56 protein-coding genes and 1 pseudogene (2 of these 57 running past the window's edge) are annotated in these 55,585 nt (G+C 69.7%); 18 read left to right on the top strand and 39 right to left on the bottom strand.

Annotated features, from left to right (window positions below):
- Both ACTMTI_RS10625 and ACTMTI_RS10620 read left to right on the top strand, forming a co-directional pair.
- On the top strand, positions 1 to 637 hold the 3' portion of the coding sequence (locus ACTMTI_RS10625) for a DUF4230 domain-containing protein (protein WP_441119987.1). The gene continues 35 nt to the left of window position 1, outside the view; the window shows 637 of its 672 coding nt (coding positions 36-672); the start codon falls outside the window, past its left edge; its stop codon occupies positions 635 to 637.
- A gap of 162 nt (positions 638 to 799) precedes the next feature.
- Positions 800 to 952 (top strand): hypothetical protein, encoded by a 153-nt coding sequence (locus tag ACTMTI_RS10620; protein WP_441119986.1) that lies wholly within the window; start codon positions 800 to 802, stop codon positions 950 to 952.
- Here ACTMTI_RS10620 and ACTMTI_RS10615 read toward each other — a convergent pair.
- The 4 genes from ACTMTI_RS10615 to ACTMTI_RS10600 form a co-directional block, all read right to left on the bottom strand.
- On the bottom strand, positions 947 to 1,249 hold the full coding sequence (locus tag ACTMTI_RS10615) for a hypothetical protein (protein WP_441119984.1): 303 nt from the start codon (positions 1,247 to 1,249) through the stop codon (positions 947 to 949). The two genes, ACTMTI_RS10620 and ACTMTI_RS10615, sit on opposite strands and share 6 nt — an antisense overlap.
- Positions 1,250 to 1,274: 25 nt before the next feature.
- Entirely contained in the window at positions 1,275 to 1,508 is a 234-nt protein-coding gene (locus ACTMTI_RS10610) for a helix-turn-helix transcriptional regulator (protein ID WP_441119982.1), read from the bottom strand.
- Positions 1,502 to 1,930 (bottom strand): hypothetical protein, encoded by a 429-nt coding sequence (locus ACTMTI_RS10605; protein ID WP_441119981.1) that lies wholly within the window; start codon positions 1,928 to 1,930, stop codon positions 1,502 to 1,504. Before ACTMTI_RS10605 ends, ACTMTI_RS10610 begins: the two co-directional genes overlap by 7 nt.
- 111 nt (positions 1,931 to 2,041) lie before the next feature.
- The gene (locus ACTMTI_RS10600; protein ID WP_441119980.1) at positions 2,042 to 3,229 is read right to left on the bottom strand and encodes an acetyl-CoA C-acetyltransferase; all 1,188 of its coding nucleotides are present in this window, start codon (positions 3,227 to 3,229) and stop codon (positions 2,042 to 2,044) included.
- 84 nt (positions 3,230 to 3,313) lie between these two features.
- Here ACTMTI_RS10600 and mce point away from each other — a divergent pair, with 84 nt between their 5' ends.
- The 3 genes from mce to ACTMTI_RS10585 all read left to right on the top strand — a co-directional run bounded on the left by mce (position 3,314) and on the right by ACTMTI_RS10585 (position 6,489).
- Positions 3,314 to 3,736 (top strand): methylmalonyl-CoA epimerase, encoded by a 423-nt coding sequence (mce, locus tag ACTMTI_RS10595; RefSeq protein WP_441119978.1) that lies wholly within the window; start codon positions 3,314 to 3,316, stop codon positions 3,734 to 3,736.
- Between the two features lie 195 nt (positions 3,737 to 3,931).
- The gene (locus ACTMTI_RS10590) at positions 3,932 to 5,221 is read left to right on the top strand and encodes a DivIVA domain-containing protein (RefSeq protein ID WP_441119977.1); all 1,290 of its coding nucleotides are present in this window, start codon (positions 3,932 to 3,934) and stop codon (positions 5,219 to 5,221) included.
- A gap of 140 nt (positions 5,222 to 5,361) precedes the next feature.
- Positions 5,362 to 6,489 (top strand): AI-2E family transporter, encoded by a 1,128-nt coding sequence (locus ACTMTI_RS10585; protein ID WP_441119975.1) that lies wholly within the window; start codon positions 5,362 to 5,364, stop codon positions 6,487 to 6,489.
- On the opposite strand, the gene ACTMTI_RS10580 is transcribed toward ACTMTI_RS10585, so the two are convergent.
- Positions 6,474 to 7,268: an alpha/beta fold hydrolase gene (locus tag ACTMTI_RS10580; RefSeq protein WP_441119972.1), complete on the bottom strand. Its 795-nt coding sequence runs from the start codon at positions 7,266 to 7,268 to the stop codon at positions 6,474 to 6,476. The genes ACTMTI_RS10585 and ACTMTI_RS10580 overlap by 16 nt on opposite strands.
- A gap of 54 nt (positions 7,269 to 7,322) precedes the next feature.
- Between ACTMTI_RS10580 and ACTMTI_RS10575 the strand changes: the two genes are divergently transcribed.
- On the top strand, positions 7,323 to 7,841 hold the full coding sequence (locus ACTMTI_RS10575; protein WP_441119970.1) for a hypothetical protein: 519 nt from the start codon (positions 7,323 to 7,325) through the stop codon (positions 7,839 to 7,841).
- Here ACTMTI_RS10575 and ACTMTI_RS10570 read toward each other — a convergent pair.
- From ACTMTI_RS10570 to ACTMTI_RS10560, 3 genes and pseudogenes are all read right to left on the bottom strand, one after another.
- On the bottom strand, positions 7,810 to 8,571 hold the full coding sequence (locus ACTMTI_RS10570) for an SDR family NAD(P)-dependent oxidoreductase (RefSeq protein ID WP_441119968.1): 762 nt from the start codon (positions 8,569 to 8,571) through the stop codon (positions 7,810 to 7,812). The genes ACTMTI_RS10575 and ACTMTI_RS10570 overlap by 32 nt on opposite strands.
- A gap of 210 nt (positions 8,572 to 8,781) precedes the next feature.
- Positions 8,782 to 9,485 (bottom strand): annotated as a pseudogene (locus tag ACTMTI_RS10565) (alpha/beta hydrolase).
- An 11-nt stretch (positions 9,486 to 9,496) separates the two neighbouring features.
- Positions 9,497 to 9,787, bottom strand: coding sequence for an ATP/GTP-binding protein (locus ACTMTI_RS10560; protein WP_441119967.1), 291 nt, complete (start codon positions 9,785 to 9,787; stop codon positions 9,497 to 9,499).
- Positions 9,788 to 9,852: 65 nt separating this feature from the next.
- Between ACTMTI_RS10560 and nucS the strand changes: the two genes are divergently transcribed.
- The 3 genes from nucS to ACTMTI_RS10545 all read left to right on the top strand — a co-directional run bounded on the left by nucS (position 9,853) and on the right by ACTMTI_RS10545 (position 12,974).
- On the top strand, positions 9,853 to 10,515 hold the full coding sequence (gene nucS, locus ACTMTI_RS10555; protein WP_441119965.1) for an endonuclease NucS: 663 nt from the start codon (positions 9,853 to 9,855) through the stop codon (positions 10,513 to 10,515).
- Between the two features lie 290 nt (positions 10,516 to 10,805).
- The gene (locus tag ACTMTI_RS10550; protein ID WP_441119963.1) at positions 10,806 to 12,278 is read left to right on the top strand and encodes an aldehyde dehydrogenase family protein; all 1,473 of its coding nucleotides are present in this window, start codon (positions 10,806 to 10,808) and stop codon (positions 12,276 to 12,278) included.
- Positions 12,279 to 12,380: 102 nt separating this feature from the next.
- Positions 12,381 to 12,974, top strand: coding sequence for a TetR/AcrR family transcriptional regulator (locus tag ACTMTI_RS10545; RefSeq protein WP_441119962.1), 594 nt, complete (start codon positions 12,381 to 12,383; stop codon positions 12,972 to 12,974).
- Positions 12,975 to 13,128: 154 nt separating this feature from the next.
- On the opposite strand, the gene ACTMTI_RS10540 is transcribed toward ACTMTI_RS10545, so the two are convergent.
- The 4 genes from ACTMTI_RS10540 to ACTMTI_RS10525 form a co-directional block, all read right to left on the bottom strand.
- Positions 13,129 to 13,446, bottom strand: coding sequence for an STAS domain-containing protein (locus ACTMTI_RS10540; protein WP_441119960.1), 318 nt, complete (start codon positions 13,444 to 13,446; stop codon positions 13,129 to 13,131).
- Between the two features lie 83 nt (positions 13,447 to 13,529).
- Positions 13,530 to 14,696, bottom strand: coding sequence for a sensor histidine kinase (locus ACTMTI_RS10535; RefSeq protein WP_441119958.1), 1,167 nt, complete (start codon positions 14,694 to 14,696; stop codon positions 13,530 to 13,532).
- Positions 14,697 to 15,806 (bottom strand): ABC transporter permease, encoded by a 1,110-nt coding sequence (locus ACTMTI_RS10530; RefSeq protein ID WP_441119956.1) that lies wholly within the window; start codon positions 15,804 to 15,806, stop codon positions 14,697 to 14,699.
- On the bottom strand, positions 15,803 to 16,699 hold the full coding sequence (locus ACTMTI_RS10525) for an ABC transporter ATP-binding protein (RefSeq protein ID WP_441119954.1): 897 nt from the start codon (positions 16,697 to 16,699) through the stop codon (positions 15,803 to 15,805). Before ACTMTI_RS10525 ends, ACTMTI_RS10530 begins: the two co-directional genes overlap by 4 nt.
- Before the next feature lie 126 nt (positions 16,700 to 16,825).
- Here ACTMTI_RS10525 and ACTMTI_RS10520 point away from each other — a divergent pair, with 126 nt between their 5' ends.
- The gene (locus ACTMTI_RS10520) at positions 16,826 to 17,416 is read left to right on the top strand and encodes a cob(I)yrinic acid a,c-diamide adenosyltransferase (RefSeq protein WP_441119952.1); all 591 of its coding nucleotides are present in this window, start codon (positions 16,826 to 16,828) and stop codon (positions 17,414 to 17,416) included.
- A gap of 45 nt (positions 17,417 to 17,461) precedes the next feature.
- Here the strand turns inward: ACTMTI_RS10520 and ACTMTI_RS10515 are convergent, their stop codons facing one another.
- The 19 genes from ACTMTI_RS10515 to rpmE form a co-directional block, all read right to left on the bottom strand.
- On the bottom strand, positions 17,462 to 17,842 hold the full coding sequence (locus tag ACTMTI_RS10515) for a DUF2550 domain-containing protein (RefSeq protein WP_441119950.1): 381 nt from the start codon (positions 17,840 to 17,842) through the stop codon (positions 17,462 to 17,464).
- Between the two features lie 17 nt (positions 17,843 to 17,859).
- On the bottom strand, positions 17,860 to 18,261 hold the full coding sequence (locus ACTMTI_RS10510) for a F0F1 ATP synthase subunit epsilon (protein ID WP_441119948.1): 402 nt from the start codon (positions 18,259 to 18,261) through the stop codon (positions 17,860 to 17,862).
- Between the two features lie 66 nt (positions 18,262 to 18,327).
- Positions 18,328 to 19,776: a F0F1 ATP synthase subunit beta gene (gene atpD / locus ACTMTI_RS10505; protein ID WP_441119946.1), complete on the bottom strand. Its 1,449-nt coding sequence runs from the start codon at positions 19,774 to 19,776 to the stop codon at positions 18,328 to 18,330.
- A gap of 1 nt (position 19,777) precedes the next feature.
- Entirely contained in the window at positions 19,778 to 20,680 is a 903-nt protein-coding gene (locus ACTMTI_RS10500; protein WP_441119944.1) for a F0F1 ATP synthase subunit gamma, read from the bottom strand.
- Positions 20,681 to 20,683: 3 nt separating this feature from the next.
- Positions 20,684 to 22,333, bottom strand: coding sequence for a F0F1 ATP synthase subunit alpha (gene atpA, locus ACTMTI_RS10495; RefSeq protein WP_441119942.1), 1,650 nt, complete (start codon positions 22,331 to 22,333; stop codon positions 20,684 to 20,686).
- 41 nt (positions 22,334 to 22,374) lie between these two features.
- Positions 22,375 to 23,184 (bottom strand): F0F1 ATP synthase subunit delta, encoded by an 810-nt coding sequence (locus tag ACTMTI_RS10490; RefSeq protein WP_441119940.1) that lies wholly within the window; start codon positions 23,182 to 23,184, stop codon positions 22,375 to 22,377.
- Positions 23,184 to 23,735 (bottom strand): F0F1 ATP synthase subunit B, encoded by a 552-nt coding sequence (locus ACTMTI_RS10485; protein WP_441119939.1) that lies wholly within the window; start codon positions 23,733 to 23,735, stop codon positions 23,184 to 23,186. The genes ACTMTI_RS10490 and ACTMTI_RS10485 overlap by 1 nt, the downstream gene beginning before the upstream one ends.
- Before the next feature lie 28 nt (positions 23,736 to 23,763).
- Positions 23,764 to 23,997: an ATP synthase F0 subunit C gene (gene atpE / locus ACTMTI_RS10480; RefSeq protein ID WP_049561045.1), complete on the bottom strand. Its 234-nt coding sequence runs from the start codon at positions 23,995 to 23,997 to the stop codon at positions 23,764 to 23,766.
- 70 nt (positions 23,998 to 24,067) lie between these two features.
- A complete protein-coding gene (gene atpB, locus ACTMTI_RS10475) occupies positions 24,068 to 24,862 on the bottom strand; it encodes a F0F1 ATP synthase subunit A (RefSeq protein ID WP_441119938.1) in 795 nt (264 codons plus the stop codon).
- A gap of 66 nt (positions 24,863 to 24,928) precedes the next feature.
- Entirely contained in the window at positions 24,929 to 25,144 is a 216-nt protein-coding gene (locus ACTMTI_RS10470; RefSeq protein WP_441119936.1) for an AtpZ/AtpI family protein, read from the bottom strand.
- A gap of 65 nt (positions 25,145 to 25,209) precedes the next feature.
- Complete coding sequence (locus tag ACTMTI_RS10465; RefSeq protein WP_441119935.1) at positions 25,210 to 25,632, bottom strand: hypothetical protein; 423 nt, start codon at positions 25,630 to 25,632, stop codon at positions 25,210 to 25,212.
- A 131-nt stretch (positions 25,633 to 25,763) separates the two neighbouring features.
- The gene (locus ACTMTI_RS10460) at positions 25,764 to 27,050 is read right to left on the bottom strand and encodes a glycosyltransferase family 4 protein (protein ID WP_441119933.1); all 1,287 of its coding nucleotides are present in this window, start codon (positions 27,048 to 27,050) and stop codon (positions 25,764 to 25,766) included.
- A 57-nt stretch (positions 27,051 to 27,107) separates the two neighbouring features.
- Positions 27,108 to 28,373 carry a serine hydroxymethyltransferase gene (gene glyA / locus ACTMTI_RS10455; RefSeq protein ID WP_441119931.1) on the bottom strand — a complete coding sequence of 422 codons (1,266 nt, stop codon included), beginning with the start codon at positions 28,371 to 28,373 and terminating at the stop codon, positions 27,108 to 27,110.
- A gap of 52 nt (positions 28,374 to 28,425) precedes the next feature.
- Positions 28,426 to 28,800, bottom strand: coding sequence for a hypothetical protein (locus ACTMTI_RS10450; protein WP_441119930.1), 375 nt, complete (start codon positions 28,798 to 28,800; stop codon positions 28,426 to 28,428).
- Positions 28,800 to 30,554: a hypothetical protein gene (locus ACTMTI_RS10445; RefSeq protein ID WP_441119929.1), complete on the bottom strand. Its 1,755-nt coding sequence runs from the start codon at positions 30,552 to 30,554 to the stop codon at positions 28,800 to 28,802. Before ACTMTI_RS10445 ends, ACTMTI_RS10450 begins: the two co-directional genes overlap by 1 nt.
- A gap of 92 nt (positions 30,555 to 30,646) precedes the next feature.
- Entirely contained in the window at positions 30,647 to 31,303 is a 657-nt protein-coding gene (locus ACTMTI_RS10440) for an L-threonylcarbamoyladenylate synthase (RefSeq protein ID WP_441119927.1), read from the bottom strand.
- A gap of 1 nt (position 31,304) precedes the next feature.
- The gene (gene prmC / locus ACTMTI_RS10435; protein WP_441119925.1) at positions 31,305 to 32,159 is read right to left on the bottom strand and encodes a peptide chain release factor N(5)-glutamine methyltransferase; all 855 of its coding nucleotides are present in this window, start codon (positions 32,157 to 32,159) and stop codon (positions 31,305 to 31,307) included.
- Positions 32,156 to 33,208: a peptide chain release factor 1 gene (prfA, locus tag ACTMTI_RS10430; protein WP_441119923.1), complete on the bottom strand. Its 1,053-nt coding sequence runs from the start codon at positions 33,206 to 33,208 to the stop codon at positions 32,156 to 32,158. Before prfA ends, prmC begins: the two co-directional genes overlap by 4 nt.
- Before the next feature lie 87 nt (positions 33,209 to 33,295).
- The gene (gene rpmE / locus ACTMTI_RS10425; RefSeq protein WP_441119922.1) at positions 33,296 to 33,514 is read right to left on the bottom strand and encodes a 50S ribosomal protein L31; all 219 of its coding nucleotides are present in this window, start codon (positions 33,512 to 33,514) and stop codon (positions 33,296 to 33,298) included.
- 199 nt (positions 33,515 to 33,713) lie between these two features.
- Between rpmE and ACTMTI_RS10420 the strand changes: the two genes are divergently transcribed.
- Entirely contained in the window at positions 33,714 to 34,760 is a 1,047-nt protein-coding gene (locus ACTMTI_RS10420) for a hypothetical protein (protein ID WP_441119920.1), read from the top strand.
- A gap of 58 nt (positions 34,761 to 34,818) precedes the next feature.
- Here ACTMTI_RS10420 and rho read toward each other — a convergent pair whose 3' ends face one another.
- The 3 genes from rho to thrC form a co-directional block, all read right to left on the bottom strand.
- Entirely contained in the window at positions 34,819 to 36,837 is a 2,019-nt protein-coding gene (rho, locus tag ACTMTI_RS10415) for a transcription termination factor Rho (RefSeq protein WP_441119918.1), read from the bottom strand.
- Positions 36,838 to 37,293: 456 nt separating this feature from the next.
- Positions 37,294 to 38,208 (bottom strand): homoserine kinase, encoded by a 915-nt coding sequence (gene thrB, locus ACTMTI_RS10410; RefSeq protein ID WP_441119916.1) that lies wholly within the window; start codon positions 38,206 to 38,208, stop codon positions 37,294 to 37,296.
- Positions 38,209 to 38,219: 11 nt separating this feature from the next.
- On the bottom strand, positions 38,220 to 39,278 hold the full coding sequence (gene thrC, locus ACTMTI_RS10405; RefSeq protein WP_441119915.1) for a threonine synthase: 1,059 nt from the start codon (positions 39,276 to 39,278) through the stop codon (positions 38,220 to 38,222).
- A gap of 181 nt (positions 39,279 to 39,459) precedes the next feature.
- On the opposite strand from thrC, the gene ACTMTI_RS10400 reads away from it, so the two are divergent.
- The 4 genes from ACTMTI_RS10400 (at position 39,460) to ACTMTI_RS10385 (ending at position 44,489) form a co-directional block, all read left to right on the top strand.
- Entirely contained in the window at positions 39,460 to 40,932 is a 1,473-nt protein-coding gene (locus ACTMTI_RS10400; RefSeq protein ID WP_441119913.1) for a glycosyltransferase, read from the top strand.
- Between the two features lie 139 nt (positions 40,933 to 41,071).
- Positions 41,072 to 41,695 (top strand): anticodon-binding protein, encoded by a 624-nt coding sequence (locus ACTMTI_RS10395; protein ID WP_441119911.1) that lies wholly within the window; start codon positions 41,072 to 41,074, stop codon positions 41,693 to 41,695.
- Between the two features lie 125 nt (positions 41,696 to 41,820).
- On the top strand, positions 41,821 to 43,203 hold the full coding sequence (gene lysA, locus ACTMTI_RS10390) for a diaminopimelate decarboxylase (RefSeq protein WP_441119909.1): 1,383 nt from the start codon (positions 41,821 to 41,823) through the stop codon (positions 43,201 to 43,203).
- Positions 43,200 to 44,489 (top strand): homoserine dehydrogenase, encoded by a 1,290-nt coding sequence (locus ACTMTI_RS10385; protein ID WP_441119908.1) that lies wholly within the window; start codon positions 43,200 to 43,202, stop codon positions 44,487 to 44,489. The genes lysA and ACTMTI_RS10385 overlap by 4 nt, the downstream gene beginning before the upstream one ends.
- Positions 44,490 to 44,638: 149 nt before the next feature.
- Here the strand turns inward: ACTMTI_RS10385 and ACTMTI_RS10380 are convergent, their stop codons facing one another.
- The 4 genes from ACTMTI_RS10380 to ACTMTI_RS10365 are packed head-to-tail and all read right to left on the bottom strand — an operon-like array spanning position 44,639 to position 50,431.
- Positions 44,639 to 46,321, bottom strand: coding sequence for a glycosyltransferase (locus ACTMTI_RS10380; protein WP_441119906.1), 1,683 nt, complete (start codon positions 46,319 to 46,321; stop codon positions 44,639 to 44,641).
- Complete coding sequence (locus ACTMTI_RS10375) at positions 46,318 to 48,474, bottom strand: glycosyltransferase (protein WP_441119905.1); 2,157 nt, start codon at positions 48,472 to 48,474, stop codon at positions 46,318 to 46,320. The genes ACTMTI_RS10380 and ACTMTI_RS10375 overlap by 4 nt, the downstream gene beginning before the upstream one ends.
- Positions 48,471 to 49,973 (bottom strand): glycosyltransferase, encoded by a 1,503-nt coding sequence (locus ACTMTI_RS10370; RefSeq protein ID WP_441119903.1) that lies wholly within the window; start codon positions 49,971 to 49,973, stop codon positions 48,471 to 48,473. The genes ACTMTI_RS10375 and ACTMTI_RS10370 overlap by 4 nt, the downstream gene beginning before the upstream one ends.
- Positions 49,970 to 50,431 (bottom strand): hypothetical protein, encoded by a 462-nt coding sequence (locus ACTMTI_RS10365; RefSeq protein WP_441119901.1) that lies wholly within the window; start codon positions 50,429 to 50,431, stop codon positions 49,970 to 49,972. Before ACTMTI_RS10365 ends, ACTMTI_RS10370 begins: the two co-directional genes overlap by 4 nt.
- Before the next feature lie 224 nt (positions 50,432 to 50,655).
- On the opposite strand from ACTMTI_RS10365, the gene ACTMTI_RS10360 reads away from it, so the two are divergent.
- A complete protein-coding gene (locus ACTMTI_RS10360) occupies positions 50,656 to 51,738 on the top strand; it encodes a glycosyltransferase family 2 protein (RefSeq protein ID WP_441119899.1) in 1,083 nt (360 codons plus the stop codon).
- On the top strand, positions 51,735 to 53,381 hold the full coding sequence (locus ACTMTI_RS10355; RefSeq protein WP_441119897.1) for a glycosyltransferase family 2 protein: 1,647 nt from the start codon (positions 51,735 to 51,737) through the stop codon (positions 53,379 to 53,381). The genes ACTMTI_RS10360 and ACTMTI_RS10355 overlap by 4 nt, the downstream gene beginning before the upstream one ends.
- A gap of 49 nt (positions 53,382 to 53,430) precedes the next feature.
- On the opposite strand, the gene ACTMTI_RS10350 is transcribed toward ACTMTI_RS10355, so the two are convergent.
- Positions 53,431 to 55,272: a hypothetical protein gene (locus ACTMTI_RS10350; protein WP_441119895.1), complete on the bottom strand. Its 1,842-nt coding sequence runs from the start codon at positions 55,270 to 55,272 to the stop codon at positions 53,431 to 53,433.
- A 72-nt stretch (positions 55,273 to 55,344) separates the two neighbouring features.
- On the opposite strand from ACTMTI_RS10350, the gene ACTMTI_RS10345 reads away from it, so the two are divergent.
- On the top strand, positions 55,345 to 55,585 hold the beginning of the coding sequence (locus ACTMTI_RS10345) for an asparagine synthetase B family protein (RefSeq protein ID WP_441119893.1). 1,397 nt of this gene lie beyond the right edge of the window; only the first 241 of its 1,638 coding nucleotides appear in the window; the start codon lies at positions 55,345 to 55,347; the stop codon falls past the right edge of the window.

Genomic DNA, 55,585 nt, shown 5'->3' with positions numbered 1-55,585 from the left:
CCTCGGACGGCGCCGCAGGTGGCGATATGTTGCGGGTCTCCTGGCCCTGGCGGTCCTGCTCGTGGTGGCCGGCCGCCTGGCGTGGACCTGGCTCAACCCTCTCGGCGAGCAGGTCATCGACCGCAGCCAGCCGGTGCTGCTGGAGTCCATCAAGGACCTGAGCCGGTTCGAGGCCGCGACGGGGAACTTCCAGGTGGTCGTGGACCTGGAGAAGGACGCGAACTTCCTGCCCGACGCGATCAAGGGCACTCGTACGCTGTTCGTCGGGTCGGGCGGGGTGGACGCGTACGTCGACTTCTCCGCCATGGCGACGAACGCGGTGACGGTCTCGCAGGACCGCACCGAGGCGACCGTGCGCCTGCCGCGCGCCCAGCTCGAGAAGCCCAACCTGGACAACAGGCGCTCGTACGTGTTCGCGCAGCAGCGCGGCCTGTTCGACCGCGTGCAGGACTTCCTGTCGGGCTCCCCTGGGGACCAGCGCGAGCTCTACCTGCTGGCCGAGAAGAAGATCACTGAGGCGGCGGTGGCCAGCGACCTGCGGGCCAGGGCCGACGCCAACACCAAGGCGATGCTGTCGGGCATGCTCAAGTCGCTCGGCTTCAAGAAGGTCACGGTCAAGTTCACCGACGAACCCTAGGGGCCTCACGGCCGCCTTAGGGGCCTGGTGCGCGCGCCTAAGTACTCCCCTAGCTGGCTATATGCCGGGAGATAAGGCATACGCCCGATGTGGCGGGGTGGGCCTTAGAAGGAGTCTAAGAGTGCAGACAACGAGCACCGCGCAAGCACAGGAGCCATTCGGATGAACGCCGAACTCGAATACACCGTCATGCAGCACCGCGCCGTCGAACTTCGCCAGGCCGCCGCCGAGCAGCGGCGCGTCAGGGAGGCCGCGAACGGCCGGCGCTCCGAGCGCCGCAACCGCTCGGTCTTCGCCAAGTTCCTCTCCTCATGACCGCCCACAAGCAGCCCGGCCGCAGCCTCCCTCGCGGCCGGGCTGAACAGCCCCCGTAGGGGGCCTGCCCGGCCACGGGTGGATGTGTTGTGAAGCCCCGGTCCATTCCTGGTTGGACCGGGGCATCACGCCGTCGCGCCGCGCCTGCAGCGCGGTCACCCCGGAGGTCGGTACGGCGGCCGCCGCCTCGAACGCGACGTTCGCCGGGATGGGTGCGAGCACGTCCGTGCCGATCTGGCGGCTCTTGGGAGCGCAGAGGCCGGTGGCGAGGCGCATGAGGTATGGAGTGCCGGCCATGAGGTGCCGGCTGCCCGTGTCGGCGCTACGACGCTTCTCCCTCACCATCCGGGTACTGGAACACGTCATCAAGCGGGACGCCGAACACCCGCGCGATCTGGAACGCCATCTCCAGGGACGGCGAGTAACGACCCCGTTCGATCGCGATGATGGTCTGCCTGGTGACGCCGACGCGGTCGGCCAGCTCGGCCTGCGTCATCTCGCCGTGCGCGAACCGCAGGGCCCGGATCGAGTTCGTGACCTTCGTGGACTTCACCATGACGGCAGCCCCCGGCGGTAGGCGACGATCTTCAGGACGGACCCGAGCACCGCCGACAGGACGAACGCCAGGTAGATCACGTTGGCGATCCAGAAGTGGTCCAGCTCGGCCATCGCCATGACCAGCGCCGCCACGCCGCCCAGAACCAGGAACCACTGCCCGGTGTATTCGCCGTACCGATGGATCTCCCGGTCGCGCTGGTCCTTCTTGCCGATGTCGCGGGGCGCGGCCATGGAGACCGCGATGTGCAGCACGATCGACGCCACGATGGCACCGCCGATGCTCCACAGCAGCGGCGCCACGTACGGCACCTCGGTGAGCGGCCCGCCGCCCGCGCTGCCGAGGACGATCGCCAAGTACGTCCCGTACGCGCAGAGGGAGACCACCACCATGATCCACGCGCGTTTCTCTTCAGGTGCCATGCCCTCGAATGTAAAGCAATACGGACATGATGTCTAGAATTTTTTACATAGACCGGCGAAGGAGCGCCGAGACCCCTCGTGAGGGCCTCGGCTATCAGGCCGCCGGGACGGCTAGGACTTCGGGACGCTGATGATGAGGGCGTCGCCCTGGCCGCCGCCGCCGCACAGGCCCGCGGCCCCCAGGCCGCCGCCCCTGCGCTTCAGCTCGTACGCCAGCGCCAGCACGATGCGCGCCCCCGACGCCCCGATCGGGTGCCCCAGCGCGAGGCCGCCCCCGTTGACGTTCACCTTCTCCATCGGCACGCCGAGTTCCTTGACGGACTGCAGCACGACGCTCGCGAACGCCTCGTTGATCTCGATCAGGTCCAGGTCAGCGGCCGTCGCGCCGTGCTTGGCCAGCGCATGCTTGATGGCGTTGGCCGGCTGGGACTGCAGCGACGCGTCCGGGCCCGCCACGTTGCCGTGCCTGCCGATCTCCGCCAGCCACTCCAGGCCCAGCTCCTCGGCCTTCGACTTCGACATGACGACCACGGCGCAGGCGCCGTCGGAGATCTGGGAGGCCGAGCCGGCCGTGATCGTGCCGTCGGCCGCGAAGGCGGGGCGGAGCTTGGCCAGCGCCTCCACCGTCGTGTCCCCGCGTACGCCCTCGTCCTCCTTCACGAGCACCGGTTCCCCGCGCCGCTGCGGGATCTCCACCGGGACGATCTCGTCGTCGAAGATGCCGTTCTTGATCGCGGCGGCGGCGAGCTGGTGGGAGCGGGCCGCGAAGGCGTCCTGCTCCTCGCGGCCGATGCCGAGCCTGGCGTTGTGGCGCTCGGTCGACTCGCCCATCGCGCACTGGTCGAACGCGCAGAACAGGCCGTCGTGGGCCATCGAGTCGAGCACGTCGGCGGCGCCGTACTTGACGCCTTTGCGAAGGCCGGGCAGCAGGTGGGGGGCGTTGGTCATGGACTCCATGCCGCCGGCCACCACGATGTCGAACTCGCCCGCCCGGATCAGCTGGTCGGCCAGGGCGATCGCGTCCAGGCCCGACAGGCACACCTTGTTGATGGTCACGGACGGCACGGTCATCGGGATGCCGGCCTTGACGGCGGCCTGACGGGAGGGGATCTGGCCGGCGCCTGCCTGCAGGACCTGGCCCATGATGACGTACTCGACGGCCTCGGGCGCCACCCCCGCGCGCTGCAGGGCGGCCTTGATGGCGATGCCGCCCAGCTCCACGGCCGGCTGGCCGGACAAGGCGCCGAGGAGCTTGCCGATGGGGGTCCGAGCTCCGGCGACGATGACAGACCTGGACATGAGGACGGCCTCCTGTGCTCACGGCGGGTTCTTTGACACCATACCCACAGGTAGATCGACGCTCGCTATGGAGGTGGGCCACATATGTTCATGCGGATCGACCACATCGGGATCGCCTGTCGCGATCTGGAGGAGAAGATCGCGCTCTTCTCCGAGACGTTCGAGTTGACCGTCGTGGCCCGGGAGGTGAACGAGGAGCAAGGAGTGAAGGAGGCCATGCTGCACATCGCCGACGGCGAAGGTGGGGGCTCCTACATTCAGCTTCTGGAGCCTCTGTCCGAGGACTCTCCTGTGGGAAAATTCCTCGCCAAGCGCGGCGAAGGCGTTCATCATGTTGCATTCGGTGTACGCGACGTCGGCGAGGCCATGACCAAGATCGGCGAGAAGGGTGTGAGGCTCCTGGACGAGCGTCCCCGGCACGGATCGATGGGCTCGGAGATCGCGTTCCTCCATCCCAAGGATGTGGGGGGAATGCTCACCGAGTTGGTCCAGGCGGCCAAGCCCTAAAAATGGTAAAAAACGTGCATAAGTAACTAGTCACGCAGAAAGCTGGACGGGGCTTCGCAGGTGGCACCAGCGGAGTACGCTTGACCTTCCACCGGACATGGAGCCTGCCGCGAGGCACAGGTTCCTGATATCGGGTGCCCCGAAACCCCCCGTCCGGCCCGTGTAGCCGTCTCGACAACCCAGGATCGAGCCTCCATGCAGTCCGACATCGACGCCCAGCTCAATAACTTCTTCGAGGACGCCCCAGCCCGCGAGTTCGACGTGGTGCTCCGTGGTTACGATCGGCATCAGGTCCACGATCACCTGAAGCAGCTCGACCAAGAGCTACGCCAGGCCCGTGAGCAACTCGCCGGCCTGCAGCGCGATCTGTCCGACTCCCAGCGCCAGCTCCAGGAGCAGGAGCGGCCGACCTACTCAGGTCTCGGCGCCCGCATCGAGCAGCTGCTCCGCCTGGCCGAGGAGCAGGCCACGGAGCTGGTGCAGGCGGCCAGGTCCGAGGCCAACGAGATCAAGGCGGCCGCCAAGGTGGAGGCCGCCGACCTGCGTGCCGCCGCTGAGGCCGAGGCCGCCGAGAAGCGCGCCCAGGCCACGCGCGAGACCGACGAGATGCGGACGACTGCGGAGCGGGAGGCCGAGGACATCCGCTCGACCGCTCGCCGCGAGGCCGACGAGCTGACCAACACCACCGAGCGCGAGGCCGCCAAGCTGCGGGCCACCGCCGACCACGAGGTGGCGGAGAAGCGGGCCGACGCCGAGCGGGAGATCGCCAAGCTTCGCACCACCACCGAGCGCGAGGTCGCCCAGCTGCGGGCCTCGACCAAGCGTGAGCGCGACGAGGTGCTGACCACCGCCAAGCGGCAGGCCGACGAGATGCGCGCGCAGGCTCAGCGGGTGCTGGAGGAGTCGGAGGCCAAGCGGGCGCAGGACGAGGCGGAGTTCGAGATCCAGCTCGCCGCCCGCCGCGAGGAGGCCGAGCGCCAGGAGGCCGAGCGCCACGCCACCGCCCAGGCCGCCACGCAGAAGCTGGTCGCCGAGGCCGAGCAGCGCGCCGCCACGGCGGAGTCCCGGGCCACGAAGGCGACCCAGCAGGCCGACCAGACCCGCCGCGAGGCCGACCTGCACGCCAAGCAGCTCGTCGCGAACGCCCGCAAGAGCGCCGAGACCATCGTGTCCGAGGCCAAGTCGAGCGCCGAGACGATAGTGACCGAGGCGAAGAACGAAGCCGAGCGCACCCGTTCGGCGATGCAGCGCCAGGTCGACGAGCTCACCCGCCAGCGCGACAGCATCACCAGCCACCTGGCGCAGCTGCGCCAGCTGCTCGGTGGCGCCGCCCTGCCGGGCATGGACCCGGAGCCCGCGGTCACGGCGGCCCCGCCGAAGCCGGCGATCGCACCGCCCGTGGTCGAGGCCCCGGCCCCGGCCCCGGCGCCCGCTCCCAAGGTGGAGGCCAAGACCGAGGACGACGCGGAGTGGTGGCAGGAGTAGACATCCGCTTCACGGGGGCTGAATGACGGCTGGAGAGAGCCTGGCGATCCAATGGTCGCTAGGCTCTCTCTTTGTTGTCGGATCCGTACGAAATGTGTGCGCCCGTCATGCTCTGTCGCCGACCCTCTGGGGAGTTTCCCTTGTCCACAGAAGTCGAGCCCGCAGGCGCCAAGCAGGAAGAACCCCAGGAGGAGAGCTCCCCCAGGGAGGACGCCGCCGCGCAGCCGTACGGGCTGCCCGGAAAGCCGCTCGCCCGGGGGCCGTTCCTGTTCGGGCTGGTCGGTGGGCTCGGGGTGCTGACCGCGATCGCGATCGCGCAGATGGTCGTGAAATCGCTGAGCACGATCATCCTGGTCGTGGTGGCGATGTTCCTGGCCGTCGGGCTCAACCCGGCCGTCGAGGCGTTGCAGCGCCGCGGTCTGGCCAGGCGGGGCGCGATCTCGATCGTGTTCGCCGGGGTCATCGTGGCGTTCGTGCTGTTCGGGCTCGCGGTGGTGCCGCCGGTGGGCCAGCAGTTGTCGGAGTTCGTGGCGGCGGTGCCGGGCTATCTCGAAGCTCTGAGCAACCATCCGACGGTGCGTGAACTCGACGCGAACTACCAGATCATCCCGAAGCTCACGACGTTCGTGACGGGCACGCTGGGACCGTCGCTGGCCAGCGGGATCATGGGCGCCGGGCTGGTGGTGCTCGACGGCGTGTTCACCACCGTGACGCTGCTGGTGCTCATGCTCTACTTCCTCGGCTCGCTGCACACGATCAAGGACTACCTGCTCAAGCTGGTGCCGGCCACGCGCAGAACGCGGACCAGCGCCATCAGCGAGCAGATCCTCACCGGCATCGGCGGCTACGTCGCGGGCAACGTGCTGATCTCCGTCATCGCGGGCGTGCTGACATGGATCTTCCTGTCCGTCGCCGGCGTCCGGTACGCCCTCGCGCTCGCCCTCGTCGTGGCACTGACGGACCTGATCCCCCTGGTGGGCGCCACGATCGGCGCGGTGCTGGTGACCTCCGTGGCGCTGCTGCAGTCGGTGCCCGCCGGGATCGCGTGCGCGATCTTCTTCCTGATCTACCAGCAGGTCGAGAACTACCTCATCTATCCCAGGGTGATGAAGCGCTCGGTGGACGTGACGCCCGCCGTGACGGTGATCGCCGCGTTGTTCGGCGGCGCGCTGCTCGGTATCGTCGGCGCGCTCCTGGCCATCCCGGTGGCGGCCGCGATCGCGCTGATCATCCGCGAGGTCGTCATCCCCCGTCAGTCGAGGGCCTGACGTGCACCGCCCAGCTCCGTCCTGAGGAACTCCGCCACGGCCGCGTTGAACGCCTCCGGTTGCTCGACCGCGCTCAGGTGACCGGCCTTGGGGATGATCTCCAACCGGCCTCCCGGTACGGCCCGCGCCATGGCCTCGGCGTCGGCGGGTGGCGACAGCTCGTCCTCCTCCCCCACGACGATCAGCAGGGGCACCTTCAGCGCACCGAGCGTGTCGAACGAGTCGGGCCGTGCCGCCATGGCCCGCTGGGCCCAGGCGACGGCGCCCGGCGGCGCGGACTGCACGAGCCCTTTGACGCGCCCGAACACCATGGCACGCCGTTCCTTGGTCGTCGGCCCGATGAGCGCCGGCAGCACCTCGCTGACCAGCACCTCGCTTCCATCGGACAGCACGGCCCGCGCGATGCGTTCCCGGTTCTCCCTCGCCGGAGCGGGATCGGGCCCGGCTTTGGTGTCGGCGAGGATAGCGCCGAGCAACCGGTCGGGGTGGCGGCGGCAGAAGGCCATGGTGACGTAGCCGCCCATGGACAACCCGCCGACCACGGCCCTGTCGATGCCTTCCGCGTCGAGGAGCCTGGCGACGTCGTCGGCCATCAGATCAATTGACGGCTCGTCCTCGCCCAGCCGCGACCCGCCGAAGCCGCGCAGGTCAGGCGTGATGACGCGGCAGACCTTGGCCAGCCCTTCCCGCTGGGCCAGCCACATGGCCGACGACAGCGGGAACGCGTGAAGCAGCACAACCGGGAGCCCCGTCCCGGACGATCTCGTGTAGAGCTGCACGGACCACACGGTAACCCGGTTCAGGGCGCGAATCACTCCGCTATGCCCGCAAACATGAGCACGACACGCCACACCTCGGTTCGCCTGCCCGAACACAAGAGCCCAAAAGCGGACACACCTGCTCACGCGACACCAACAACCCCACGAGACACACCGGCCCCCGCGGGCGTCGTCTCCGCGGGCGTCGTCTCCGCGGGCGTCGTCTCCGCGGGCGTCGTCTCCGCGGGCGTCGTCTCCGCGGGCGTCGTCTCCGCGGGCGTCGACCGGTCCGGAGGGACGGCGGCTCCGCTCGGATGGGCACGCGCCACGCCACACCGCCGCACGGCATGGCACGGCAGCCTCGCGTGCGATGTGTGGCAGCGCAGCGTGGCGAGCAGCACAGCGTGGCGAGCAGCACAGCGTGGCGAGCAGCACAGCGTGGCGAGCAGCACAGCGTGGCGAGCAGCACAGCGTGGCGAGCAGCACAGCGTGGCGAGCAGCACAGCGTGGCGAGCAGCACAGCGTGGCGAGCAGCGCAGCGTGGCGGGCGCCTGGTCGTGGTTCAGCCGATGGCGGTGGCTCCGCCGTCGATGAACAGCACCTGCCCGGTCATGTACGCCGAAGCCGAACTGGCCAGGAAGACCGCCGGATGGGCCATCTCCTCCGCGGTTCCCCAGCGCCGCATGGGCACGGAGGCGACCGTGGCCGCGTTGGACGCCTCGTCCTCCCACAGGTTGCGGTTGAGGTCGGTGGCCGTCCATCCGGGGCACAGCGCGTTGACCCGCACACCCGCCTGCGCCCACTCCACGGCCAGTGTCTTGGTCAGCGCCACCAGCCCGGCCTTGGCGGCGGCGTAGGGGGCGAGGAAGGGGGCGCCGAGCGCGGCCACCGACGCCACGTTGATGACGGATCCTGCACCCCGGCCCAGCAGGTGCGGAGCGACCGCGTGGCAGACGGCCACGGCAGAGTCGAGGTTGAGCCGCATCAGTTTGTCCCACCCGGACAACCGCAGATCCTTGAACTCGACGAGGAAATTGGACCCGCCGGCGTTGTTGACCACGATGTCGAGGTGCCCGAGCCCGTCGATGGCCGCCGCGACGGCACCGGTGGCGGCCTCGCGGTCGGTGAGGTCGGCGGGGATGACCAGGGCGCGCCGGCCCAGCGTCTCGATCTCCTTGCCGACCTCGGCGAGCGTGTCGGCCGATCGGGACACGAGCGCGACGTCGGCGCCCGCCTCGGCGTACGCGAGCGCGATGGCCCGTCCGATGCCCTTCGACGCCCCGGTGACCAGGGCCTGCTTACCGCTGAGATCGAACGCGCCCACGCTGCCTCCTAGAATCGTGACCGAACAAGATTCTAGTGACTCGGTGGACGCTGACGCCACCGGCGCGGAGCTGCGAGAGCCCCGCGCCTGTCCATCGTCGGCAGGATCAGGTGTTATCCGCCGAGGAAGGTGTCGATGATGTTGTCCACGATCTTCTGGCTTCGAGCGCCGAGTTCGGCCGGCCGTTGCCGTGGACGGTGCAGGACTGCGTCAGACCTCCGTGGGGAGCGGCCAGGCGGACGGGTTGACCCGCTTGACGATCTCGTTCAGCGCGATGCGCACGTACGGCTCCCCGACCCACAGGTGCTTGGCCCCGTCCACCCCGATGACCTCGGCCTGCGGCACCCGCGCGAACCGGCTCTTGGCCTCCTCGGCCGCAGGTAATCGTCGAACTCCGGCACCAGCGCCACCATCGGCCGCCCGAACCGCGCCCAGGCGTCCAGGTCGTCGTCGGTGGCTCTGTGCAGCGGCGGCGAGAGCAGGATCGCGCCTTCCACCAGCGGGTCGTGCGCCCACTTGAGCGTCAGCTCGGTCCCGAACGACCAGCCGACCACCCACACGTGCGGCAGATCGTGGTATTCGGCGTATTCCAGCGCCGCCGCGACGTCGTAGCGCTCCCCCTCACCTCCGTCGAACGCCCCCTCCGAGGTGCCGCGCTCGGAGGACGTGCCCCGGGTGTTGAAGCGCAGCACGGCCAGGTCTGCGAGGGCGGGCAGACGGTTGGCCGCCTTCTTGTAGACGTGGCTGTCCATGAAGCCGCCGTGGGTGGGCAGCGGATGCAGGGTCACCAGCGTCGCCACCGGGGGCCGGTCGAGGGGCTGGGCCAGCTCGCCGACCAGGGTCAGGCCGTCGCCCGTGTGCAGCTCGATCGGCTCACGCCGGGCGGGCAGCACGGTCGCCGCGCGAATCTCCACCTTGATGCCTTTCAATAGCGGGTGCGGCCAGGGCCGCGGTCGAGTCTTTTTCGCCAGCAGGCCGAATGCCAGTGACGGCGCTCCTCGTCGCCGCCCGACCAGTTGGGCCAGGCCACGAGATGCGGCTCGCCGCTGCGAATCTCCTGGTCGCAGCCCGGGCAGCGGTAGTTCTTCGTCGACGACGAGCCGGTGAGCATGCGTACTTTCCACTCGCCGTCCGGCCATTCCTCCACCTTGTCCAGGCCGGTCGGGAAGCCGAAGGGACGGGAGGACTCCCTGCGGCGGGCACGACGCGGACTCACCGCGCGTGCTCTGCCCAATGGAACGCCATGCGCCCAGTTTTCCAGAGCCGCTAAGGTGGGTCGTCATGCGGCTGGTCATCGCGCGATGCAGCGTGGATTACGTTGGACGGCTCACGGCGCATCTGCCGATGGCGCCAAGGCTCGTCCTCATCAAGGCGGACGGCAGCGTGAGCATTCACGCCGACGACCGCGCCTTCAAGCCGCTCAACTGGATGAATCCGCCGTGCAAGCTCAAAGAGGACGGCGAGACCTGGACGGTCACCCACGGCAAGACCGGCGAGAAGCTGGTCCTGACGATGGCGGAGATCCTCCACGACTCCAGCCACGAGCTGGGCGTCGACCCCGGGCTGATCAAGGACGGGGTGGAGGCGCACCTGCAGGAGCTGCTCGCCGAGCACATCACGACGCTGGGCGAGGGCTATTCGCTGGTCCGGCGCGAATACATGACGGCGATCGGCCCGGTCGACATCCTCTGCCGCGACGCGCTGGGCGCCACCGTCGCGGTCGAGATCAAGCGGCGGGGCGAGATCGATGGAGTCGAGCAGCTCACCCGATATCTGGAGCTGCTCAACCGTGACCCGCTGCTGGCGCCGGTGCGCGGCATCTTCGCGGCGCAGGAGATCAAACCACAGGCGCGCGTCCTCGCCACCGACCGCGGCATCCACTGCGTCACGCTCGACTACGACTCCCTGCGCGGCATCGAACCGGAGAATCCCACTCTGTTCTGAAAGCCCGTCCTTTCGGTTGCCGACCCTCAGGAAACGCGCCGTAGCCGGGCCGAGCCAGGTAACCGGTCAAGGCGGGCTCGCGTAACGGCGGGCCACCGCTGAAGGGTCAGCGGGCGTTTCCTGGAGGGCCGGCACCGGAGTGCGGTGGGTGGCCGGCCATGGCAGCGCGTAAAGGATGGGCTTTTCGCCGGGGTCAGAGCGGCGTGCTGGGCCGGTTCGACCGGGTGGCCGACGCTCTGTGGCGTCACCCGTGATAGTAAGCGCGGGCTTACCGGTCTATCGTGGCGGCCATGACGACGCTGACGTTCGACTCACTCAATCCCGCTACCGGCGAGGTCGTCGGCAGTCATCCCAAGCAGGGCGTCGACGCGGTGCGCGCGGCCGTGGGCCGGGCCGAGGAGGCCGGCGTCTGGTGGGCCGGGCTCGGCCACGCCGAGCGTAAGCGGCGCCTGCTGGACTACAAGGCCGTCATCACCCAGCATCTGCGGGAGCTGGTCAAGCTCGTCCACGAGGAGACCGGCAAGCCGGTGGGCGATGCCACGCTGGAGATCGTGCTGGCCATCACGCACCTCGACTGGGCGGCCCGCAACGCGCACAAGGTGCTGGGCCGCCGCCGGGTCTCGACCGGCATGATCGGCCTCAACCTGGCGGCCACGCTCGAGTACCTGCCGCTCGGCGTCGTCGCCGTGATCGGCCCGTGGAACTATCCGGTCTTCACCCCCATGGGGTCCATCGCGTACGCGCTGGCGGCCGGCAACGCGGTCGTGTTCAAGCCGAGCGAGTTCACTCCCGGCGTGGGGGTGCGGATGGCGGAGCTGTTCGCGGAGTCGGTGCCCGAACGGCCGGTGTTCCAGAGCGTGACCGGGCTCGGCGAGACGGGCGCGGCCCTCGCGGCCGACCCGCGGGTCAAGAAGGTGGCCTTCACCGGCTCGACCGCCACGGCCAAGCGCGTCATGGCGGCCTGCGCCGAGAACCTCACGCCGATCGTGGCCGAGTGCGGCGGCAAGGACGCGTTCATCGTGGACGCCGACGCCGATCTCCAGGCCGCCGCCGACGCATGCCTGTGGGGTGCGATGTCCAACGCCGGCCAGACGTGCGCGGGCGTCGAGCGGGTCTACGTGGTGGACGCGGTCTATGAAAGTTTCATGCGGGAGCTGTCGGAGCGGGTGACGAAGGTGAAGGCCGGCGAGGACTACGGGCCGATCACGATGCCGGGTCAGGTGGACATCATCAAGCGGCACATCGACGACGCCACCAAGTCCGGAAAAGTCGTGGCAGGCGGCCCCGGTTCGGTGCGGGCGCCGTACGTGGATCCGGTGATTGTCGAGGACGTGCCGGAGGATTCGCCCGCGGTTCGCGAGGAGACGTTCGGACCGACCATCACCGTCCGCCGCACCCGCGACGCGCAGGAGGCGCTGGAACTGGCCAACACCTCGGCATACGGCCTGGGCGGGACGATTTTCTCCAGAAACGCGCGCCGGGCCATGGAGTTGGCCAGGATGATGCATACAGGGATGACCGCCATCAACTCGGTCATCTCTTTCGCCGGGGTCCCGGCCCTGCCGTTCGGCGGGGTGGGCGATTCCGGGTTCGGGCGCATCCACGGGGCCGACGGCCTTCGCGAGTTCGCCCGGCCGAAGGCGATCTCCCGGCAGCGCTTCGCGATGCCCGGGATGAACCTGACATCGTTCGCCAGAGGGCCCGTGGAAGTTGAGCGGCTGATCAGGCTTGTCACGCTCTTGCACGGCCGACGTAAAAGATAATCTTCTTGCCCTTTCCCAAAACGGATCATCCGTCCATAATTGTGTGCTCTGGGGGCCACGATCATGTTGGACGGGTGGAATGTGAACCGGTCTTACCGGGGAATGTCGGCTGAGCAAAGACTGGCGGACAGACGCGAGCGGCTGATGACGGCCGCGTACACGCTATACGCGAAACCCGGTTTCGCGGCGACGACGATCGAAAGGCTGTGCGCCGAGGCCAGGATCTCCAACCGTGCCTTCTACGAATGTTTCGGCAGCCAGGAGGAGCTCCTTCAGGAGGTGCACGAGCGCTGCGTGGAGGAAAGCCTGGCCGTCGTGACCAAAGCGGTCCAGGAAGCCCCGAACACGCTCGAAGGCAGGGCCACGGCCGGGATTCGCGCTTATATCAAGTTCGCCACGGCCGACTGGCGCCGGGCCCGCATCATGCACGTGGAGGTGCGCAGGTCAGGGGAGGTCCTGGCGTTATCCCGGCAGCGTGCGGTGGACTCCTTCGCCGGGCTGGTACAGGAGGCCGTGGCCGATTTCCCGCAGGCCGCCCCGTTGAAACGGCGGCTTGTCGCGCTCGGCGTCGTCGGCGCACTGCAAGAGTTGCTCATCGAATGGCTGCTCACCGACGATCAACCGGAGATCGACGAACTCGTCGACGTGGCCGTGCACATCTTCGTCAGAAGCCTGGGCAACCCCGCGACCGACTGAGGGCGTCTTACCCACAGGTGAACAGCGGATAAATCAGCATTTGGGTTGTATTGAGCACCATAGCTCGCCGAAGTGTGCCATCCGAAATCCGCATTTTGTCTAAGCCGGGGAAGAGCGGGCAACGGCTGATCGTCACCCGCTCCGATATCTCAGCTCAGGCCACCGCGGCCGCCGGAGCCTCCACGTGCAGCACCCGATTCAGCCGGGTCACCGCGAGGATCCGCATGATCCGCGGGGGCACCCCCCGAAGAACGAGGCGGCGTTGCACGCTCAGCGCGCGCCGATGCGAGCCCACGAGCACCCCGAGACCGGTCGCGTCGATCATCTCCAGCTTGGAAAGATCGAGGATCAGGTCGCCTTCACCGGAATCGAGGGCCTTGTGCAGCCGCTCGCGCACCCCGGCGGACGTGCCGGCGTCGAGCCGGGCCCCGATCCGCACCACCTGGGCCCTCGGATTGCCCCGGACGCGCATGCCACCTCCTCAGTCACCACACAGCGTGGTATCCCCTCTGCGCGATTCTTCCGCCGAGGTGAAACCCCCCTGCCTGGGTTTACCTACCCACGTAGCGGAAGTGACACGACCGCGTTGAGCAGGAACTCCCCGTCTCCCGTCGGAAGGGCGGTCAGCTTGCCGCCCACAGCGGCCATCCGCTCCGCAAGGCCCGCCAGCCCGCTTCCCAGATCCGCGGCCTGCCGCCGGGCCACCCCGTCGTTTCGGACGCGCAGCTCCGCTTCCTGGTCGGTGAAGCGGATCGTGATGTCGCAGAGCGTCGCGGTGCTGTGCTTGAGCACGTTGGTCACCGCCTCGCGCACCGCGTAGGCGAACACCGGCGCCACCTCGTCGGGCAGGTCGCGATAGGGCAGGTGCACCTCGCAACGGACGCCGGCCGCCTCGAGCACCCCTTTCACGCTATTCAGCTCGGCGGTCAAGTCAAGCTCGCGGTAGCCGCGCACGGCCTGGCGCAGCTCGCGAAGCGCCGTCCTGGTCAGTGTGTTGACCTCGGCCATCTCGGCCTTGGCCGCCGCCGGGTCCACGTCCGACAGGCGTACCGACAGCTCGGTCTTGACCGCGATGGCCGATAGCTGGTGTCCCACGAGATCGTGCAGGTCCCGAGCCAGCCGCAGCCGCTCCTCTGCCACCGCCAGCCGAGTGTGCGCCTCACGGCCCTCATGCGCCTGCACGGCCAGCGTCCAGATCCAGACCCACATCCGGCCGGAGGGCGGCAGTATCGCGGACCAGAGCCCGTACAGGATGGAGTAGTAAATCATCGCCTGGACACCGGTCACGTCGATGACCATGACGCTCGTCCCCGTCGCCACGCCGAGCATTCCGAGCGCGACGGCGGCCACGAAGGTCGCGATCGTTTGGATCAAAGCCGTCCGCCTGGGGACGTCGAGCGTGGCGATGGACAGCCAGCCCATGAGCAGCCACCCCCAGCCGAACGGCTCGGCCCCGCCCAGGCCCGCCCCGATCAGCGCGAGAGCCGCCGCCACCGCCAGTTGCCTGGCCGGGTAACGGCGGTCCAGCACGGCGCTGATCATGCGTATGCAGAGCCAGGTGAAGGAGACGGCGGCGATCAACGCGAGCACCAGGCGCCACCACGAGAGTTTCCCCTCGCCGATCCCGACCACGCTCCCCAGCACGAGGCAGAACCACATCGCGATGAAGTTGGTGAGCAGCATCTTCCAGGTGAGGCGCCGGGCCCGCTCGATCGCGTCCATCTAGTTCGCGCGCAGCACTTCGCCGAGCTTCAGCCGGGCGCCCGTCCGCAGCACGGCCCGCTCGTAGACCTTGGCGCCGAAGACGAGCACTGCGAGCACGGCCACCGCCATCGCCGCCATCGAGGCCCCCACCTGCCACAGCGGCACCTCGGTCGCGGCCATCCGGACCGGCATGATCATCGACGAGAACGGCGGCACGTACGACATGACCGTGGCCAACGTGCCCGTGGGATCGCTGGTGGCGTAGAAGGCGACGAAGTAGGTGGCCATGATGAGCATGGTCAGCGGCGTCATCACGGTGTTCACCTCCTCCTGGCGCGAGACCAGCGAGGCGAACGCGGCCGACAGCGTGGCGAAGAAGGCGTACCCGAGCACGAACCAGACCAGCACCGCGGCCACCAGCCCCGCGATGCCGGGCGGGAAGTCGGCGGCGACGCCGGAGGCCATCGCCGCGCCGAGGCCGACGACCAGGATCGTGACCAGGTTGATCAGGCCGAGCGCGCCCAGCCCGACGATCTTGCCGCCGAGCAGCTGCCACGGCCGCAGTGTGGAGAGCAGGATCTCCACGATCCGGCTGCCCTTCTCCTCCACGACTCCCATGGCGACCATCATGACCTGACCCATGAGCATCATGAAGAGCACGACGACGAGCACCACGGCGATCCCGGTGCGCGCGGACTGGTAGCGCGTGTCCGCGCCCACGGACTCCATCTGCAGCGGCGGGATCGACATGCCCACGGCGCCCAGCCGCACCTCCCGGTTGACGCTCTGCATGAGCACGCCGAGCTGGTCGTCGATCTCCCCGTCGGTGAGCACCTTCGTGCCGTTGACCAGCACCGCGTCCACGTCCCCGTCGAGCACGGCCTGCTTGGCGGCGGCCTCGTCGGGGAAGGAGCGCCACTCGAACTTCGCCTCCGGCGCGGCCGCCTGCAGCGGCAACTGCTGGGAGTTGACGGTCCCGAGCGTGTAGGAGTCGGGGCCGCCCAGCACCTTGGGCGCCAAGGAGACCCCCGCCACCAGCACGGCCGTGATGAGCAGGCCGATGACGAACGCCTTCGTGCGCACCTGGGTGACGATCTCCCGGCGGGCGACCAGCATCAGTCCGTTCACGCCACGGCCTCCTTGAAGATCTCGGTGAGGGTCGGCTGCTCGGTGCCGAAGTACTCGACGTGCCCGGCCTTGACGGCGCGGCGCAGGATCTCCTGGTCGTCACCGTCCGCCGTACGCAGGATGTGCCGGTCGCCGGCCGCGGTGACCGTGCCGGGCAGGCCCTCCGCCCAGCCGGGGGCCGGGTCCCGGACGACCACGCGCAGCATGTTGCCCTCGGCCGCCCGCAGGTCGGCCACCGTGCCCGTGGCCACCATCCGGCCGGCCGAGACGATGCCGACCGAGTCGCAGAGCCGCTCGACGAGTTCGAGCTGGTGGCTGGAGAAGATCACCGGCACGCCGCCCCTGCACCGCTCCTGCAGCGCCGTCGCCAGCGCGTCCACCGCGATCGGGTCGAGCCCGGAGAACGGCTCGTCCAGGACCAGCACCTCGGGGTCGTGAACCAGGGCCACGGCCAGCTGCACGCGCTGCTGGTTGCCCAGGGAGAGCGCCTGCACCGCGTCGCTCCTGCGCTCGGTGAGCGCGAGCCGCTCCAGCAGGTCGTCGGTGGCCTTCTTGGCCGCCGCCGCGCTCAGCCCGTGCAGGCGGCCGAAATACTCGATCTGCTCGGCGACCCGCATCTTCTGGTACAGCCCGCGCTCCTCGGGCATGTAGCCGAAGCGGCGCCGGTCGTCGTAGCCGAGCGGCCTGCCCTGCCAGCTCACCTCGCCGGAGTCCGGCTGGAGCACGCCCATGACGATGCGCATCGTCGTCGTCTTGCCCGCGCCGTTCGCGCCGACGAACCCGAACATCTCCCCCGGCCGTACGGCGAAGCTGATCCCATCCAGGGCGACCTTGCCGCCGGGGGCGTCGGGGCCGCCCGCGAAGCGCTTGCGCAGCTCGCTGATCTCGAGCATCAGGTCCTTTCCTTCGTCATGGGTCAATGGTGTCTTTCGCGCCATTTGCCAGCCAGTCGTGGAAATCACGGGACCGGCATGGATCTCGCGTCCCTTCTCGATGACATTTGTCATTACGCTGAGGCCATGACGCGTGCCGACAAGGACAAGCCGGTCGTCCTCTCCCGTATCTACACTCGCGCGGGCGACGACGGCACCACCGCGCTGAGCGACATGAGCCGCACCGCGAAGACCGATCCCCGGCTCGCCGCCTACGCCGACGTCGAGGAGGCCAACGCCCACCTGGGCGTCGCGCTCTCCCATGGCACGCTGCCGGCGGACCTGGTGGAGGTGCTCGTCCGGGTCCAGAACGAGCTGTTCGATCTCGGCGCGGACCTGTCCACGCCGGTCGTCGACGCTCCGGAGTTCCCGCCGCTGCGGGTGGAGCAGTCGTACATCGGCTGGCTGGAGCAGCAGTGCGACCGCTTCAACGCCGGCCTCAAGCCTTTGCGCAGCTTCATCCTGCCCGGCGGCGACCCCGCGACGGCCGCGCTGCACGTGGCCAGGGTCACGGTGCGCCGGGCCGAGCGCACGACGTGGGCGGCTCTGGAGGCGCACGACGACATGAACCCGCTGACCGCGAAATACCTCAACCGCCTGTCCGACCTGCTGTTCATCGCCTGCCGGGTCGCGCACGCGGGTGACGAGATCCTCTGGAAGCCGGGCGGCACCCGCTAGCCGGCCGCCGAAACGCCGCGTCCGGCGACGTTCCTGAGCCGGGCGCTACGCGACGTCCAGATAAGCGCTGGGCGGCGCGGACTCCAGCCAGGCGAGGAAACCCGTCATCGCGTCGGCGCTCATCGCGATGGACACATCAGGCGTGCTGCCGCTGCAGTCGACCGCGTAGAGCCCGTCGCCGATCTCGCGGCGGGGGGATACGACGAGGCCGCGCCTCGCAATCGCGTGGCGCGGCCTCAGTCGAAAGCCTATGAGCGGAATCCAGTGGAGCTCCCCGTCGGCATAGCGGGCTACGCCGCTCTGCCAGCCGCGCCCGCCCACCCGCAGGCGACAGGGAACGTTCCCGCGCGAGCGAGCCAACGTGATCCCCCGCAGGACCACGAGGGCGGCTAGCAGCAATACGAATGTTACGACCGTCGCTACCATGCCGCCCCCTGAATGGTTTATACCTCTTCGCCGGCCGCGCGCAGCCGGGCCTTGGCACGCTTGGCCTCGACCGCCGCGTCGGCGTCTTCCTGGTTGGCCTCGATCGAGGCCTGCGCCCGGTCGAGAGCGTCACGGGCCGCCGCGACGTCGACCTCGGAACCGAGTTCGGCGACCTCGGCAAGCACGGACACCTCGTCGTCGGCTACGGAGATGAATCCCCCGTGCACCGCCGCCACAAGCTCCGGCTGACCCTCCCGTTTCACGCGCAGCACACCGCCCTCGACGAGGACGCCGAGAACAGGTGCGTGTTGCGGCATAATACCGATCTCGCCGTCCACGGTCTTGGCAATCACCATGTCGGCCTCGCCCGACCAGATCTCACGCTCTGGTGAGACAACCCCTACGCGTAGCTTCGCCACTTGTGTAGGTTCCTTTCCGATCAGGTGATGGTGTGGTTCGAGGACCACACCATCACCATAGGGCGATTAGCGACGCTCGAGTTCCTTGGCCTTCGCGATGGCCTGGTCGATGCCACCCACCATGTAGAACGCCTGCTCGGGCAGGTGGTCGTACTCACCCGCGCAGAGGCCCTTGAAGGAGGCGATGGTCTCGTCCAGCGGCACGGTCTCGCCCGGCTGGCCGGTGAAGGCCTCGGCCGCGTACATCGGGTGCGACAGGAAGCGCTCGATGCGGCGGGCCCGCTGGACGGTGACCTTGTCCTCCTCGGAGAGCTCGTCGATACCGAGGATCGCGATGATGTCCTGGAGCTCGCGGAACTTCTGCAGGATCCGCTTGGTCTCCTGGGCCACCCGGTAGTGCTCCTCGCCCACGATCTGCGGGTCGAGGATCCGGGAGGTGGAGTCGAGCGGGTCCACCGCCGGGTAGATGCCCTTCTCCGAGATCGGCCGCGAGAGCACGGTCTGCGCGTCGAGGTGCGCGAACGCGTTGTGCGGCGCCGGGTCGGTGATGTCGTCGGCGGGCACGTAGATCGCCTGCATGGAGGTGATCGAGTGACCGCGCGTCGAGGTGATGCGCTCCTGGAGCACACCCATCTCGTCGGCCAGCGTGGGCTGGTACCCCACGGCGGACGGCATACGGCCGAGCAGCGTGGAGACCTCGGAACCGGCCTGCGTGAAGCGGAAGATGTTGTCGATGAACAGCAGCACGTCCTGCTTCTGCACATCGCGGAAGTATTCCGCCATCGTCAGCGCCGACAGGGCGACCCGCAGCCGGGTGCCCGGCGGCTCGTCCATCTGGCCGAAGACGAGCGCGGTGTCCTTGAGGACGTCCGCCTCCTCCATCTCCAGCCACAGGTCGTTGCCCTCACGGGTGCGCTCGCCCACGCCGGCGAAGCACGAGGTGCCACCGAAGTTACGGGCGACCCGGCGGATCATCTCCTGGATGAGCACGGTCTTGCCGACCCCGGCGCCGCCGAACAGGCCGATCTTCCCACCCTGCACGTAAGGAGTGAGCAGGTCGATGACCTTGATGCCGGTGACGAGCATCTCGGTGCGGGACTCGAGCTGGTCGAACGCCGGGGACTGCCGGTGGATGCCCCACCGCTCGTTGATCTTGAGCGACGAGGTCGGCACGTCGAGCGTCTCGCCCAGCGCGTTCCACACGTGGCCCTTGACAACGTCGCCGACCGGCACCGAGATCGGGCCGTTCGTGTCGATCACGGCCTGGCCGCGGACCAGGCCGTCGGTGGGCTGCATGGAGATGGCCCGGACGAGGTTGTCACCCAGGTGCTGGGCGACCTCGAGCGTCAGGGTCTTCGTCTCGCCGCCGAGGGTCACCTCGACCTTGAGCGCGTTATAGATTTCGGGCATCGCATCGACGGGGAACTCCACGTCGACGACGGCGCCGGTGACACGAGCCACGCGGCCTGTGCCGGCCACGGGGCTTTCTACAGTTTCAACAGCCTCTGCAGTCATTTCACTCTTTCCCCGCTGCGGCGTCAGCGAGCGCGTTGGCCCCACCGACGATCTCGCTGATTTCCTGGGTGATCTCGGCCTGGCGAGCCTGGTTCATCTGCTGGGTGAGCACCCGCATCAGCTCGTTGGCGTTGTCGGTCGCGGACTTCATCGCGCGCCGCCGTGCGGCCTCCTCCGAGGCCGCCGACTGGAGCAGCGCCGTGAAGATGCGCGACTCCACGTATCGCGGCAGCAGCGACTCCAGCACGTCGCCCGCCGTCGGCTCGAACTCGAAGTACGGCGGGATCACGCTTGAGTCCGTCGCCTCGGTCTCTTCGACCTCCAGCGGCAGGACCCGCTTGACCACGACGTTCTGCGTGAGCATCGAGACGAACTCGGTCGAGACGATGTGGATCTCGTCGATCCCGTTGTCGTCCTTGAACGAGTCGATCAGCGTGTTGGCGATCTCCTTGGCGTCGGCGTAGGCCGGCTTCCGCGAGAACCCGACCCAGCTGCCGCCCATCTCCCGGTGGCGGAAGGTGTGCCAGGTGACACCCTTGCGCCCGGTGACGAACGGCACCACGGTCATTCCGCGGCTCTCCAGCAGCCCGCGCAGGGCCTCGGCCTCGCGCAGGACGTTGGCGTTGAAGCCGCCGCAGAACCCGCTGTCGCTGGTGACGATGAGGACGCCCGCCTTGGCGGGGTTCTCCTTCGCCACGGTCAGCGGATGGTCGACGCTGGCCGCGTTGCTGACGACGCCGGTGACGGCGCGAGTGATCTCACGCTCGTACGGCAGCGCCGCCTGCATCCGCTGCTGCGCCCTCACGATCCGTGAAGAGGCGATGAGCTCCTGGGCGCGCGTGATCTTCGCGGTCGACTTGACCGAGTTGATCCGCCGCCGCAGCAGCCTTAGCTGGGCACCCATGTCCTACTTCTCCGCCGCCGGACGGACGACCTTCTTGATCTTTTCCTGGCCGACCGCGTCGGCCCCGAGTGGCGCCACTGGCTCGTCCTTGACCAGCAGCTCGCCCGAGGAGGTGGTGAAGCCCTTCTTGAACTCCGTGATGGCGTCCTTGAGAGCGGTCACCGCGTCGTCGGGAAGCTCCTTGGTCTCCCGGATGCCGTCGAGGATGCCCTTGTGCGAGGACTGCAGGTAGTCCAGGAACTCCGTCTCGAACCGGCGGATGTCCTCCACCGGCACCTCGTCGAGCTCACCGGTGGTGCCGGCCCAGACCGACACGACCTGCTTCTCGACCTGGAACGGCGAGTACTGCGGCTGCTTGAGCAGCTCGACCAGGCGCTGGCCGCGCTCCAGCTGGGCGCGGGAGGCCGCGTCGAGGTCGGAGGCGAACGCGGCGAACGCCTCCAGGTCGCGGTACTGCGACAGCGACAGCTTCAGCGTGCCCGCGACCTTCCGCATCGCCTTGACCTGCGCCGAGCCGCCGACTCGGGAGACCGAGATACCGACGTTGATGGCCGGTCGCACACCCGCGTTGAACAGGTCGGTCTCGAGGAAGCACTGGCCGTCGGTGATGGAGATGACGTTGGTCGGGATGAACGCCGACACATCGTTGCCCTTGGTCTCGATGACCGGCAGGCCCGTCATCGAACCGCCGCCCATGGCCTCGGAGAGCTTGGCGCAGCGCTCCAGCAGCCGGGAGTGGAGGTAGAACACGTCACCGGGGAAGGCCTCGCGGCCCGGGGGGCGACGCAGCAGCAGGGACACGGCGCGGTAGGCGTCGGCCTGCTTGGTCAGGTCGTCGAAGATGATCAGGACGTGCTTGCCCTGGTACATCCAGTGCTGGCCAATGGCCGAGCCGGTGTAAGGGGCAAGGTACTTGTAGCCGGCCGGGTCGGAGGCGGGAGCGGCGACGATGGTGGTGTACTCCAGCGCGCCTGCCGCCTCGAGGCGGGCCTTGACCTGCGCGATCGTCGAGCCCTTCTGGCCGACCGCGACGTAGACGCAGCGGACCTGCTGCTCCGGGTCGCCGGAGGCCCACGCCTCGCGCTGGTTGAGGATGGTGTCCACGGCGATCGCGGTCTTGCCGGTGCCACGGTCACCGATGATCAGCTGGCGCTGGCCGCGGCCGATCGGCGTCATGGCGTCGATCGCCTTGATGCCGGTCTGCAGCGGCTGCTTCACCGGCTGCCGCTGAACGACCGAGGGGGCCTGCAGCTCGAGGGCACGCGTACCCTCGGACTCGATGGCGCCCTTGCCGTCGAGCGGGTTGCCGAGCGGGTCGACCACGCGGCCGAGGAAGGCGTCGCCGACGGGCACGGACAGGACCTCGCCCGTCCGGCGGACCGTCTGGCCCTCCTCGATGCCGCTGAACTGACCCAGGACCACGACACCGATCTCGCGGGTGTCGAGGTTGAGTGCCAGGCCGCGCGTGCCGTTCTCGAACTCGAGCAGCTCGTTCGCCATCGCCGAGGGAAGGCCGGAGACATGGGCAATGCCGTCGCCGGCGTCGACGACGGTCCCGATCTCCTCGCGCGCGGCGCCTTCCGGTTCGTACGCCTGGACGAAGCGCTCAAGCGCGTCCCGGATCTCGTCCGGCCGGATCGTAAGCTCCGCCATCTCTACTCTGTCTCCCTATTCTTTGGGGCGCCCAACGCGCCTCAGCCGGCCAACCGGCGGCGGACTTCTTCGATTCGTCCCACAATGGTGGTGTCGATGATCTCGTCGCCGATGCGGACCGAGAACCCACCGAGCACTCGCTTGTCCACCTCGACGTTCAGGTGCACGTCGCGGCCGTAGGAGGTGCTCAGCCACGCCGCCAGGCGCCGCTTCTGCTCTTCGGACAACTCGACAGCGGTGCGTACCACCGCCACCAGGCGCTGGCGCTGCTGCGCCACGAGCTGCCCGACCTCATCCAGGCCCGTCTCCAGGCTACGCCCTCTTGGGTGCACCACCAGCTGCGAGATCAGGCGCAGGCTGGTCGGCCCGACCTTGTCGCCGAGCAGGTCGCGCAGCAGCTGCCGCTTGCCCTGCTCGGGGGCGGCCGCATCGGTGAGCGCGCGGCGCAGGTCGGGGTTGGCGGCGACGATGCGGCCGAAGCGGAAGAGCTCGTCCTCCACCTCGTCGAGCCTGGACTGGCTCTCCGCCTCCGCCGCCGCGGCGACGACGCCGAGCCGTTCGAGCACGTCGGCCAGGTCGCCGCCGCGCGACCACCGGGCCGAGACCGCGGCCTCGGTGGTGGCGAGCGTGGCCTCGCTGACCTTGCCATCGAGCAGCATGCGCGCGGTGCGCGCCTTCTGCTCGGCGGCCCTGGAGGGGTCGGACAGGGCCCGGCGCAGGCCGTGCTCGCGGTCGAGCAGATCCGCGACCGCGAAGAGCTCGTCGGAGAGCGTACCGAGGTCGGCACTGCCGGCGACCGCGTTGAACCGCTCCTCGACCTCGGCCAGCGACGTTCTGCTCAAACCGCGCATCAGCGCACCGCCTGCGCGCTGGAGCTTTCCAGCTCGTCGAGGAACCGGTCGACGATGCGGCTCTGCCTGACCTCGTCCTCAAGGGACTCGCCGACGATGCGGCCGGCCAGGTCGGTCGACAGGCGCCCGATCTCCGCGCGGAGCTGAGCGAACGCCGCCTGGCGGTCGGCCTCGATCTGTGCGTGCGCGGCCTCGACGAGGCGGCGGGCCTCGGCCTGCGCCTCCTCGCGGAGCTCGGCCTTGATCTGCGCGGCCTGCTCGCGAGCCTCCTCGCGCAGCCTGCCCGCCTCACGACGGGCCTCCTCCAGCTGCTGCTGGTACTGCCGCTGCAGGTCCTGGGCCTGGGCCTGGGCTTCTTCCGCCCTCTTGATGCCGCCCTCGATCGCGTCGGTCCGCTCGGCCAGCGTCTTCTGGATGCGCGGGACGAGGATCCGGCCGACGACGAACAGGACGACGGCGAACGCGAAGATACCGACGACGAGCTCGTAGGTGTGCGGGATGAGGGGGTTGGCACCCTCCTCAGCGAGGAGCGTAGCTGCCATGTACGTCATGAGTGCAGCCTTTCGTCAGAAGGGCGTGTTACGCGATGCCCTGGAAGATGAACGGCGCAACCAGACCGATCAGGGCGAGGGCCTCGGTGAGGACGAAGCCGAGGAGCATGTTCTGGCGGATCAGACCGTAAGCCTCGGGCTGGCGCGCGATGGCCTGCACGCCCTGACCGAAGATGATGCCGACGCCGATGCCGGGGCCGATGGCGGCGAGACCGTAACCGATGGCGGTGACGTTGCCGGAGACCTCAGCGAGAACGCTCATTGCTGTTATTCCTTTACTGGACGGCCGGCGACTCGGTGTCACCGGTCATGGATATTCCGGTATGTGGTTCTCAGTGCTCTGCGTGCAGCGAGTTGCCGATGTACATCGCGGCCAGCATCGCGAACAGGTATGCCTGCAGGAACTGGATGAACATCTCGAAGCCCGTGAGGATGATGGTCATGATCACGCCGACGACGCCGATGGGGGCGCCGAGCGGGGTCAGCTTCTCGAACAGGAACCAGAAACCAACCATGCTGAAGAACGCCAACAGCATGTGACCGGCGAACATGTTGGCGAACAGTCGCACGAAGTGCGTGAACGGCGCGATGATCAGATTCGACAGGAACTCGATCGGCGACAGCAGCACGTAGATCGGCTTGGGCAGTCCCGGCGGGAACATCATGTTCTTGAAGTAGCCGACCGCGCCCTGGTGCTTCATGCCGAGATAGACCTTGAGCACGTAGATCGAGATCGCGAGCACGGCCGGGAAGGCGATGTGCGAGGCCACGGGGAACTGGATCAGCGGGATGACGCCCATGAGGTTCCAGACCAGAACCATGAAGAAGAGCGTCACCAGCAGGCCCATCCACTGGTCGGCATCCTTGCCCAGGAAGGGCCGGGCGACCTGGTCGCGGACGAACATGTAGCCGTACTCGACGACGTTCTGGACGCCCCTGGGGACGACCTTCGGATTGGCGAAAGCCGCCCAGCACAGACCGATCACGATGATCGCGCTGAGGATGGCCAGCAGAACCGGCTTGGTGAACCAATCGACCCCGGGAATGATGGGGGGCAGGTTGAACAGCTCATCTGGCGTAGGCGCCCCGAACTGGTCAGGCGGAGCGAGGACCGTCAGCGCACTCACGCGGCGTTCCCTTCAACGTCGTAGTAGATCACAAGGGTTTCCTCAGCGAAGCGATCACTGTGTCGACTAGCGACCGAACTTCCGGTAGACCAGGTAGCCACCGAGCACTACCCCGAGGACGATGCCTATCGGGAAGAACGCGGACATGCCCAGCCACCGGTCCAGCAACCACCCGAGACCGCCGTAGACGGCCATCCCTGCGAGCAAGTAGCTGGGGACTGACCACATGGCGTCGGCGAAGTCGCGACCGTCTTCTTCCGGTCGGCGTTCCTTTGCGCTCATCGCGGCCCCGACGATAGCAGGCGAACAGAGGACTAGTCATATCGGACCCCGTCCGAACACCGGCTTCATGAGTCACCCTTTCCGGGGACCCGGGCCTCGGGGTCGACATAAAGCATCTTGGTTTTCATGAAGGCGCGGACTTCGAAGCCCGTCCATACGAGCGTGCAGACGACTACGGACCACGCGAACGCTTGGGTGTTCCAGGCCGTGGTGTCCCGGAAGGCGGACAGCACGACCATGATGACCACGACCTTGACGAGATAACTCAACATCGCCGCGATCGCCATCATCTGGGGGGACACCCGTGCGGCATAGGACACCGCTACCACGCTGATGCTGAAGAAAACCCCCACGAGCAAGGTGCCGATCCCCGCGCCCAGCGCGCCCTTGCCCCCTGCCGTCAGAAGCGCCACAGCCACGGCGACCACCCCAACCGCGAAGGTCGGAATCGCGGCGCTCTTGAGTACGCGCACGTCGTTGGCCTGCATTGGTGCTCCATCAGCATGTTATCAAGCGAGCGTTTGCTACCCCCGGAGCCGGTGCGTCTGGGGGTCCCTGCTCGTGAAAGATATCACAAGCTCACGGAAGACCGCTTTTACCTGCCGTTTCTAGTTCGCGATCACGGACGACTCGGAAATGCCGGAATGACCGGTTTCCCTTCGGCCGACGCACGCTCGGACGACGGCCCGTCCGACGACGGCATTTGACGCCTGACCTGGGGCTCCGGCGGGATCGGCGGCATGGGCCCGGTGGGCGGGCCGTCGTCGTCGGGCTCCTTGCTGCGCGGTGCGGAGTGCGCCCCGCCCCTCCCCCGCCAGCGCGGTGCGGCCATCAGCACGAGAACGGCCAGCGCGAGCACGATCACCACGGGGAACAGCAGCACCGGCACGCCTTGCCTGGACATCATCACGATGCCGAAGGCGAACAGGAACGCCCACGCGTACATGATCAGCACCGAACGCCGGTGCGAGTGCCCGATGTCCATCAGCCGGTGGTGCAGGTGGCCGCGGTCGGGCGCGAACGGCGACATGCCGTGCGAAGTGCGCCGCACCACGGCCGTGATCAGGTCGATCAGCGGCAGCACCAGCACCGCCGCGGGCAGCAGCACCGGCAGCAGCACCGGAACCTTGTTCATGACCTCGATGGCCGCCGGGTCGAGCGGGGTCACGGTCACGATCGAGGAGGCGAGCACGAGCCCGATCAGCATCGCCCCCGTGTCCCCCATGAAGATCTTCGCCGGATGGAAGTTGTGCGGCAGGAAGCCCAGGCAGGTGCCGATGAGGACGGCGGCGATGGCGGCGGTGATGGTGATGTTGCCCTCGCTCATGCTCTGGGCGAGGAAGATCGAGTAGGCCCAGGTCGCCATGGCCGCGATGCACACGATCCCGGCCGCGAGCCCGTCGAGGCCGTCGACGAAGTTGACCGCGTTGATGGTCACCACCACGATCATGATGGTGATGATGGTGCTGAGCGTGTAGTCCAGGCTGGTGGAGCCGCCCCAGTCCTTCGGCAGCGGGATGTAGAGCAGCCGCATGTCGAAGAAGACCAGCACTCCCGCCGCCGCGATCTGCCCGCCGAGCTTGATGAAGGCGTCCATGCCCCACCAGTCGTCGAGGAACCCGGTCACGGTGATCAGCCCGCCCGCCAGGATCAACGCCTTCACCGCGTTGATCTCGGACTCCGCCAGCGCATTGCCCGTGTGCGTGAGCTGGCTGGCCACCAGCAGCCCCACGACCAGTCCGCCGTACATCGCCAGGCCCCCGAGCCTGGGCGTCGGCGTGGTGTGCACGTCGCGCTCGCGAACCTCCGGCATGGCACCGATGCGGATGGCGAAGCGACGCACCAGCGGAACCAGCAGGTAGGTCACCGCGGCCGACACGAGCGCCATGTACAGATATTCGCGCACGGACCTAGTTTCCCGGATGCTCCGGCCACCTGTGACCGGAAAACGACACAGACCAGCTTAATATTCGCTGAGATATGGCTGATGGATGGCAAGAAGCGCCGCCACTCTTTCCATGACCTCGGCCGCGCTCGCCGGGTGGCGTACCGCCCGGGTCACCAGGGTGCCCACCTCTTTCATCTCCTGGGGCCCCATGCCCTGCGTGGTCACGCACGGCGTCCCCACCCGAATTCCGGACGTGACGGACGCGGGTTCGGGATCGTACGGGATCGCGTTGCGGTTCAGCGTGATCCCCGCCGCCGCACAGCGCTGCTCGGCCTCGGCCCCGGACACCCCCATGTCACGCAGGTCGATCAGCGCCAGATGGGTGTCGGTGCCCCCGGACACCGGCCGCATCCCCGCCGCGGCCAGCGCGTCCGTGAGGGCCTTGGCGTTGACGATCACCTGCCTGGCGTAGCCGGCGAACTCCGGCCGCATCGCCTCGGCGAACGCCACCGCCTTGGCCGCCACCACGTGCATCAGCGGGCCGCCCTGGATGAACGGGAACACCGCCCGGTCGATCTTCTTGGCCAGCTCCTCCGTGCACAGGATGGCCCCGCCTCGCGGCCCGCGCAGCGCCTTGTGAGTGGTGAATGTCACGACGTCCGCGTACGGCACCGCCGACGGGATCGCGCCACCCGCCATCAGCCCGATCGGGTGCGCCACGTCGGCCAGCAGCCACGCCCCCACCTCGTCGGCGATGCCGCGGAAGGCCGCGAAGTCGATCAGTCTCGGGTACGCCGTCGCGCCGCAGACGATGAGCTTCGGCTGATGCCGCAGCGCCAGATCCCTGACCTCGTCGTAGTCGATGAGTTCATTGTCGCGACGCACGCCGTACGAGACGACGTCGAACCATCTTCCGGAAAAGTTCACCTTCGAGCCATGGGTAAGGTGCCCGCCGTGCGGCAGGGCCATGGCCAGCATGGTGTCGCCGGGCTGCAGGAGCGCGGCGTAGGCCGCCAGGTTCGCGGAGGCGCCCGAGTGGGGCTGGACGTTGGCGTGCTCGGCGCCGAACAGCTTGCGCGCCCGCTCGATGGCCAGCCGTTCGGCCCGGTCGACGACCTCGCAGCCGCCGTAGTAGCGCCGGCCCGGGTAGCCCTCCGCGTACTTGTTGGTGAGGGTGGAACCCAGGGTGGCCAGGACGGCGGGCGAGGTGAAGTTCTCGCTGGCGATCAGCTGGATCCCGCCGCGCACCCGGTCGAGCTCGTCCAGCAGCACCTGCGCGATTTCGGGATCCTGCCGCTGCAACGTCCCGAAGTCCGGACCGTAATAGGGTTGCGTACCCATTTCCTCACTGTACGCCCTAGTGTCCGGTTCTCCCATAGGTCGGTGGGCGACCCTACTGGAAGGCGTGCGGCGCGTTCGCCGTGGTCGGTATCCAGCGCGGCGTGTCCGCCGCCTCGTCGCTGATCGCGGTCAGCACGGATTGGCGATAGACGGCCAGCCTGGTGCGCCATTCGCGGATGTCCTGGACGTAGCGCTCCCCCACGGGGGCATCCCACGTCTGCGGGCTCCTGGCGAGGCTGTAGGCCTTGTCGAGTGCCGTTCTGAGGGTCTCCAGATGGGGCATGACGGTGTTCCAGGCCACGACGAGGCGCTGGTAGTCGGGGTTGAACTCCCAGGCCCTCGGCGTGTTCTCCAGGGCTCCTGCGGTGGTCTGCGGCGGGCGCTCGCCGGGTTCCATGGGTTTGGGCGCCGGTGGGTCGACGTACATCACGCGCTCCTTTCCGGCGTGCCGGGGTCGATCTCGCCTGACTGGCCGTCCGGGCGGATGTCCTGGAGCGCCCCCTTGCCGTACTCACCGGGCGGGACCTCCACGGAGGGCATCTCCTGTGGCTGGATGTCGCGGACGTTTTCGATGAGGGTCTGGAGCGCTTCGGGGTCGATGGGCGGCAGGTTCACGGAGACCACGTCACTGCCGTCGCCGGCCGTCGCGTTGCCCCCTGTCGCGGCGCCGTATGTGTCCGCTCTGCCGGTGACGGGGGCGTCTGCGGTGGCGCCGGTTCCCGGCGCGGGGGCTCCCGTGCCGGCGCCGCTTTCACCCGCCGGCGCCGTGGGCGGGATCGCCACGCCGCCGTCGCCGTCCGACGGGGTGCCACCGGGTGCGGCATCCGCACCACCAGGCGTCCTGCCTTCGGCTCCGGGCGTTTGGTCGGTGCCGCCCGGCGTTGGGGCCGTGCCACCCGGAGTCTGATCGGCACCCCTGGGAGCTGGGGGCGTGCCACCGGGCGTTTGCTCGGTGCCACCCGGCGTTGGGGCCGTGCCACCCGGAGTCTGATCGGCGCCCCCGGGAGCTGGGGGCGTGCCACCGGGCGTTTGCTCGGTGCCGCCTGGCGCTGGGGCTGAGCCACCGGGTGCCTGGTCGGTGCCACCCGGCGTTGAGGGCGTGCCACCGGGCGTCCGGTCGGTGCCCCCGGGCGTTGGAGCGGTGCCACCCGGCGCTGGGGTCGTTCTTGAGTCGCAGGCGTCATCGGTCCCTGGAGTCGAGGGCGTGTCCCCGATGGGGGCGATGCCTATCGAGGCGCCGCTGTTGGCCCAGGCGTTGACGTTCGAGGCGGCGGTGGGATCGGCGGGGACTTGCGGCATCTTGGCCGGCGCCACGTCGTCGGCGTTCTCCAGCAGGCTTTCCAGTTGCTCGGCCCTGGGCGGGTCGAGGGGCACCTGCAGGACCTTGACCCCGTCGACCACCACGACCTGCGGCTTGGTGACATCGGTGCCTTCCCGCTGGTCCCCGGCCGGCGTCCCGGCTGCGTCACCGCCCGGCTCGGCTCCCCGCTCGCGCCTGCTGTCCAGGTCGTCGTCCTTGGGCTCCTCGACGGGCTGATCTCCGGTCTTCCCATCGGCGCCGGTGTCCGGGCCTGTCCCCGTGTCCTTGCCGGTCCCGTCATCCTTGGCGTCATCACAGGTCTTCCCGTCGGAATCGGTCTTCCCGCCGGTTACGCCGTTCCCGTCAGTGTCAGTCTTCCGGTCCCCGTCCGTCTTCCCGTCAGCGTCCGTCTTCCCGTCAGCGTCGGGCTTGCCGTCAGCGTCGGGTTTCCCGTCAGCGTCGGGCTTCCCCTCAGCTCCGGTCTTGCCGTCCGCGCCGGTCTTGCCGTCCGCGTCCGTCTTGCCCTCGGAACCCGTCTTGCCGTCGGGGTCCTTTTTCGCCTCGTCGCCCGTCTTGGCTTCCGCGCCGGTCTTGGCGTCGTCGTTCTTCGGGGTGGCCTCCGCCCCAGTCCCGGGAACGTCACCCCGCGGTTGGTCGACGCGTTTCTCCAGCGTCCCGAGCCGGACGTTGACGTCCTTGACCATCTCGTCGGCCGCGTCGGCGACCTGGACGGGGCGGTGGGTGGTGCGGGTGGACAGCCCGGCTCGGCTCATGGCAAGCCTGACCTGGTCCTCGACCGTACGCATCCGCGTGGCCGCCTGTTTCACCTCGGCCAGCAGGTCGCGGACCAGCTTGGGATCCATGCCGTCGAACTTGCCCATGGGCTACTCCCGGACGTATCGCCGCTCCGGGCCTCACCGTAATCTTGGCCGGAGCGCGATCGCAGCCGGGATAAGCAGACGGTATACGTCGCTCAGTCTTCGGTGGCGACGTAGCCGATGATGCCGCGCAGCTTCTCCACCGGGATCGCCCCGCGCCGCAGCAGCCTGGGCACGGCCGTGGTCAGGTCCAGGATGGTGGAGGGCGTGTTGTCGGTGGTCTTGCCACCGTCGAGGTAGACCGCGATCGAGTCGCCGAGCTGCTCCTCGGCCTCCTCCGCCGTGGTGGCGGCCGGGGCGCCGGAGCGGTTGGCACTGGAGACGGCCATCGGGCCGGTCTCCTTGAGCAGGTCGAGCGCGACGGGGTGGAGCGGCATGCGTACGGCCACCGTCCCCTTGGTGTCCCCCAGGTCCCAGGAAAGGGCCCTGTTGGCCTTGCAGACGATGGTGAGCGGCCCAGGCCAGAAGGCGTCTATCAGGTCCTGGCCGTACGGCCCCATGTCGTCTATGAGCGCTGTGGCGGCTCTTACGGTGCCGACGAGCACAGGCGGCGGCATGTCGCGGCCGCGTCCCTTGGCGTCGAGCAACGCGGTGACCGCCGACGGCGTGAAGGCGTCGGCGCCGATGCCGTAGACGGTGTCGGTCGGCAGCACGACGAGCTCGCCGCGGCGCACGGCGGCGGCGGCCTCGGTCAGGCCCTCGGCCCGCTGTTCGAGGTCGGAGCAGTCAAAACGTCTTCCCACGGCCTGCATCCTAGTCCTGGCCCAACCGGGCGGTGACGAAGCGGTCTCTTCTGGTGAGGTCCTGGCGCAGTCGCACGTCCCGCCAGCCGTTGTCCTCGGGGAACGTGAGGTAGACCGCCCGGCCCTGCTCGTCGGCATGCTCCACGGCGACCCAGCCGCCGGGGCGCAGCAGGCGGCGAGCCGTACGCTCCACCGCGCGCACCTCGCCGAGCCCGTCGTCGCCGGAGCCGTAGAGCGCTCTCGTGGGGTCGTAGTCGCGCACCTCGGGGTCGCGCGGGATCGCGCCGGGCGGGATGTAGGGCGGGTTGGAGATGACCAGGTCCACCTTGCCGTTGAGCTCGGGCAGCGCCTCCGCGAGATCCTCGGGGTGCAGGTGGGTGCGGCCCTGGCCGAGCTCGGAGATGTTGCGCTTGGCCCAGGTGTACGCCTCCGGATCGACCTCCACGGCGTGCACCTCGGCCAGCGCCACCTCCTGGGCGATCGACAACGCGATCGCGCCGGAGCCGGTGCCGAGGTCGACCACGAGCGGCGCGGTCACGTCCATCTCGCGCAGCGTCTCGATGGCCCAGCCGGCCACCACTTCGGTCTCCGGCCGCGGCACGAACACGCCGGGGCCGACCGCGAGCTCCAGGTAGCGGAAGTAGGCGTGGCCGGTGATGTGCTGCAGCGGCTCGCGGGCCGCGCGCCTGGCGACGCCCTCCCAGAACAGTGCGTCGAAGTCGCCGTCCTTGACCGTGTGGAGTTCGCTCCTGCGCACGGCGTGGACGAAGGCCGCGATCTCCTCCGCGTCTGTGCGCGGCGAAGGCACACCTGCCTCGGCCAGCCGGGCGGTGGCGAGAGCGATCTCGTCCAGCAGAAATGTCATGAGTGTTGTGCGAGCTTCTCCGCCATCTCGGCATCGATGAGGGCCTGGGTGACGGCGTTGAGCTCGCCGTCGAGAACCTGGTCGAGGTTATACGCCTTGAAGCCGACGCGGTGGTCGGAAATGCGGTTTTCCGGGAAGTTGTACGTGCGGACGCGCTCGGACCTGTCGACCGTGCGCACCTGGGACTTGCGCTCCGCCTGGGCGGCGGCGTCGGCCTCCTCCTGCGCGATCACCAGCAGGCGGGCACGCAGGATGCGCAGCGCCGACTCTTTGTTCTGCAGCTGGCTCTTCTCGTTCTGGCAGGAGACGACCACGCCGGTGGGCACGTGGGTGATGCGCACCGCGGAGTCGGTGGTGTTGACGCTCTGGCCACCGGGACCGCTGGAGCGGTAGACGTCGATGCGCAGGTCGTTGGGGTCGATCTGGACGTCGACCTCCTCGGCCTCCGGGTAGACGAGAACGCCGGCGGCGCTGGTGTGGATGCGGCCCTGCGACTCGGTGACGGGCACGCGCTGCACGCGGTGCACGCCGCCTTCGTATTTGAGCCTGGACCACACGCCCTCGTCGCCCTTGGCCTTGATGCCGACCGTGACGTCCTTGTAACCGCCGAGGTCGGAGGGCTGGCTGTCGATGACCTCAGTCTTCCAGCCGAGCCGCTCGGCGTAGCGCAGATACATCCGCAGCAGGTCGCCGGCGAACAGCGCGGACTCCTCACCGCCCTCGCCCGCTTTGATCTCCATGATGATGTCCTTGTCATCGTTGGGATCGCGCGGGATGAGCAGGTGCTTGAGCCGCTCCTCCAGTTGGGGAATGCGCCCTTCGAGCTCGATGGCCTCGGCCGCGAACGTCTCGTCCTCGGTCGCCAGCTCCTTGGCGGCGGTCAGGTCCTGGCGTACGGACTCCAGCTCGCGGTAGGTGGTGATGACCGGAGTGAGCTGCGAGTAGCGCCTGCCGAGGGTTCGGGCCTTGTTCTGGTCGGCGTGCACGGCGGGGTCGGCGAGCTGCACCTCCAGCTCGGAATACTCCTTGAGCAACTCGTCGAGGTTCACCGTGGGTCCTTCTGTCTTGGATGCGGCCATTTTCACCACAACGCCGACCCGGCGCACGCGTGTGCATCCGGGCCGGCGTGAGTGAAGCTACTTGCCCGAGGCCTTCTTGCCGAAACGCTTCTCGAAGCGAGCCACCCGGCCGCCCGTGTCCAGGATCTTCTGCTTGCCCGTGTAGAACGGGTGGCAGGCGGAGCACACGTCGGCGTGGATCACGCCGTTCTTCGCGGTGCTACGAGTGGTGAACGTGTTGCCGCAGGAGCAGCTCACCTGCGTCACGACGTAGTCGGGGTGGATATCGGCCTTCATTGGTGTCCTTTCGGGGTGCGGCGCCGGGTCGCCTTCGCACATGGCGTGAACCGGAACCGCTAAATGGTCAGCTACCAGTGTGCCAGATCGTCCAACCATCCCAGGCCATCGGACATTCCCACGATCTTTACAGCAAGGCGACCAATGTCACATTAGGCTCCATTGGCACCATCCACCACTCTCCTAAGGATGTCCACGGATGAAGAGAAGGGTGCGGTTGCTGCTGGCGACCGCCACGGGGGCCGCCGTTATCCTCGGAGGCACCGGCCTGACCGCCACCGGCGCCCTCGCCGCGCAGTACGCGTCGACGCTGGCGGACGACTTCACGGGGGGCGCCTCCGCCAGCGCGTTCATCCCGATCCAGAGCGACGTCGAAGGGACCGTGACGCTCACGCTCAAGGAGCCCGACAAGGTCACCGGCGTCACGGGCACCATCGAGCCGCCCGGCAAGACGGCGAAGACGGTGACGTTCGACTTCAAGGCGGGCAGCACGGCCACGACGCAGACGATCACCGGTAAGTGGCCGATCACCAAGGACGACCCGGCCGGCGACTGGAAGCTGAGCGTCGTCGTCGCCCGCGACACCGGAACCAACACCACGCCCTTCGTGGTGCAGGTCTCGGGCAAGCAGGGCATCAGCGGCGCGCAGGTCACCCCGGATCCCGTACAGCTCGTCACGGGCCAGGACGTCAAGGTCTCGGTCGAGGCGTCGGTCAAGGACGCGAGCAAGGTGACCGCCAAGCTCGTCAGCGACGCCGGCGGCGAGTTCTACGATCTCGGCGAGCTGGCCAAGGAGTCGGACGGCTACTACCGCGGCAGCACGTACTTCAGTGACGACACCCCCGCGGGCGGCTGGACCCTTGAGGTGTACGCCCACAAGGGCGGCCAGACGCTCAAGGGCGAGGCGGCGTTCGAGGTGCTGGCGGCCGAGGGCGGCGCGTCGAAGAAGGCCAAGTCCAGGGTCACGATCGCGGCGCCGAACAAGGTGATCAAGGGCAAGACGTTCAAGGTCTACGGCAAGGTCTACCGGGGCTCCAAGGCGTACAAGGGCAAGACCGTCGAGGTGTACTTCAAGGCGAAGGGCACCAAGACGTACAAGCTCGTGGGCTTCGCCAAGGCGACCTCGACCGGCAAGTACGCCAAGTCGTTCAAGGCGCGCAAGGACGGCTATTTCCGGGTCAAGGTGCCCGGCACGAGCAAGACGCGCAGCTCGCTGTCGCCGCAGGAGTTCGTGGACGTCAAGTAAGCATGACGAAAAAAGGGGCGGCAGGGGAGAAACCCTGCCGCCCTTTTCCGTGAAGCCGCTAGTCGCGGTCGTTGCTCACCGTGGTCTTCTGGACCTGCAGGAGGAACTCCGCGTTGGACTTGGTCTCCTTCATCTTCTCCAGGAGCAGCTCGAGCGCCTGCTGCATGTCCAGCGCGTGGAGCACGCGGCGCAGCTTCCAGACGATCTGGAGCTCATCCCTGGCCATGAGGATCTCTTCCTTACGGGTGCCGGACGCGTCGACGTCCACCGCAGGGAAGATCCGCTTGTCGGCCAGGGACCGGTTGAGCTTGAGCTCCATGTTGCCGGTGCCCTTGAACTCCTCGAAGATGACCTCGTCCATCTTGGACCCGGTCTCGACCAGGGCCGTGGCGAGGATCGTCAGCGAGCCGCCGTTTTCGATGTTGCGGGCGGCGCCGAAGAATCGCTTGGGCGGGTAGAGCGCCGTGGAGTCGACACCACCCGACAGGATGCGGCCGGACGCCGGGGCCGCCAGGTTGTAGGCGCGGCCGAGGCGGGTGATCGAGTCGAGCAGGACGACCACGTCGTGGCCCAGCTCCACCAGGCGCTTGGCCCGCTCGATGGCGAGCTCGGCGACCGTGGTGTGGTCCTCGGCGGGACGGTCGAAGGTCGAGTGGATGACCTCTCCCTTGACCGACCGCTGCATGTCGGTGACCTCTTCAGGCCGCTCGTCCACGAGCACGACCATCAGGTGGCACTCGGGGTTGTTGCGGGTGATCGCGTTGGCGATGGACTGCAGCACCATCGTCTTACCGGCCTTGGGCGGCGAGACGATGAGGCCGCGCTGGCCCTTGCCGATCGGCGAGACGAGATCGATGATCCGCGTGGTGAGGATGTTGTGCTCGGTCTCGAGGCGCAGGCGCTCCTGCGGGTAGAGCGGCGTCAGCTTGTTGAAGTCCGGCCTGTTGCGGGCCTGCTCCGGGTCCATGCCGTTGACGGTGTCGAGGCGGACCAGGGCGTTGAACTTCTCGCGCCGCTCGCCGTCACGGGGCTGCCGGACGGCGCCGGTGATGACGTCGCCCTTGCGCAGGCCGTTGCGGCGGATCTGGGCGAGCGAGACGTAGACGTCGTTGCTGCCCGGCAGGTAGCCGCTGGTCCTGACGAACGCGTAGTTGTCGAGGATGTCGAGGATGCCGGCGATCGGGATGAGCACGTCGTCGTCGCTGACGACGGGCTCGCCGCTCTCGAAGCGGTCACGGCCGCGGCCGCGGTTGCGCTCCCTGAAGCGGCCCCGGCGGCCACGCCCGCCGCGGTCGTCCTCGTCTCCGCCGCCACCGCGCTGGTCGTTGCGCGGGTCACTGCGCTGGTCGTTGCGCGGGTCACTGCGCTGGTCACTGCGCTGGTCGTTGCGCTGGTCACCGCGCTGGTCACCGCGCGGGTCACTGCGCTGGTCGGCACGGCCGCCCGCGTCGGTGGCGCGCTGGTCGGCACGGCCGCTCTCCGCACGACCGCCCTCACCGCGGTCGCCGCCGGAGCGGTCGCCGCCGCCACGCTCTCCGCGCTCACGGCGCTCGCCGCGGCTGCGGCGCTCGCGACGGCTCTCGCCGCGCTCGGCGCGTCCCTCGGCCTGGCCGGCCTCGACGGACTGGGCCTGCTGCTCCACGACCGGCTCTGCCGGGGCGGCGACGGGCTCAGGTGCCGCGGCCACGGGCTCGGCGGCGGCCGGCTGCGCAGCGGGCTCCTCGATGGTCTTGGTACGAGAACGTTCCCTGCGCGTACGGGTGGGCCGCTCGGCTACGGGCGCTGCCTCCGGCGCCGCAGCGGGCGCCTCGGCCACGGCCGCCGGGGCCGGTGTGCCTTCTCCGGAACCGCCACCCTGCTTCTCCTGGATGGCCGCGATGAGCTGGCTCTTCCGCATGCGCCCGGTCCCGCTGATGCCCAGCTCCGCGGCCATCTTCTGCAGCTCGGGCAGCACCTTGGCGGACAGGCCGGTGCCGGAGCGACGCGCACGCGGCTTGGCCGGAGCGCGGGTGGGGGTGTCGCCGGACGCCGGCTCAGCGCCTGATGCGTCGGAGAGGAGTTCGGTGGTGTCGCTCAACTAAAAGGTCCTTCCCAGGGGTCGGGCGCCGGTTTTGTTCTGCCCGGCGTCCCGGAGGTGCTTGCGATCCGGCGGGACAGACCGGGTCGGGGTGCACTCTGCGATCTTCGGCTGTCACTGGAGACGGCCGCCACTCTTGGGGAGGGGCTGGTCCACGCCGCCAATGGGCCGTGGCGCGTGGCTGACACCCCCCAGATTGCTGTCGCCAACCAGATGTCGAGATGATTCGAACGCGCAGGTCCCCGTCGTCGCCGCCTCGTTTCGAGCCAACCGGGTGTGGGCCAACCGGAGGCGACAGATTCCGGGGAGACAGCCGCGCTGCCCACGCCTGTGACGTGAAGCATGATGCAGCGATGTATGGCTGACAAGCACGCACCCACCAAGGGGGCATCTGGTGCGGCTATCAGCCTAACATCACCAGCGCACACGGCTATTCCCTGAAGGTCTAAAGAGGCATCAGCGTGTCTCGGGAAACTGAACGTTCGCACCAACCGGGTCGACGTCCATTTGCTGGATGTGCCAGTCATTACCCACTTCTGGCGCGATCAAATCCTGCGTATCCGATGTCGAAAACGCAAGAACCGTGGGACCCGCTCCCGAAACGACCGCGGGCACGCCCACTGCACGGAGACGTTCTACCAGATCCACGCTCTGCGGCATCGCAGGCGCGCGGTAATGCTGATGGAGCCGATCTTCGGTGGCGGCGAGCAACAACCCTCGCTCCGGCCGCTGGGTCAGCGCGGCTATCAGCAACGCGGCCCTGCCGGCGTTGAAGGAGGCGTCCTTGTGGGGCACGTCCTTCGGCAAGAGCCCCCGCGCGGTCTCCGTGGCCAGCCGCGTCGATGGAATGACGGCGACGGGGCGGACCCGTTCGTCGGGAGCTAGCTTCACCATATGCGGCGTCCCAGTGTGGTCCGACCAGGCCACGGTCAGCCCGCCGGCCAGGCAGGGGGCCACATTGTCCGGATGCCCCTCCATCTCCGTGGCCAGCGCGAACACCTTGTCGTCGGAAAAATCTTGCTCCGCGGCTCCGGACAAGGCCCGTGCGGCGAGAATGCCGGCGCAGACGGCCGCCGAGGAGGAGCCCAGGCCGCGCGCGTGCGGGATCCTGTTGCGGCAGTGCAGGTTGATCCCCTCCGGCTGGGGGACCCCCATGCGGTCGAACGTCTCCCGCATCGTCCTGATGACCAGGTGCCCTTCGCCGAGATCGACCTCGCCCTCGCCTTCGCCCTCGACGGTGACGCGCACGCCGCGCTCGTCGGTGAGCGTGGCCCGGACCTCGTCGTACAGGCTCAGCGCCAGCCCGAGCGCGTCGAAGCCCGGGCCCAGGTTCGCGGAGGTCGCGGGCACGCGAATATCAACGGTCCTCACTGGAACCCCTATCAGGCGAGGTTGAGCGCCGCCGCCGCGGCGTGGACGTCGATGGGGATGACCACCGGCGCCGGCGCCCCCGAGATGGCCCAGTCCGGGTCCTTGAGCCCGTTGCCCGTGACCGTGCAGACGATGCGCTGCCCGGGTTCGACCATCCCCTGCGCGTGCGCCTGCAGCAGTCCGGCGACGCTGGCCGCGGAGGCCAGCTCCACGAACACGCCCTCTTCCTGCGCGAGCAGTTTGTACGCCGCCGCGATCTGCCGGTCGGTCACCGACTGGATGACCCCGCCCGACTCGTCGCGGGCCGCGGTGGCCAGCGCCCATGAGGCCGGGTTGCCGATCCGGATCGCGGTGGCGATGGTGTGCGGCCGGGCGACGGGCGCGCCCTCGACGATGGGCGCCGCGCCGCTGGCCTGGAACCCGAACATGCGGGGCCGCTTGGTCGCTACGCCGTCGGCGAAGTATTCCTGATAGCCCATCCAGTAGGCCGAGATGTTGCCCGCGTTGCCCACCGGGATGCAGTGGATGTCCGGAGCCTCGCCCAGCGTGTCCACGATCTCGAAGGCGGCCGTCTTCTGCCCCTGCAGCCGGAACGGGTTGACCGAGTTGACCAGCGCGATCGGGTAGCTGGACGACAGCTTGCGGGTCATCTCCAGGCAGTCGTCGAACGACCCCTCGACCTGCAGCAGCGTGGCGCCGTGCACGAGCGCCTGGGCCAGCTTGCCCATGGCGATCTTCCCCCGTGGCACCAGCACGGCGCACGTCAGCCCTGCGCGAACGGCGTAGGCCGCGGCCGAGGCCGAGGTGTTGCCGGTGGAGGCGCAGATGACCGCCTTGGCCCCCTCTTCGACGGCCTTGCTGATGGCCATCGTCATGCCGCGGTCCTTGAAGCTGCCGGTCGGGTTGGCGCCCTCGACCTTCAGGTAGACGTCGCACCCCGTCAGTGCCGAGACGCGATGCGCCGGCACCAGGGGCGTGCCGCCCTCGAGCAGCGTGATGACAGGCGTCTTCGGCGTGACGGGAAGACGTTCGCGGTATTCCTCTATGAGGCCACGCCACGACCTGCTCATGATGACTCCCTACCTGCGGTGTTGGGCACCGAGTGTACGCGGAGCGGCGGACCGCCGCGGATCCGCGTCCATCGGCCGGACCTGTCCGTGGGACACGGGCCGCATCCTTCCGTTGGACAGGAGCACTATTCAGGAAATTCTCAGCATCTCCCGATAAAGTCTCGGCAGGGGGTCACTGACGATGGACGCGCGTCCTGCTTTGAGGCAGAACGACTATTCACCGATCGCGGCGCCGCAGCTCGGCGCCTGGTCACCCGCCCTCTCCGTGAGCGTGGTGATACCCGCGCACGGCGGGCAGGACAAGCTGGACCTGACACTGGCGGCGCTGGCGGCGCAGACCTATCCGGACCACCTGATGGAGGTCCTCGTCGTCGACGACGGCAGCGAGCCGCCGATCCGGCTGCCCGAGATGAGGCCGGTCAACACCCGCGTCGTACGCGTACGCGACGGCTGGGGCATCTCCAACGCCGTCAACACCGGCGCCAAGGCCGCCGACGGCGAGATCATCCAGCGGCTCGACGCCGACATGGTGGCCTGCCGCGAGCACATCGAGGCCCTGGCCCGCTGGCACCACGTGACGGACTACCTGGTCACGATCGGGATGAAGAAGTTCGTCGAGATGCCGCCGGTCACGCCGCGGCAGGTTTTACAGGCGCGGCACCTGGGAGAGGTGTTCAACCTGGACGAGGCCGTGGCGAGCTCCACCGAGGCGACGATCGCCAAGACCGACGGGCTGCGCAAGAGCCGCAACCCCTACCACGTGTGCACCGGGCCGACCTTCGCCCTCCCCCGGGAGATCTTCCACGCCGTGGGCGGTCTCGACCCGACCGTCGCACGGGGTGAGGACACCGAGTTCGCCTACCGGCTGGCGATGCACGGCGTGGTGTTCGTGCCCGACATGGACGCGCAGGCCGTACACCTGGGGCTGCCCGCGCAGCACCGCGACAGGGAGCGGGCCGTGCGGGCGGTCGAGCCGTATCTGGCGCACCGCATCCCTCTGCGCAGGGACCTGCGCAAGGATCGGGGGCGGCGGTGGCTGGTGCCGTACGTGGAGATCGTGCTCGACGTCACCGACACCGCCGAGTCCGTGGTGCGGCAGGCGGTGGCGGCGGCGCTGGACGGCAAGCTGCAGGACGTCGTGGTGACGCTGGTGGGGCCGTGGTCGCGGCTGGCGGAGGGGCGCCGCTCGGTGCTGTCGGACCCGTGTTTCGAGCTGCGGCTCATGCGTGGCCTGTTCGCGCACGACGAACGCATCCGGCTGATCGACGAGGCCGCCCCGACGCCCGCGCCGACCCCGTTCCGCTACCGCGGCCCGGTGGATGTGCCGCTGCATCGGGCGACGCTGGAGCGCATGATCGAGTCGGTGCAGAAGGATCTCACGGGCGTGCTGATCGTGGACCTGCCTGACGGGCGCACCGCCCGGCTGGAGCGCACGTCGGCGCTCGGGCGCGCCGTCCTGCTCGCCGGCCCGGGCGCCGACCCGGACGACGTCATCGCCACCACCCACGGGGTACGCCACGAACCGCCGGACCGCTACTGGCCCGCCCCGACCCAGCCCGAACCGGTCACCATCCCCGCCCCGGTGACGGTGTCCCCGGCGCCGGACGAACGGACCCTGCTGAGGCGTCTGAAGTCCGCCCTGCGCCCGAACTGACGGCGTCCCGCGTCAGGTGCTCTGCCGGCGGCCGGAGCGGGCACGCCGGCAGGGGTACGGCCGGTTACGCTGAGGTCATGAGCATCGCCGACGAGCGCCGGCCGGAGCAGGCCGAAGAGGCGCGCGGGACGTCACCGCCTTGACGATCCGCCGGCTGGCCGAGCTGCTGAGTGAGCCGCCGGCGCCCGAGGGGACGTGGGAGCGGGAGGCGGTGTACGTCTCGGCGGCGGCCCTGCGGCGGCGGGTGCCCCCGGACGAGCTTGCCGCGCCAGTGCGTGAGCTGCCCGGAGTCGCCGGGGTCGAGGTGCGGGACAACGGTTTCCTGCGGATCATCGTGGCGGTGCCCGGGGAGATCGTGGAGTCCCTCGAACCGGTGGACATCCCCGAGCCCGGGTGGCCGGACTTCCCGCGCACCTGGGACAACCCCGGGTTCGTGGTGCGGTACGGACACACGCGGGCCTGCGCCACCCAGCGGTGGGCCGCGGAGCTGGGGGTGCCGGACACCGGGTTCCGGCCCGAGCTGCTCGACGACCCGCACGACCGGCGGGTGCTCCGGGTGCTGGCCGAGCTGCCGGGGCGGCTGGCCAGCAGGGATCCGGGCTGGGAGACGTACCTGCTGCGCCTGGCCCTCGCCTACCACGACGCTCATGAGCACGCGCCGGCCGTCCCGGTCGGCGACGCGCCGCCCGGCCCGGTGCACACGGCGCGGGTGCGCCTGGCGGCGGCGGTAGGAAATGTGCTGGTAGGACCGGAACGCATATGACGAATCGCAAAATCTCCTGCATAACGGCCAAAAAGACGAAAAATTCGTAAAAATTTACCTTGATCGCGTCTCGATACGTGGGCAGTAGGTCATGGCGCAGTGGCGGTTCCGATAGCCTCGATCGGGTGAGTCGATTCGTCCATCCCGCCGGGGACCGGCACGCCGAGATGCTGCCCCACGAGCGCCCACCGCAGGCGCCCGCCGACCTCAACCGGATCAACCCCGCGATCTGGCCCCGAACGTCGACCCGGACCGATGGCGCGCTCACGGTCGGCGGCGTGGACGTGCGTGACCTGGCCCGCGACTACGGCACGCCGCTCTACGTCCTCGACGAGGACGACGTACGCTCCCGCATGCGCGACTACGCCACGGCGTTCGCCGGCTCGCACGTCCATTACGCGGGCAAGGCGTTCCTGTGCAAGGAGATCGTCCGCTGGCTGCGGGACGAGGGCCTGGGCCTCGACGTGGCCAGCGGCGGCGAGCTGGCGGTCGCGCTGAGCGTCGGCTTCCCGCCCGAGCACATCACGCTGCACGGCAACAACAAGTCCGTCGCCGAGCTGACCAGGGCGCTGGAGGCCGGGGTCGGCCACATCGTGGTCGACTCCTTCGAGGAGATCGCCCGGCTCGGCCACCTCGCCGAGCAGCACGGCGTTCGCCCCAAGGTGATGATCCGGGTCACCACCGGCGTCGAGGCGCACACGCACGAGTTCATCGCCACGGCGCACGACGACCAGAAGTTCGGCCTGTCGCTCAACACCGGGGCGGCCGCCGAGGCCGTGCACCGCATCCTCGCCCTCCCCCAGCTCGAACTCGTCGGGCTGCACTCGCACATCGGCTCCCAGATCGTCGACACCGCCGGGTTCGAGGTGGCCGCGCGGCGGCTGGCCACGCTGCTCGTGCAGATCAAGGACGAACACGGCGTGGTGCTGCCCGAGCTGGACCTCGGCGGCGGCTACGGCATCGCCTACGTCGAGGGCGACGAGGCCCCCGACATCAAGGAGCTGGCCGACGGGCTGCGCGAGATCGTCACCAAGGTCTGCCTGGACGCGGGCCTGCCCGTGCCGCGCCTGACCGTCGAGCCGGGCCGCACCATCGTCGGCACCGGCGGCATCACCCTCTACGAGGTCGGCACCGTCAAGGACGTCGAGGGCCTGCGGACCTACGTCAGCGTCGACGGCGGCATGAGCGACAACGTGCGCACCGCGCTCTACGGCGCCGAATACACGACGCTGCTGGTCAGCCGCCAGAGTGACGCCGAGCCCATGCTCAGCCGCCTGGTCGGCAAGCACTGCGAGAGCGGCGACATCATCGTGCGCGACTGCCACTTCCCCGCCGACCTCGCGCCCGGCGACCTGATCGCCGTGGCCGCGACCGGCGCCTACTGCCGCTCGCTGGCCAGCAACTACAACTACCTGCCCAAGCCCGCCGTGGTGGCCGTCTCAGGCGGCGCCGCCCGGGTGATCGTGCAGGGCGAGACCGAGGACGACCTCTTGAGGGGGCAGCTGTGAAACCGCTGAAAGTGGCCTTGCTGGGCTGCGGCGTCGTCGGCTCGCAGGTCATCAGGCTCATCCACGAGCAGAACGGCGACCTGGCCGCGCGCATCGGCGCCCCGCTGGAGCTGGCCGGCGTGGCGGTCCGCCGCCTCGGCCGCAAGCGCGACGTCGACGTGGACCCCGCGCTGCTCACCACCGACGCGGAGGGCCTGGTCAGCCGCGACGACATCGACATCGTGATCGAGGTCATCGGCGGCATCGAGCCCGCCCGCTCGCTGATCGTCTCGGCCCTGTCCAGGGGCAAGTCCGTGGTCACCGCCAACAAGGCGCTGCTGGCCGAGGACGGCGCCACCCTGCACGAGGCGGCCAGGGCGGGCAACGGCGACCTCTACTTCGAGGCCAGCGTCGCCGGCGCCATCCCGCTGCTGCGCCCCCTGCGCGAGTCGCTGGCCGGCGACCACGTCAAGCGGGTGCTGGGCATCGTCAACGGCACCACCAACTACATCCTCGACAAGATGGACTCCACGGGCGCCTCCTTCACCGACGCCCTGGAGGAGGCCCAGACCCTGGGCTACGCCGAGGTCGACCCCACGGCCGACGTCGAGGGCTTCGACGCCGCGGCCAAGGCCGCCATCCTCGCCGGGATCGCCTTCCACAGCCGGGTCACGGCCGCCGAGGTGCACCGGGAGGGCATCACCGAGATCACCGCCACCGACGTGGCCTCGGCCAAGGCCATGGGATACGTCATCAAACTGCTGGCCATCTGCGCCCGCTCCGACGACGGCCGCTCGATCGGCGTGCGGGTGCACCCGGCGATGATCCCGCGGACGCATCCGCTGGCCGGGGTGCGGGAGGCGTACAACGCGGTCTTCGTCGAGGCGGAGTCGGCGGGGCAGCTGATGTTCTACGGCAAGGGGGCCGGCGGGGCGCCCACGGCCTCGGCCGTGCTGGGCGACCTGGTGGCCGTCGGCCGCAACCGGCTGGCCGGCACGCGGGGGCCGGAGGAGTCGACGTACGCCGAGCTCGCGGTGCACCCCATGGGCGAGACCGTCACGCGCTGCCACGTGGCGCTGGACGTGGCGGACAAGCCGGGCGTGCTGGCGCGGGTGGCGGAGCTGTTCGCCAAGCACGACGTCTCCATCCAGACGGTGCGCCAGGAGGGGCACGGCGACGACGCCCAGCTCGTCATCGTCACCCACCGGGCCACGGACGCCGCGCTGTCGGCGACGATGGAGGGGCTGCGGGAGCTCGACAGCGTCCGCGCGGTGGCCAGCGTGATGCGCGTGGAGGGCGACGAGTAGCGCCAGTGACATCCTGGTGAGGTGCTCGCTCCCTGAGACCCAAGCGTGGCGACTGGCGCCGCCTCCTGCCGGCGACGAAGAGCGCTTGCGGTTCGCCACCAACTAGGCGGCCAAGGGATGGGCGGCGTTGTGCGCAGAGGCGAATCTGTCTAGCTGTCCGGGAAGGCGATGTCGCGGACCCGGCGGACGGCCCTTTTCAGCACCGTGCGGTTCTGGGCGCGGGTCAGGCGGACCGCCTCCCTGCGCCAGGCCTCCGCCTTCTCTCGCCAGCGGGCCGCGTCCCTGCCGTTCTTGCCGGCCTCCCGCTTCAGCTGCGCGATCTCGGCGCGGAGGACCGCCACGCGCTTGCGGTAGAGGGCGATCTCCTTCTCGTGCGCGGCCGTGAGCTTGGCCAGCTCCGAGATCGGTCTCTTGCGGGGCGGGTAGACGGCCGGGCGGCGCTTGAACTCCCAGGTCTCCCCGTCCACCCATTCCAGGCCGAACAGGGCGTCGATCAGGTCGTCCAGGTCGTCGTCCGAGGCGCCCACCAGCGCGGCCCTGGACACGGCCGCGGTGCGGTCCATGCGGGCCTCGACCACGCCCCCCGCGGTCTCCTCCAAGGCGACGCGGAGCGTGCCCAGGTCACGCTCCTCCAGGTGGGCGACCAGGCGCTGCACCGTCTCTCCCGACGGGACCCAACCCGGTGGCACGGACAGGCGGAACGGGGCCGTTCCCGGGAGCGGGGTTGAGGCGTCCGTGAGCAGGTGCACGCGGGGATCGTGGTCGAAGCTCGCGTGGATGAGTCGCAGGTCGAGGTCCGGATCGGCGAGCGGGGAGCGGCGGCCGGCGGGCAGCGACTCCCTGGGTCCGGCCACGGTGACCCTGATGTCCGGGATCGAGCTCGCCAGCAGGCCGTCCACGGTGGCGCGGACGTCCTCGTAGGACCCTTCTGCGGGCACCACGGCGTCCACGTACGGCACCAGCCACTGACGACCCGGGTCCGTGCGGAGGTAGCGGCGGTAGGGTACGCGGTCGGCGACGTACGGGTCGTTGTAGCGCTTCAGCACGGCGAAGTCGCGCATCGCCGTCGGCAGGCCGATGTGCCAGGCCCGGGAGTGCGGATCCGGGACGAAGACCGCGCCCGCCTGGGTAAGGCGGTAGCCCAGCTCCGTGTCCTCCGCCAGGACGAGGGAGGTGTCCATGCCGCCGATCGAACGCAGGAGCTTCGCCGGGTACGACACCGTGGCCCCGACGTGGATGCGGGTGGCCAGCGAGTTCTGGGCCGTGCGCAGACCGTCGTGATCGTGGATGATCTTCTCGGCCCAGTCGTGGCGGTGCGGCGACAAGGGGAACAGGGCCTCCTCCGTGCCCGACTCCAGGGCCCGGCGTACCTGCTCGGGCGTCGGGAGGCCGGCGGCCGGGGTGAAGTCGATCCAGCCCAGCGCCACCACGTACGGGGCCAGGTGGTGCCAGCGGAGCTGGGCCTCCACGTGCTGCCGGTGCGGAACCATGTCGGCGTCCAGGACGAACACGACCTCGCCGGTGGCGGCGTCCAGACCCGCCTGCACGGCCCACGCCCGGCCCCAGCCGCCCGGCGGGCTGGAGATCAGCTTCGTCCTGGCCGGGGCGAGGCCGGGCAGGTGGAGAGGGGTGGCGCTGCCGTCGTCCACGACGATCACGTCGAGGAGATGCTCCGGGTAGCTCTGGGCGGAGAGCGCCGCCAGGGTCAGGTCGAGGGTCTCCTGGCGGCCGTGGGCCGGGATGACGACCGTGACGGTGAGAGCCGGCTCCCACGCGCCCAGCGCGGGCGGGGTGAGCACGCCGAAGTCGTTATGGGGAATGCGCGGGATCATGCGTGGAGGCTCCCGTCCAGTTCCATGAGGGCGTTCGGGCGGAAGCCGCGCCACTGCCGCCGGTTGCGCTGCAGGAACGTCCCGATCGGCTCCTGCCACGTGTGGTTGGCCGCCGCGCCCCTGCGCAGGATGTAGCCGAGGCCGTGGGTGCGGTAGATCTGGCCGCCCGCCGCCTGCAGCGCCTCCTGGAACTGGGTGTCCACCGAGCGCCGCAACGGCCGGAACCCGCCGACCGCCTGGAACGCCGACCGCTCCACCAGGATCGTCCCGCCGGCGACGAAGCTGGTGATCTGCTCGGTGACCTGCTGCCGGTGCACGGTGACGTCGATGGAGGACAGGTAGACGAACTCCGGCACCGTGCCGACCACGTGGGCTCCCGAGTACGAATGCGCCAGCAGCAGATCGGACAGGAAGTCGGGGCCGTACCAGTCATCGTCGTCCATCTTCAGCAGGAACGAGCCCGACGCCCTGGCCGCCGCCTCGTTCAGCACCTCGCCGAACACGGCCTGCCGGTCGGCCTCGAACACGGTCAGCGGCCCCTCGAACGCCGCGATCGCGCCCGCCACGTCCGGATGCCCCTGGGGCACGCCGTGCAGCGCCAGGATCACCTCCAGCTGGACGTCGCGCTGGCGGGCGACCTGGTCGAGGGCGAAGGACACCATGTCGGTACGGCGGGTGGCGAGCAGCACAGACGTCAGCGGCGGAGCGGGCGCGGGCGCGCCGAGCTGCTCCCATCTGGCCGCCACCCCATGGGTACGCAGGGCCGCGCGGCGCAGCCGGATGCTGTGCTCCTCCCGCCGGAGCTCGTCCGACAGATCCGGACACTGTTCGATGAGCGCGATGATCTCGTCGCCGAGCGCGCCGGCCCATCGCGGCACCGCGCCGGCCGCCAGTGGCACCCCGGCGGCGGCCAGGCCGGCCAGGACGCGTACGGCGGCCAGCGGGCCGCTGTGAGCGTGCCGCCAGTCGACCTCGACACCGCGGATCTGCCGCAGCCTGGCCACGTCCGCGTCGGTGACGCCGCCGGACTCCGCGAACGACGTCACGACCTTCCCATCCAGCACCACGGACCAGCGCCCGTCGCACTCGGCCAGCGAGGCCATGCCCCGGGAGGGAGTGGTCACGAAGCCTTGGGGGTTGACCAGCCGCTCGTCCACGGGAGGCACCATGGACGGCTCACTGAGCACGTCGGGGTCGGCCAGCGGCGAGTCCGCCATCCCGGGACGGCCGAGTCGCTCCCAACTCGCCGCCTTGGTCGTCGGCCGCTCGATGGGCGTCTCGTCCCCTGCCCACTCAACGATCCCCAGGTCGTGCGCCGACTCCATGCCGCCCGCGGCCGCATCCCACGCCGCGCTGCCCACGGCCGGCGCCGCACTGCCCGCCGCCGCTGCCCGCGCGTCCGCGGCCGATTCGCCGGCGCTCCCGCTCCCGGGGGAGGCGGCTCGCGCATCCTCGGACCAGCCGGGGCGCGTGGGACGAGGGGCAGGGCGGCCGACGGTGCGGAGGACCATGTCGCTGCCCGGCGCGCCGACCCGCTCGGGAACCGGCCCCGTCACCTCGGCAGGCGTCGCGTTCGGATCGCCCGGCCGCCAGTCCGCCGCCCCCACACCCGCGATCGCCGCCGCAGGCGCCGTGATCACGTCGAGGCGATGGCCCGCGAACGCCCGCGCCGTCGCCGCCACCGTTCGCCCGGCGGGCGTGGCCGCCGAGAAGCGGGCGTCCACCACCCAGACCCGGTTCTTGGGCTGGTACACCCGCAGTTCCGTCAGCGACCGCCACCGGTGCGCGGGCGTCGGCGTGGGCACGGGCGCCGGATGGGCGGCGGGCGTGTCGAGCACGGCCACCACCACCCGCTCGGCCTGCGGCAACAGCTTGTGCAAAGTGGCGACCCTGCGCAGGTCGGCCGGGGTCTTGGCCAGCACGAGGACATTTCGCATGTGCTCGGGTTCGGCGGGCGGCTCGAGCAGGTCCCGATCCAGGTCCACGACCCCCGCCGTCAGCCCCTGGTCGATCTCGCCGGCCGAGCCCTTGCTCTCCTCGGCATCGATTCCGCAGCCCGGATATCCGGCCGCGGCGTAGATCGGTTCGACGTCGTCGATCCCGGCGAAGAACACGCGCGCCCCGCGCAGCTCCGCCAGCAGCTTCGCGATCACCCGGCGCTCCGCAGGTGCCTGATCAGCGAGCGGAACGGCCCGTGAGCATCGTCCTCGGCAGGCGGCGGTTCGGCGGCCGACAGCCGTTCGACCTCACCCTGAAGACGTTCCACCTCGGCGCGCAGCGTCTGGATCTCGCCCAGCCGCCGCCCCGCCAGCGCCCGCCACTTCGCGGGATCGCCGGTCAACGGTTCGGCGTCCTTCGCCACCGCGAAGCCGTACTCGTTCCCGCTGACCCACTCCGACCCGAACATCTCGTCCACCAGGTCGTCGGCCCCGCCCTCGAACAGGGCGGCGCGGGCGAAGGCGGCCGTGCGCTCCAGCCGGGCGGTCACGACCCCGTCCGGGCCTTCCGCCAAAGCCACGCACATCAGGCCGAGCAGGTTCTTGTCGGCACGCGTCGTCAGCTTGGCGAGCGTGTCGGCCCCCAGCACCCACCCGGTGGGGAGGTGCAGCTGGAAGGGCGCGGGGGCGGCGGTGGCGGGTGCGCTCTCCGCGAACGTCACCCGGGGCTCATGAGCGTAGAGATTGTGCAGCAGCCGCAGGTCGAGCAGGGGGTCGTCGAGATTGGAGCGGCGTTCGCCGGTCAGCTTGCCCCAGGGGCCGACGAGCGTGACGGCAGCGTCGGTGAGGGTCCCGGCGAGCGCCGAGTCCACACTCGCCCGCGTCTCCTCGTACGCCGCCGCCACCACGACCACCCGCAGGTACGGCACCAGCCAGTGGCGGCGCGGATGGTTGCGCAGCCAGCGCAGGTCGGGGATCAGATCACCCAGGTACGACCAGTTGTGCCGGTGCACCTCCCTCTCCCGCAGCATCACGGTGGAGGGCCCGACATGCCACGCCCTGGCCTCGGCGTCGGGGATGAACACCGCCCCCGCCTGCGCCAGGCGGTAGCCGAGCTCGGTGTCCTCGGCCATGTTCAGCCCGGTGTCCACGCCGCCCGCGGCCCTCAGCAGATCGGCGCGTACGGAGGTGGACGCCCCCGTGTGCAGCAGGTACGCGCTCACGCCCGCGTCCTTGAGTCTCCTGGTCGACTCCAGGGTCTTCCTGGTGTATTCGGACTGGACGCCCTCCTCACCGGGCGCGTCCACGAACCGCGTGTCACCGATCACCACCGCGTAGTCGATCAGGTGGTGCCAGCGCATGTGCGCCTCGAGATGGTCCTCGGCCAGCAGCATGTCGGAGTCCAGCCAGTGGATCACCTCGCCGGTCGCCGCGAGCTGCCCGGTCTGCCGGGCAGCGCCGCGCCCCCACCCCTCGGCGACCCGTACGACCCGGGCGCCCGGCACGTCCACCGGCGGCTCGCTGCCGTCGTCGGCGACGACCACCTCGACCAGCTCCGCCGGGTACGTCTGCCGCGCCAGCGCCCCGACCGTGCGCTCCAGCGCCTCCGCGCAGTTGTAGGCGGGAATGACCACGGAGACGGTCAGCGCGGGCCGCCACGACCCGGTCGCGGGCGGCCGCAGCACCCCGTAGTCGTTGTGCCTGACCCGCGTCATACGGAGTCCTTGGCCAGCGCGCGAACCTCTTCGCGCAGTTCCTCCACCTCTCGTGCGCGCGCCATGGCGTTCACCCGGTCCTCCCCGAGCGAGGCCAGGATGGCGCCGAGGTCGTCGGCCCGCCGCGCGGCCGAATCCTCGACGGCCTGCACCAGCAGGTCCAGCCTCGTCTCGATGTGCTTGAGCGCGGTGGTGGTGCGGGCCAGCTCGGCCTCGTACTTCTTGATCCGCAGGTCGATCCGGTGCGCCTTGCCGTCGAGGCGGCGCACGGTGAGCACCAGGAAGGCGATGGCCGCCAGCGCGACCACGAACGCCGCCGTGGCCGCCGCCGCGCCGAACGTGATCAGGTCGGCGAGCACGAGCAGCACGAGCACACCGGCGGCCAGAGCTGAGAGGAGTGCGCCGGTCGCTGCCAGTCGGCGGGGCGAGAGCATCCGCGCATACCTTTCGTCGTTCACGCCTTGACGGGACATCCAAGGCGTCATGGACATCGAGGGATTATTGACACCCTAATCAACATTCACCACTACCGTGCCATAAGTTCCTGGGGGAAGACTGAGAATCACATCTCTTCCACCTGCGGACCCTGTCCTGCCGAAAGTGCTCCCCGCGTCTACTCGTCAGTAAAACGGGCGTAAGGTAGGCGCCGACTGAGTCCCCAGCGGTCGAGGAGCACCCACCCATGTCCGTCACCCCTTACGGCTTCGCGCGTACGCCGGAGAAGGGGCTGGCCCGCCTGCACTGGGCTGAGATCGGCTGGGCGGTCGAGGGCCAGCCGCCAGAGACGGCCGAGCTGCGCGCACTGCGCGGCCTGGAGATCGAGTGGCCCGCAGCGGAGGTGCCGGAGCTCGCGCTGGACGGCCTGCTGCGCCTGGCCGCCGCCGGCATCCCGCTCACCGCCGGCCGTGCGGCGCCCTGGGTGCCCGCGGATCTCGCCGCGCTGCTCACCGACCACGCCTGGCTCGACCACGCCCCTGACGGCACCGCGCGGTGCCTGGCCGCCCTGCGGCGCGAGGAGCACAGCGTGCGCCTGCGCCGCCTGGCACACCCCACGCCGACCCCCAAGATCAGCATCGTCATGTCGACCAAGCGGCCGGGCCTGGTCGGCGCGGCACTGGCCCAGATGGAGCGGCAGCGCGGCGTCTCGACCGAGGTGCTGCTGGGGCTGCACGGGGTGGCGTACGAGCAGGTACGCGCGGCCGTCGAGAGCTGCGCGCTGCCCGTCACCTGGGTCGAGGCGCCCGCCTCGATGCCCTTCGGGGAGGTGCTCAACCGGGCGGCGGCCCTGGCGGGCGGCGACTTCCTGGCCAAGTGGGACGATGACGACTGGTACGGCCCGCACCACCTGTCCGACCTGGTCATGGCCCTGACGTATGCGGGTGCCGACGTGGTGGGCACGACGGCCGAGTTCTTCTACCTCGAACCGTTGAAGGCGACGATCAGGCGCACGACGTTCGCGAGCGGGGCGGATTATCCGAGCGAGGTCTGGTCGGACCACGTGGCAGGCGGAACCATCTTGCTGCCTCGGGCCAAATTTCAGGAAATAGGAGGATTTCCGGGGGTTTCCCAGGCCGTCGATCTCGAATTCCTCAAGGCCGCGCATGCGGCGGGAGCGCGCATTTACCGCACCCACGGGCTCGGCTACGTCCTGCGCCGAGGGCTCAGCGACGAGCACACCTGGCGGCTGCCGCTGGCCCACTTCCTCAAGGTGGCCGCCAACCAGTGGCGAGGCTTCCGCCCGAGCCTGCTCGTGGAAGCCGCATGACCGCATCCGGCGCGGACGTTCGCGGCCGCGTGCGCGGCAACGACTACCGCGTACTCCAGCCTCCGCAGCGCCTGAAGCCCGAGCTCACGGTCAGCGTGGTCATCCCGGCCTACGGCGGGCAGGACAAGCTCGACCTGGTGCTGGCCGGGCTGGCCAGGCAGACCTACCCTGCCGAGCTGACCGAGGTCATCGTCGTCGACAACGGCAGCACGCCGCCGCTGCGCCTGCCCGCCATCCGCCCCGCCGGGACGCGGCTGATCGTCTGCCCGGAGCCGGGCCGGGCCACCGCGCGCAACGCCGGCCTGGCCGAGGCGACCGGCGACGTGATCCACTGGCTGGACTCCGACGTGGTGCTCACGCCCGGCGCGATCGAGGCCCACATGCGCTGGCACCACGCGGCCCCGTACCTGGTCGTCACCGGCTACATCCGCTTCACCGGCGCCCAGCTGCCCGCCGAGCTGCCGGAGGACCTGGAGAAGCACTTCGAGCCGGCCGAGCCGCACGCCTGGATCGTCGACCTCGTCGAGCGCACCAACGGCCTCACCGACAACCCGCAGCGCCCGTTCAGCCTGCACGTCGGGGGCGCGACGTCGGTCAACGCCCGGCTGATCGCGGCGGCGGGCCCGATGGACGAGGAGCTGATACTCGGCCAGGACACCGAGATGGGCTACCGCCTGGCGCAGGCGGGCGCGGTCTTCGTGCCCGAGCCGGCGGCCCGGGCCTACCACCTCGGCCCGACGATGCGGATGCGCGACAAGCAGCCGATCGACCGGGTGAGCCACGCCTTCGTGGCCGACCGCATCCCGGCCTACCGCTGGCTGCGCGGCCACCCCGGGCGGCAGTGGAAGGTTCCGTACGTCACCGTGATCGTGGACGGGACGGCGGGCTACGACTCGGTACGGGCGACGGTGGACGCGCTGCTCGCCGGCACCGTCCCCGACATTTCGGTCCTCCTGCTCGGCCCCTGGGACGCCCTCCAGCGCGAGCGCCGCGCCCCTCTCCGGGACCCCGACCTCGACCTGGTGCTGGTCCACGGCCACTACCTGCACGAGGGCCGGGTACGCCTGGCCGCCGGCGAGGACGTCGACCCCGCCGTGCCCTTCGTGCTGCGCCTGCCGCCTGGCTGGGTCCCCGGCGAAGACAGCCTGGCGCGCCTGCTGGATCTGGCCCGCGACGAAAGTCTGGGCCTGGTCAACGTGCTGCTCCACGAATCGTCCGAGGGCGTCGTCGCGGCCCGCTTGGAACGGGTGTCCGCCTTCGCCAGGGCCCGGATCGTCCGCGAGCCCGGCGAGGACCTGGACGACGCGGTGGACGCGGTGTCGGGGGTGTCCTGGGTCGAGGCCGGGACCTACGGGTTCACCACCGACCCGGCGCCCCTGCTCGGGCGGCGGGGGACGTACCGGGCCCGGATGGAGGCGCAGGCCGAGACCGCCCGGCTGGCCAAGGAGGCCGAGCGGCTGCGCGGCCAGGTGGCCAAGTGGAAGGAGGAGTCGGGGCGCTGGCGGAAGACGGCGGTGGAGCTGCGCCGCGAGGTCGGCTCCCTGCGCCGCCAGCTCGCCGCCGCAGGCCGCGCTCAGAAGAGCCTGCGTGCGCTGGTCGCGTCCACCATGAAACGCGCCCTCCGCAAACGCCTCCGCGGCTAGCCCCCGGCCCCGCCGCTCCCCCGGGACGTCATGAGTCGCACCCGGCGGCTCAGATGAGCGCGTGCGGTTCGGCGGAGCCGTATTCGACCAGGTGGGCGGCGCCCAGGAGCCAGCGGTCCTCGTCGCGCACCCGTACGTAGCCGAACCTGTCCGCCGAGAACACCTTGATCCCGTCCGTGCGGCACTGCCGCATGAGGACCTCGTCCCAGCCCTCGGTGAGGTCGGCGAAGCCCAGCTCGCGCAGCGCGTTGCGGCGGGCCAGGAGAGTCGCGCCGGCGATCTCCGGGAGGTAGGCGTATTCGGCGTCGGGCTGCTTGAGCAGCGTGGCCTGGGGCTTGCGCAGGTGGGCGTAGAAGGCGGCCTTGCCCACGATGTCGGCGGTGCTGAACAGGAAGGCCCGCCGCAGGTCGGACAGGTAATGCGGGCCGTACACGTCGCGCGGGTCCATGACCGCCACCAGGTCGGCCTCGCACAGGTCGAGGCCGGCGTCGAGCATCGCGCCCTCGGTCATCGCGGGATGCGGGCGGCGGTAGACGACCTCCACGTCCGGCAGCACGTCGCGGGCCCGCAGCTCGGCCTCGGGAGGGCCGATGACGATGAGCTGGGCCACGCCCGACTGCTTGGCGACCTGCGCGAGCCCGTGCTCCATCCGGTACGGGTCCATGATCGGCAGCAGCACGGAGGTGTTGAGCGTGGCACGGGCGCTGGGCAGGCCGATCGCGTCCAGCATCTCGTCGATGCGCTCAGTCATCGTGCCCATCTGGTACGCCCGCCGCAGCGCCACATGCGCCCGCCGGGTGTCCGGCTCGGTGCCGATGGGCGTGCCACAGGCGGCGATCTCGGCCAGCCGCCACTGCGGCGTGCCCGGCGGGCAGTCCGCCGCGGCCGGCCAGCGGTAGGAGGTCAGCACGTCCGGGTAGGTCAGGTGGCCGGGCAGGAGCTGGTCCAGCGTCAGCACCCGGTCGATGCGCCCGCCCGCCAGCGGCAGCGGATTGTGGATCCGGGGCTGCACCCCGAACTGCAGCCGCGGCCAGGCCACCGACAGGTCGGTCGTGAACCGGTGCTCGAACAGCTCGGCCGCGGCGGCGTAGGCGGCCACGTCGCCCTGCGTGTGCCAGAAGACCGTGCGGATGCCGCGCTCGGCACACCAGGCCAGCAGCGCCTTGAGCCCTTCGCCGGGCTCGCCGGTGATCTCCTCTGCCCACGGCCCCTGCCTGACCGACTCGACGACGAGCAGGTGGGGCACCTCCAGCGGAAGCACCCGGGCGAAGTCGCGCGGGGTGAAGCCGATGGTCTGCCGCCACTCGTAGCGCAGCAGCGCTTCGGCGTGCGGGTCGGCGATCACCGCGGCCGTCAGGTGCGGCCGCGTGTTGGGGCCGGTCGGCACCCGGAACGGCTTGAGCTTGAACGAGGCGCCCCCGAGCGTCCTGGTCGAGGTCGTGGCCTGGAACGACGCTCCCGGGCGCTCTTCCTTCGCCTTGATGGCCATGGGCGGCTTGCGCTTGGGCGCGATGGGCCGCTTGACCGGCTTGGCGGCGCCCCTGAGGCCCTTGGCCAGCCGCACCGGATTGCTCTTGCCGCTCCTGATGGCGTCGCCGAGCCGGTTCCAGCGCGCGACCTTGATGGAGGACAGCTTCCAGTTGGCCACTTCGGCCTGGAAGCGCTGCTCGGCCAGCTCCTTGCGCAGCTTGTCGGCGGCGGCCTGCTCGGCGGCGAGTTGTTCCTCGGCCTCGCTCAGCTTCTCGGCCAGCGCCTTGGTCTCCTCGACGCTCCGCTCGGCCTCGGCCAGCCGGGCCTGGGCGGCGTCCAGGAGCCTGGCCAGTTCAGCGGCGCGCTCGGCCTGCGCGACCGCATCCCGTAGCGCCCTGCGCGTGCTCTCCAGCTCAGTCACAAACCGTCCTCCGCTTCCTCAGCCCGGCAAAGGATACTCTTTTGCGGAAGCGTCTCGAAGGGATGAGATCCGGTGCAGTTCAACGTAAGACCCTACGTCTGTGGCGCTCTCGGCCGGATCGACACCGCCATTCTGGGCAAGCTGACCACTGCGGGGCCGCGCGTGCGGCCGGCGCTGCAGACGGCCGAGGCGGCGCTGTTCAGTTCCACGCCGTTGCCGCCCTACCACCGGGCCGGTGACGCGTACGCGTTCGCCTGGGGCGAGCGCAGACCGGCCGCGGCCGCGGACTGGATCACGGTCGCGGAGACGTACG

The organism is Nonomuraea sp. H19 (assembly GCF_052068215.1).
Lineage (GTDB): Bacteria > Actinomycetota > Actinomycetes > Streptosporangiales > Streptosporangiaceae > Nonomuraea.
The sequence above is the reverse complement of the archived record's forward strand: the minus strand, read 5'-3'. Positions and strand labels throughout refer to the sequence as shown.

Coding starts and splice junctions, on each gene's coding strand:
- rpmE (WP_441119922.1), bottom strand. CDS start 33,514: ATGAAGGCCGATATCCACCCCGACTACGTCGTGACGCAGGTGAGCTGC.
- ACTMTI_RS10535 (WP_441119958.1), bottom strand. CDS start 14,696: ATGGACGCGATCGAGCGGGCCCGGCGCCTCACCTGGAAGATGCTGCTC.
- nucS (WP_441119965.1), top strand. CDS start 9,853: ATGCGGCTGGTCATCGCGCGATGCAGCGTGGATTACGTTGGACGGCTC.
- ACTMTI_RS10600 (WP_441119980.1), bottom strand. CDS start 3,229: ATGTCCAGGTCTGTCATCGTCGCCGGAGCTCGGACCCCCATCGGCAAG.
- ACTMTI_RS10445 (WP_441119929.1), bottom strand. CDS start 30,554: ATGGGCAAGTTCGACGGCATGGATCCCAAGCTGGTCCGCGACCTGCTG.
- ACTMTI_RS10610 (WP_441119982.1), bottom strand. CDS start 1,508: ATGGTGAAGTCCACGAAGGTCACGAACTCGATCCGGGCCCTGCGGTTC.
- ACTMTI_RS10620 (WP_441119986.1), top strand. CDS start 800: ATGAACGCCGAACTCGAATACACCGTCATGCAGCACCGCGCCGTCGAA.
- ACTMTI_RS10515 (WP_441119950.1), bottom strand. CDS start 17,842: ATGGTAGCGACGGTCGTAACATTCGTATTGCTGCTAGCCGCCCTCGTG.
- ACTMTI_RS10360 (WP_441119899.1), top strand. CDS start 50,656: ATGTCCGTCACCCCTTACGGCTTCGCGCGTACGCCGGAGAAGGGGCTG.
- ACTMTI_RS10440 (WP_441119927.1), bottom strand. CDS start 31,303: ATGCAGGCCGTGGGAAGACGTTTTGACTGCTCCGACCTCGAACAGCGG.
- ACTMTI_RS10605 (WP_441119981.1), bottom strand. CDS start 1,930: ATGGCACCTGAAGAGAAACGCGCGTGGATCATGGTGGTGGTCTCCCTC.
- ACTMTI_RS10370 (WP_441119903.1), bottom strand. CDS start 49,973: ATGACGCGGGTCAGGCACAACGACTACGGGGTGCTGCGGCCGCCCGCG.
- ACTMTI_RS10465 (WP_441119935.1), bottom strand. CDS start 25,632: ATGCAGGCCAACGACGTGCGCGTACTCAAGAGCGCCGCGATTCCGACC.
- ACTMTI_RS10485 (WP_441119939.1), bottom strand. CDS start 23,735: ATGACGTACATGGCAGCTACGCTCCTCGCTGAGGAGGGTGCCAACCCC.
- ACTMTI_RS10545 (WP_441119962.1), top strand. CDS start 12,381: ATGTCGGCTGAGCAAAGACTGGCGGACAGACGCGAGCGGCTGATGACG.
- ACTMTI_RS10470 (WP_441119936.1), bottom strand. CDS start 25,144: ATGAGCGCAAAGGAACGCCGACCGGAAGAAGACGGTCGCGACTTCGCC.
- atpD (WP_441119946.1), bottom strand. CDS start 19,776: ATGACTGCAGAGGCTGTTGAAACTGTAGAAAGCCCCGTGGCCGGCACA.
- ACTMTI_RS10590 (WP_441119977.1), top strand. CDS start 3,932: ATGCAGTCCGACATCGACGCCCAGCTCAATAACTTCTTCGAGGACGCC.
- ACTMTI_RS10525 (WP_441119954.1), bottom strand. CDS start 16,699: ATGCTCGAGATCAGCGAGCTGCGCAAGCGCTTCGCGGGCGGCCCCGAC.
- ACTMTI_RS10540 (WP_441119960.1), bottom strand. CDS start 13,446: ATGCGCGTCCGGGGCAATCCGAGGGCCCAGGTGGTGCGGATCGGGGCC.
- prmC (WP_441119925.1), bottom strand. CDS start 32,159: ATGACATTTCTGCTGGACGAGATCGCTCTCGCCACCGCCCGGCTGGCC.
- ACTMTI_RS10575 (WP_441119970.1), top strand. CDS start 7,323: ATGAGCACGACACGCCACACCTCGGTTCGCCTGCCCGAACACAAGAGC.
- ACTMTI_RS10490 (WP_441119940.1), bottom strand. CDS start 23,184: ATGCGCGGTTTGAGCAGAACGTCGCTGGCCGAGGTCGAGGAGCGGTTC.
- ACTMTI_RS10550 (WP_441119963.1), top strand. CDS start 10,806: ATGACGACGCTGACGTTCGACTCACTCAATCCCGCTACCGGCGAGGTC.
- ACTMTI_RS10380 (WP_441119906.1), bottom strand. CDS start 46,321: ATGATCCCGCGCATTCCCCATAACGACTTCGGCGTGCTCACCCCGCCC.
- mce (WP_441119978.1), top strand. CDS start 3,314: ATGTTCATGCGGATCGACCACATCGGGATCGCCTGTCGCGATCTGGAG.
- ACTMTI_RS10400 (WP_441119913.1), top strand. CDS start 39,460: ATGGACGCGCGTCCTGCTTTGAGGCAGAACGACTATTCACCGATCGCG.
- thrC (WP_441119915.1), bottom strand. CDS start 39,278: ATGAGCAGGTCGTGGCGTGGCCTCATAGAGGAATACCGCGAACGTCTT.
- ACTMTI_RS10420 (WP_441119920.1), top strand. CDS start 33,714: ATGAAGAGAAGGGTGCGGTTGCTGCTGGCGACCGCCACGGGGGCCGCC.
- ACTMTI_RS10615 (WP_441119984.1), bottom strand. CDS start 1,249: ATGGCCGGCACTCCATACCTCATGCGCCTCGCCACCGGCCTCTGCGCT.
- ACTMTI_RS10500 (WP_441119944.1), bottom strand. CDS start 20,680: ATGGGTGCCCAGCTAAGGCTGCTGCGGCGGCGGATCAACTCGGTCAAG.
- ACTMTI_RS10520 (WP_441119952.1), top strand. CDS start 16,826: ATGACGCGTGCCGACAAGGACAAGCCGGTCGTCCTCTCCCGTATCTAC.
- atpE (WP_049561045.1), bottom strand. CDS start 23,997: ATGAGCGTTCTCGCTGAGGTCTCCGGCAACGTCACCGCCATCGGTTAC.
- ACTMTI_RS10450 (WP_441119930.1), bottom strand. CDS start 28,800: ATGTACGTCGACCCACCGGCGCCCAAACCCATGGAACCCGGCGAGCGC.
- ACTMTI_RS10355 (WP_441119897.1), top strand. CDS start 51,735: ATGACCGCATCCGGCGCGGACGTTCGCGGCCGCGTGCGCGGCAACGAC.
- glyA (WP_441119931.1), bottom strand. CDS start 28,373: ATGGGTACGCAACCCTATTACGGTCCGGACTTCGGGACGTTGCAGCGG.
- atpA (WP_441119942.1), bottom strand. CDS start 22,333: ATGGCGGAGCTTACGATCCGGCCGGACGAGATCCGGGACGCGCTTGAG.